50 protein-coding genes (2 of these 50 only partly in view) are annotated in these 57,671 nt (G+C 43.8%); 26 read left to right on the plus strand and 24 right to left on the minus strand.

The annotated features are described in order from the left end of the window. Both DN068_RS16600 and DN068_RS16605 read right to left on the minus strand, forming a co-directional pair. Positions 1-362, minus strand: partial view of a hypothetical protein gene (locus DN068_RS16600; protein ID WP_111000060.1) — the beginning only. Its footprint begins 2,152 nt before the window's first position; 362 of the gene's 2,514 nt are visible here — the first part of the coding sequence; its start codon is at positions 360-362; its stop codon lies beyond the left edge, outside the window. 7 nt (positions 363-369) lie between these two features. Next, the gene (locus DN068_RS16605) at positions 370-960 is read right to left on the minus strand and encodes an RNA polymerase sigma factor (protein WP_165836427.1); all 591 of its coding nucleotides are present in this window, start codon (positions 958-960) and stop codon (positions 370-372) included. A gap of 233 nt (positions 961-1,193) precedes the next feature. On the opposite strand from DN068_RS16605, the gene DN068_RS16610 reads away from it, so the two are divergent. Beyond that, positions 1,194-2,552, plus strand: coding sequence for a T9SS type A sorting domain-containing protein (locus tag DN068_RS16610; protein WP_111000062.1), 1,359 nt, complete (start codon positions 1,194-1,196; stop codon positions 2,550-2,552). Here DN068_RS16610 and DN068_RS16615 read toward each other — a convergent pair. The 3 genes from DN068_RS16615 to mtgA are packed head-to-tail and all read right to left on the minus strand — an operon-like array spanning position 2,549 to position 4,099. After that, positions 2,549-3,040, minus strand: a complete 492-nt coding sequence (locus DN068_RS16615) for a GNAT family N-acetyltransferase (RefSeq protein ID WP_111000063.1) — start codon at positions 3,038-3,040, stop codon at positions 2,549-2,551. The two genes, DN068_RS16610 and DN068_RS16615, sit on opposite strands and share 4 nt — an antisense overlap. A 26-nt stretch (positions 3,041-3,066) precedes the next feature. Next, positions 3,067-3,267, minus strand: coding sequence for a hypothetical protein (locus DN068_RS21980; RefSeq protein ID WP_123985386.1), 201 nt, complete (start codon positions 3,265-3,267; stop codon positions 3,067-3,069). A gap of 58 nt (positions 3,268-3,325) precedes the next feature. Next, positions 3,326-4,099, minus strand: a complete 774-nt coding sequence (gene mtgA, locus DN068_RS16620; protein ID WP_111000064.1) for a monofunctional biosynthetic peptidoglycan transglycosylase — start codon at positions 4,097-4,099, stop codon at positions 3,326-3,328. A 136-nt stretch (positions 4,100-4,235) separates the two neighbouring features. Here mtgA and DN068_RS16625 point away from each other — a divergent pair, with 136 nt between their 5' ends. The 4 genes from DN068_RS16625 (at position 4,236) to ileS (ending at position 9,454) form a co-directional block, all read left to right on the plus strand. Continuing rightward, positions 4,236-4,748 carry a thioredoxin family protein gene (locus DN068_RS16625; protein ID WP_111000065.1) on the plus strand — a complete coding sequence of 171 codons (513 nt, stop codon included), beginning with the start codon at positions 4,236-4,238 and terminating at the stop codon, positions 4,746-4,748. A 143-nt stretch (positions 4,749-4,891) separates the two neighbouring features. Next, on the plus strand, positions 4,892-5,224 hold the full coding sequence (locus tag DN068_RS16630; RefSeq protein WP_111000066.1) for a tRNA-binding protein: 333 nt from the start codon (positions 4,892-4,894) through the stop codon (positions 5,222-5,224). Positions 5,225-5,391: 167 nt separating this feature from the next. Next, entirely contained in the window at positions 5,392-5,814 is a 423-nt protein-coding gene (locus DN068_RS16635) for a hypothetical protein (protein ID WP_111000067.1), read from the plus strand. A gap of 214 nt (positions 5,815-6,028) precedes the next feature. Then, a complete protein-coding gene (gene ileS, locus DN068_RS16640; protein WP_111000068.1) occupies positions 6,029-9,454 on the plus strand; it encodes an isoleucine--tRNA ligase in 3,426 nt (1,141 codons plus the stop codon). Here ileS and DN068_RS22405 read toward each other — a convergent pair. Continuing rightward, positions 9,382-10,146 (minus strand): hypothetical protein, encoded by a 765-nt coding sequence (locus DN068_RS22405; RefSeq protein ID WP_243630288.1) that lies wholly within the window; start codon positions 10,144-10,146, stop codon positions 9,382-9,384. The genes ileS and DN068_RS22405 overlap by 73 nt on opposite strands. On the opposite strand from DN068_RS22405, the gene DN068_RS22410 reads away from it, so the two are divergent. The 7 genes from DN068_RS22410 (at position 10,139) to DN068_RS16675 (ending at position 15,903) form a co-directional block, all read left to right on the plus strand. Continuing rightward, positions 10,139-10,576: a TraR/DksA family transcriptional regulator gene (locus DN068_RS22410; protein WP_243630289.1), complete on the plus strand. Its 438-nt coding sequence runs from the start codon at positions 10,139-10,141 to the stop codon at positions 10,574-10,576. The genes DN068_RS22405 and DN068_RS22410 overlap by 8 nt on opposite strands. 184 nt (positions 10,577-10,760) lie before the next feature. After that, positions 10,761-11,636, plus strand: a complete 876-nt coding sequence (gene accD, locus DN068_RS16650) for an acetyl-CoA carboxylase, carboxyltransferase subunit beta (protein ID WP_111000070.1) — start codon at positions 10,761-10,763, stop codon at positions 11,634-11,636. Positions 11,637-11,765: 129 nt separating this feature from the next. After that, complete coding sequence (gene smpB / locus DN068_RS16655; protein ID WP_111000071.1) at positions 11,766-12,215, plus strand: SsrA-binding protein SmpB; 450 nt, start codon at positions 11,766-11,768, stop codon at positions 12,213-12,215. 214 nt (positions 12,216-12,429) lie between these two features. Beyond that, on the plus strand, positions 12,430-12,870 hold the full coding sequence (locus tag DN068_RS16660) for an RrF2 family transcriptional regulator (RefSeq protein ID WP_111000072.1): 441 nt from the start codon (positions 12,430-12,432) through the stop codon (positions 12,868-12,870). Between the two features lie 64 nt (positions 12,871-12,934). Beyond that, on the plus strand, positions 12,935-14,134 hold the full coding sequence (gene hmpA / locus DN068_RS16665) for an NO-inducible flavohemoprotein (protein WP_111000073.1): 1,200 nt from the start codon (positions 12,935-12,937) through the stop codon (positions 14,132-14,134). Positions 14,135-14,373: 239 nt separating this feature from the next. Beyond that, positions 14,374-15,357 (plus strand): endo-beta-N-acetylglucosaminidase H, encoded by a 984-nt coding sequence (locus DN068_RS16670; protein WP_111000074.1) that lies wholly within the window; start codon positions 14,374-14,376, stop codon positions 15,355-15,357. Positions 15,358-15,528: 171 nt separating this feature from the next. Beyond that, positions 15,529-15,903, plus strand: a complete 375-nt coding sequence (locus DN068_RS16675) for a hypothetical protein (RefSeq protein ID WP_123985387.1) — start codon at positions 15,529-15,531, stop codon at positions 15,901-15,903. A gap of 154 nt (positions 15,904-16,057) precedes the next feature. Here the strand turns inward: DN068_RS16675 and DN068_RS16680 are convergent, their stop codons facing one another. Next, positions 16,058-16,555 carry a hypothetical protein gene (locus DN068_RS16680; protein ID WP_111000076.1) on the minus strand — a complete coding sequence of 166 codons (498 nt, stop codon included), beginning with the start codon at positions 16,553-16,555 and terminating at the stop codon, positions 16,058-16,060. A gap of 361 nt (positions 16,556-16,916) precedes the next feature. Between DN068_RS16680 and DN068_RS16685 the strand changes: the two genes are divergently transcribed. Next, a complete protein-coding gene (locus DN068_RS16685) occupies positions 16,917-17,429 on the plus strand; it encodes a hypothetical protein (RefSeq protein WP_111000077.1) in 513 nt (170 codons plus the stop codon). Between the two features lie 187 nt (positions 17,430-17,616). Beyond that, positions 17,617-18,060, plus strand: a complete 444-nt coding sequence (locus DN068_RS16690) for a methyltransferase family protein (protein WP_262508865.1) — start codon at positions 17,617-17,619, stop codon at positions 18,058-18,060. 32 nt (positions 18,061-18,092) lie between these two features. Here DN068_RS16690 and DN068_RS16695 read toward each other — a convergent pair whose 3' ends face one another. From DN068_RS16695 to DN068_RS16715, 4 genes are all read right to left on the minus strand, one after another. Further along, a complete protein-coding gene (locus tag DN068_RS16695) occupies positions 18,093-19,391 on the minus strand; it encodes an ABC transporter permease (protein ID WP_111000079.1) in 1,299 nt (432 codons plus the stop codon). Between the two features lie 521 nt (positions 19,392-19,912). After that, the gene (locus tag DN068_RS16700; protein ID WP_165836428.1) at positions 19,913-20,659 is read right to left on the minus strand and encodes an ABC transporter ATP-binding protein; all 747 of its coding nucleotides are present in this window, start codon (positions 20,657-20,659) and stop codon (positions 19,913-19,915) included. A 99-nt stretch (positions 20,660-20,758) separates the two neighbouring features. Continuing rightward, positions 20,759-21,793: a tryptophan 2,3-dioxygenase family protein gene (locus DN068_RS16705; RefSeq protein WP_111000080.1), complete on the minus strand. Its 1,035-nt coding sequence runs from the start codon at positions 21,791-21,793 to the stop codon at positions 20,759-20,761. Between the two features lie 691 nt (positions 21,794-22,484). Then, entirely contained in the window at positions 22,485-23,237 is a 753-nt protein-coding gene (locus tag DN068_RS16715) for a class I SAM-dependent methyltransferase (RefSeq protein WP_207798992.1), read from the minus strand. Positions 23,238-23,331: 94 nt separating this feature from the next. On the opposite strand from DN068_RS16715, the gene DN068_RS16720 reads away from it, so the two are divergent. After that, entirely contained in the window at positions 23,332-23,844 is a 513-nt protein-coding gene (locus DN068_RS16720) for a DMP19 family protein (protein WP_165836429.1), read from the plus strand. A gap of 301 nt (positions 23,845-24,145) precedes the next feature. Here the strand turns inward: DN068_RS16720 and DN068_RS16725 are convergent, their stop codons facing one another. Further along, on the minus strand, positions 24,146-26,092 hold the full coding sequence (locus DN068_RS16725; protein ID WP_165836430.1) for a T9SS type A sorting domain-containing protein: 1,947 nt from the start codon (positions 26,090-26,092) through the stop codon (positions 24,146-24,148). Between the two features lie 530 nt (positions 26,093-26,622). After that, positions 26,623-26,991: a DUF6150 family protein gene (locus DN068_RS16735; protein WP_207798994.1), complete on the minus strand. Its 369-nt coding sequence runs from the start codon at positions 26,989-26,991 to the stop codon at positions 26,623-26,625. Between the two features lie 60 nt (positions 26,992-27,051). Here DN068_RS16735 and DN068_RS16740 point away from each other — a divergent pair, with 60 nt between their 5' ends. From DN068_RS16740 to DN068_RS16760, 5 genes are all read left to right on the plus strand, one after another. Then, entirely contained in the window at positions 27,052-27,735 is a 684-nt protein-coding gene (locus tag DN068_RS16740; protein ID WP_111000085.1) for a 2-C-methyl-D-erythritol 4-phosphate cytidylyltransferase, read from the plus strand. Between the two features lie 88 nt (positions 27,736-27,823). Further along, a complete protein-coding gene (locus DN068_RS16745) occupies positions 27,824-29,047 on the plus strand; it encodes a Kelch repeat-containing protein (protein WP_111000086.1) in 1,224 nt (407 codons plus the stop codon). Positions 29,048-29,185: 138 nt separating this feature from the next. Then, positions 29,186-30,181: a hypothetical protein gene (locus DN068_RS16750; RefSeq protein WP_111000087.1), complete on the plus strand. Its 996-nt coding sequence runs from the start codon at positions 29,186-29,188 to the stop codon at positions 30,179-30,181. Positions 30,182-30,631: 450 nt separating this feature from the next. Further along, on the plus strand, positions 30,632-32,584 hold the full coding sequence (gene dnaG, locus DN068_RS16755) for a DNA primase (protein ID WP_111000088.1): 1,953 nt from the start codon (positions 30,632-30,634) through the stop codon (positions 32,582-32,584). 205 nt (positions 32,585-32,789) lie between these two features. Then, positions 32,790-34,553 carry a S41 family peptidase gene (locus tag DN068_RS16760; RefSeq protein ID WP_111000089.1) on the plus strand — a complete coding sequence of 588 codons (1,764 nt, stop codon included), beginning with the start codon at positions 32,790-32,792 and terminating at the stop codon, positions 34,551-34,553. Between the two features lie 62 nt (positions 34,554-34,615). On the opposite strand, the gene DN068_RS16765 is transcribed toward DN068_RS16760, so the two are convergent. Next, positions 34,616-35,002: an SET domain-containing protein gene (locus tag DN068_RS16765; RefSeq protein WP_111000090.1), complete on the minus strand. Its 387-nt coding sequence runs from the start codon at positions 35,000-35,002 to the stop codon at positions 34,616-34,618. A 94-nt stretch (positions 35,003-35,096) separates the two neighbouring features. Between DN068_RS16765 and DN068_RS16770 the strand changes: the two genes are divergently transcribed. Next, entirely contained in the window at positions 35,097-35,861 is a 765-nt protein-coding gene (locus DN068_RS16770) for a hypothetical protein (protein WP_111000091.1), read from the plus strand. Between the two features lie 95 nt (positions 35,862-35,956). Here the strand turns inward: DN068_RS16770 and DN068_RS16775 are convergent, their stop codons facing one another. The 5 genes from DN068_RS16775 to DN068_RS16795 form a co-directional block, all read right to left on the minus strand. Continuing rightward, positions 35,957-36,706, minus strand: coding sequence for a tetratricopeptide repeat protein (locus tag DN068_RS16775; protein ID WP_111000092.1), 750 nt, complete (start codon positions 36,704-36,706; stop codon positions 35,957-35,959). A gap of 8 nt (positions 36,707-36,714) precedes the next feature. After that, a complete protein-coding gene (locus DN068_RS16780; RefSeq protein WP_111000093.1) occupies positions 36,715-37,146 on the minus strand; it encodes a septal ring lytic transglycosylase RlpA family protein in 432 nt (143 codons plus the stop codon). Positions 37,147-37,213: 67 nt separating this feature from the next. Then, on the minus strand, positions 37,214-38,932 hold the full coding sequence (locus tag DN068_RS16785; RefSeq protein ID WP_243630293.1) for a DEAD/DEAH box helicase: 1,719 nt from the start codon (positions 38,930-38,932) through the stop codon (positions 37,214-37,216). 345 nt (positions 38,933-39,277) lie between these two features. Further along, positions 39,278-42,421: an AsmA family protein gene (locus DN068_RS16790; protein ID WP_111000094.1), complete on the minus strand. Its 3,144-nt coding sequence runs from the start codon at positions 42,419-42,421 to the stop codon at positions 39,278-39,280. Between the two features lie 310 nt (positions 42,422-42,731). Beyond that, positions 42,732-43,127 (minus strand): VOC family protein, encoded by a 396-nt coding sequence (locus DN068_RS16795; RefSeq protein ID WP_111000095.1) that lies wholly within the window; start codon positions 43,125-43,127, stop codon positions 42,732-42,734. Positions 43,128-43,308: 181 nt separating this feature from the next. On the opposite strand from DN068_RS16795, the gene DN068_RS16800 reads away from it, so the two are divergent. Then, the gene (locus DN068_RS16800; RefSeq protein WP_111000096.1) at positions 43,309-44,895 is read left to right on the plus strand and encodes a T9SS type A sorting domain-containing protein; all 1,587 of its coding nucleotides are present in this window, start codon (positions 43,309-43,311) and stop codon (positions 44,893-44,895) included. A 120-nt stretch (positions 44,896-45,015) separates the two neighbouring features. On the opposite strand, the gene DN068_RS16805 is transcribed toward DN068_RS16800, so the two are convergent. The 4 genes from DN068_RS16805 to metG all read right to left on the minus strand — a co-directional run bounded on the left by DN068_RS16805 (position 45,016) and on the right by metG (position 51,256). Continuing rightward, on the minus strand, positions 45,016-46,173 hold the full coding sequence (locus DN068_RS16805) for an FAD-dependent monooxygenase (protein WP_165836432.1): 1,158 nt from the start codon (positions 46,171-46,173) through the stop codon (positions 45,016-45,018). A gap of 232 nt (positions 46,174-46,405) precedes the next feature. Next, complete coding sequence (locus DN068_RS16810; RefSeq protein WP_243630295.1) at positions 46,406-47,428, minus strand: NAD(P)H-dependent glycerol-3-phosphate dehydrogenase; 1,023 nt, start codon at positions 47,426-47,428, stop codon at positions 46,406-46,408. Positions 47,429-47,582: 154 nt separating this feature from the next. Beyond that, complete coding sequence (locus tag DN068_RS16815; protein ID WP_111000098.1) at positions 47,583-48,920, minus strand: efflux RND transporter periplasmic adaptor subunit; 1,338 nt, start codon at positions 48,918-48,920, stop codon at positions 47,583-47,585. 248 nt (positions 48,921-49,168) lie between these two features. Further along, positions 49,169-51,256: a methionine--tRNA ligase gene (metG, locus tag DN068_RS16820; RefSeq protein WP_111000099.1), complete on the minus strand. Its 2,088-nt coding sequence runs from the start codon at positions 51,254-51,256 to the stop codon at positions 49,169-49,171. A gap of 858 nt (positions 51,257-52,114) precedes the next feature. On the opposite strand from metG, the gene DN068_RS16825 reads away from it, so the two are divergent. From DN068_RS16825 to DN068_RS16835, 3 genes are all read left to right on the plus strand, one after another. Continuing rightward, on the plus strand, positions 52,115-54,592 hold the full coding sequence (locus DN068_RS16825; protein WP_111000100.1) for a penicillin acylase family protein: 2,478 nt from the start codon (positions 52,115-52,117) through the stop codon (positions 54,590-54,592). 303 nt (positions 54,593-54,895) lie between these two features. Next, the gene (locus tag DN068_RS16830) at positions 54,896-55,261 is read left to right on the plus strand and encodes a hypothetical protein (protein ID WP_111000101.1); all 366 of its coding nucleotides are present in this window, start codon (positions 54,896-54,898) and stop codon (positions 55,259-55,261) included. 145 nt (positions 55,262-55,406) lie between these two features. Then, a complete protein-coding gene (locus tag DN068_RS16835) occupies positions 55,407-56,411 on the plus strand; it encodes a cation diffusion facilitator family transporter (RefSeq protein WP_111000102.1) in 1,005 nt (334 codons plus the stop codon). Positions 56,412-56,647: 236 nt separating this feature from the next. Here the strand turns inward: DN068_RS16835 and rnhA are convergent, their stop codons facing one another. Then, positions 56,648-57,127 (minus strand): ribonuclease HI, encoded by a 480-nt coding sequence (rnhA, locus tag DN068_RS16840; RefSeq protein ID WP_111000103.1) that lies wholly within the window; start codon positions 57,125-57,127, stop codon positions 56,648-56,650. Positions 57,128-57,164: 37 nt separating this feature from the next. Between rnhA and DN068_RS16845 the strand changes: the two genes are divergently transcribed. Further along, positions 57,165-57,671: the 5' portion of a menaquinone biosynthetic enzyme MqnA/MqnD family protein gene (locus DN068_RS16845; RefSeq protein ID WP_243630297.1), read on the plus strand. 237 nt of this gene lie beyond the right edge of the window; 507 of the gene's 744 nt are visible here — the first part of the coding sequence; it begins with the start codon at positions 57,165-57,167; the stop codon falls past the right edge of the window.

Raw genomic sequence — 57,671 nt, forward strand, 5'->3', positions numbered from 1 at the left:
TGAGTGCGCTGTGTCGTGTCTATTGGTTTTACCTGTGTATTATCACTGTTGACTTTCAGTCTTAAGCTTTCGGCGTCAGGCTCATTAATTCCATTTGAAGAAACAGAAATTCCTTTGTCGATAACAGCTGTTGCAATACCTTCTTTATCTGACGTGTGTTTTTTGCTCAGCACCATGTAACCCGCCACAGAACCAATCAGTAAGAGCACGACGATCCACGGCCACCAGCCCCAAAAGCGTGGCCTGCGGGCGTCATCCAGTCTTTGACTGAGATCTTCCCACACTTTTTCCGGAGGCATCTCTGTATAGTTGCCTAGCTCCTCACGGAAAAAATCGTCAATATGTTTTTGCCCTTCTTCCATTATAGTCTCACGGTGTGAGCGCTTTAATTTTTTCTTTTAATCTTTTTCTTGCGTCATTCAGGTACCAGCGACAATTATTCTCTGTTAAGCCCAGTAATTCACCAATTTCTTTGTGCGACATGTCTTCAAAGACAAATAGATTGAAGACAGTTTTCTGCGTGTCGGGTAGTGTATGAATGGTTTGTAAAAGGTCCTTATAGTTTATTTTACCAATAATATCAGTTGGCACCCATGGTTCTATCGAAACATTGTCAATTTGCACCACTTGCTCGTGCTTAATGTTTTTCCGGAGATAATCTGTAATGGTATTTACAGCAATTCTGCGCATCCAGCCTTCAAAAGATCCGCTGAATGAATATTGGCTGAGCCGCGTAAATACTTTGTAAAATGTGTCGTTCAGAATTTCCTGGGCTGTGGACTGACTGAAAATGTATCGTCTGATGATACCATATATAACGGGAGCGTATTTTTCATACAGTTTTTTCTGCGAAGAACGGTTTTGGGCAATGCAATCCGCTATCAGTTGCGGGAGGTCCTCCGCAACGAATGTTGATTGGCTGTGATCGCGCTTATTGGATATTTGTTCCTGGTCGCCCAAACGGTTAATGGTTAATAGCCTGTCTTAAATAGTAGCTTCCTGTTCTTGGTTTATTATCTTGACGTTATAAAACTTAGAAACGTTAGGACGAACCCTGTTTTTTTTTGAAAAAGTTTTCCTGTTATGTATGTCATCAGTTAGTCATAATCAGAAAACTGTTTCTAATCTTAAATAATTAACGTATTTTTCATAATACCATTCTGGTTTGTTGCTAACCGCCAAAATGCATTTACATGAAACAACTTTACACGCTTGCCGCCATTCTATTGTGTTTAGAAGTTGTTCCTGCCTCTGCAAAAGAAACAGGAGTAGCTATTTCGGGCGTATTCCCGCATTTTAATTCGTCTGGGCTTACCTCCCCGTCGAATGGGAATGTGAATACTAGTACATCCCGGCTGATAGCGAAATCGCATTATGTATATGATGGTAGTAAACTGGCAGCTGCCGACTCTTTTTCCTATATATACAGTGCTGGCCGCGGTGGCAATCCTGATTGGGAAGACGCCAATGATGATAATGTCAACTTCGACACCAGCGTAACTTATATGTTCAAGTACGGTTACGCATATCCTTCCGTGCGCCGTATGCAAACCTACAATCAGCAAGGGCTTGTAGCGTCTCTTTGGCCGCAGACATGGGATGGTAGTAATGGTGATTGGGAGAATTCAAAACAGTACTACTATAATTATGACAACAACTATCTGCTCAAGACCACGATGAAAATGTGGTTTGGCGGCGGATGGAACAATAGCCTCGACTATAACAATTCATATATTTATAGTCCTTTTCGTTTGCTGGCAATGCTGAATGCTCCGGGTTACAGAAGATTTTTTGATTATGATGCTAACGGAAATCTTGTGATGAGTTATGATCAGACTATTCAGATAACTGGCGCTTCGCAAGACAATGAGCTCGATAGTTTTTATTATGATTCAGTCACCCGTCTTTCTGCAAAAACGACTCAGGTACATGATAGCACTACAGGCGGATGGATGTTTTCAGAACATTGGGATTACGATTATACAGGCACCGACAGTGATGTTCAGTCTGCTTACAAATTAGTTTGGGTAAATAACGCCTGGGCGCAAAGCGAATATCATATTTACACTTATGATGCCAACCACAATATGCTATCTGATCTTGCTAAAAAATGGAATGGCAGTGTATATGTGAATGCTTCGCTCACAGAATGGACTTACAACACCTATAGTCAGCCGCTTACCATTGTCTCCCGCAGTTGGGACGGTACCGCCTGGAACTTTGCAACAAATGATTTTACACGCAATTTCTATTACGAAAACTTTGTTCCTACCGGAATTGCTAATCTTGATAAAACACCGATGTTCCTGAATCTGTATCCATCGCCGGCAACTGATGTGCTGAATTTTGGAATGAATTGGGAGCAACCGCAACAGTTTAATGTGGCTATTTATGATATGCAGGGCCACGTGATGAAATCATGGTCGGAAAATGCTGTTAAAACATATAATAAGCAAGTAGCGCTCGATGGTTTTAATGCAGGAAATTATATCGTGAAAATGGTAGCCGCTAACGGTCAGCAGACTACCAAAATGTTTACTGTAAATCGTTAAAAACTTAACTGCATTACATAGTCATTCATAAAATAACCGCTGCCGATATTAATATCTTCTTCGCGCAGCACAGTAAAGCCCAGCCGTTCATAAAACTGCCGGGCTTTATTATATCGGTTCACATTTAGAATAAGTTGTTGGGCACCGGCTTTTTTTACCATTGAGATCACATATTCCAGCAATTTTTTGCCCAGGCCTTTTCCCTGAATATTGGGAAGCACATATATTTTGTGAAGCTTCCACGTGATGTCGTTATCTGCTTTTCCGTATGCTGCAAATCCAAGCGGCTGATCATCTTCCGAGATAAGAATAAATTGCTGACCTTCCTCCATCTGGCGGAGCAGGGCAGTTTCGCTATACATCATGTCCAGCATATAATTGAGTTGTTCGGCGCTTAGAATCTGGCCATATGTATCTGGCCAGATGCGCAAACTCAGATCACGAATTGCAGGAATGTCTTTTGTAGTAGCGGCTTGTATCAGTTGCATAAGAATGCAATGTTACAACGAAAGCATCATTGTTGTGGCAACTGGCGGGAGAGAGAATCTGCGCCATCTGCTACAGGAAGTAAATCATTATCCAGCAGGTAATTTCTTGAAGTAGTGCTCTGGGGCGCATTAAGGTGGGCTGTCGCAACGGGGCGCGATTCCCTGGTGCAGGCAACTGCAAAAAATCCCAAGACAATAGCATAAGTCAAAAAATGGAAAAATTTCATGAAAACCACTTTAAAAGCCTCAATAACTACTGATTTGATGTAAAAATCATGCCAGGGTTTACTGGATCAAAGCCATTACATCCTCGTCGCCATCCAGATTATTCATCTGCGTCATAATTTTTGGATATCGCCATTTTACGCGCGTACTCATTGGCACGACCGTAAATTTTTTCGGATTCGGCAAGCAGGCAATAATCATTGCAGCTTCTGCACGCGTCAGGTTCTTTGCCGGTTTATGAAAATAGGTTTCAGAAGCAGCTTCAATGCCATAAATGCCCGGCCCCATTTCAATGACATTCAAATATACTTCCATAATGCGTTTTTTGCCCCAGGTCCATTCAATCATTTTGGTATAAAACAATTCCGGCACCTTGCGCACATAACGTCCCCAGCCATTGCCCTGCCAGAGGAATACATTCTTCGCCGTCTGCTGACTGATGGTACTGGCTGCGGCGCCCAAAGCGCGTTTTTTCTTTTTGCGTTTCTGTTGATCTGCATCCAGACTTTTTTCTATCGCTTTCCAATCAAAACCGCCATGTTCTGCAAAAAGCTGATCTTCGCTGGCAATCGCAGCGAGCTTTACATTCGGAGAAATTTCATCCCAGCTTACATAGTCACGCTTCAATCCGTAGCCGCTGAAAAATGCACCGGCTTGCGTTACAGTAATGGGCGGAAACACCCAGCGACAAAGCACTGTATAAACAATCGAAGCGAGGAAAAGTACAAGCACCGTGCGTTTCAGTAAGCGCCAGAATCCTTTACCCGAAGTTTTTTTACCGGGCGATTTTTTACCTGAAGATTTTTTATCCGGAGATTTTTTCGTTGCAGCCATGCCGCGGCAAAATACAAAACAATGACGATTGTAAAGATTGGAAGATATAAAGTTGCAAAGCCTGCAAAATAGCGAAGCTGTTAAAGTTGCCGGCTGCCCATTGTCAACTGTGAACTGTCAACTATTTTTGCGATGTATGAAAAACTGGTTATTGTTATTCAGCATGCTGTTTGTCTTTGCAGGCAATGTGCATGCGCAGCAGGATTCCGTAAAAAAAGAGCAGCCGCATATCTATGATCCGAAAGCAGATGCTGCTAAGCAGATTAAAGATGCAGTGGCAAAAGCGGCAAAGGAGAAAAAGCATGTATTTATTCAGGTGGGCGGCAATTGGTGTATCTGGTGTATTCGTTTCAATACGCTGGTGAATACTGATACGACGCTGCATCGCATCATGAATGAAAATTATGTGGTAGTGCATCTCAATTACAGCAAAGAAAACAAGAACGAGAAGGCGCTGGCGCAATTGGGCTATCCGCAGCGCTTTGGCTATCCGGTGTTCGTGATCCTTGATGCAAAAGGCAATCGCCTTCACACACAAAACTCGGCTTATCTCGAAAAGGATAAAGGGCACGATCCAAAGAAAGTGGAGGACTTCCTGAAAGCCTGGTCACCCGCCGCGCTCGATCCGAAGAATTATGTGGAGCAATAAAATCCTTTAATAAAAATTTTGCAGCCAGCTCGTCCGCTCCGGTTAAGCCTGAGTTGCGTCGCACGTTGCAGCTGCAGAATACCAATTAGAGAATCCGTTGATCCACGTTGGGAAATCGTAAATCATAAAATAGAAAATCACAAATGAACAATCTCACCTGGTCCGATTTTGAAAAAGTAGATATCCGCACCGGAACCATCATCGCAGCAGAAATATTTAAAGAAGCACGCAAACCTGCTTATAAATTGCAGATCGACTTCGGTGAATTAGGCATTAAAAAGACGTCCGCGCAGATTACCGTTCAGTACACGCCTGAAACATTAATTGGAAAACAAGTAGTAGCGGTCGTTAATTTCCCACCCAAGCAGATTGCTAATTTTTTCAGTGAATGTCTCATTCTCGGTTCTGTAGATGGGCCAACCATCACGCTGTTAGAAACCGAACGAAAGGTGGAGAACGGGCTGAGAATCGGCTAGTCAGGTTATACATAATTTGATTTGAACGTTTTAAGTGTAGCAATAAGTTAAAACCTGCTACTTAAAACTTATAACTCAAATCCCATTAACATATTGACCTATTAACTTTTTAACCTATTAGCGTATATTGGTATTTCTTAAATACACCATCAATACTAACAGCTAATATGAAAAAATTAATACTCTCTATTGCCATAGTTGGTTTTGCAACAGGCATAAGTCTGGCGCAAACAACAGCTTCTTCTACCTCTTTGACAAAGCATCAGTCCAGCTATAAAATCTCGCTTTCAGACTATCAGCAGCATTTGCAGAAAGTAATAACTGATAAAATAACTGCTGCCGGCTATCATTTTAATAACGATGTTCGCCAGACGTTGAATTCCTTTGTGAACGACGGGGCTAAAAAGATGTTTAACGGCGGTCAGCCAAACGACGACCAGAAAAAAGCGGCAGAAGCTTACGTCGCCAAATTCGGCGATGCCGTGGTAGCGGATGCAAAATCACGTAAGCTGGAAGGTAAATTGGATATGATGAGTTTCCGTTCCGCCCGCTCTATTTTATGTCCGAATCCAATTTTTTGCAAGCAGTAACGCTTATTTAATATTGATTTAAAACATTTTTTCAACTTATATAAAAACAGCAGCCTTATGTAGGTTGCTGTTTTTGCTATATGCTCAGCCTGGCCGCATTATAAAACTTTTCCTAAACTTTTCCCCAAGCGATGGCTTGATAAGGGAAAACGATCTCATTACCAAATAATAATTGTAACTTTGCGACAATTTTTTTTAGCTTAGGGCCTAGTCTATGTCGGTTAAATATACAGAATACAAGCAGTTAAATATGCCATCCATCGAGCAGGACTTTCTGCAACGCTGGAAACAAGGAAAATATTTTGAGCAGAGCGTAAGCCAACGCGATGGTGCACAGCCATTTGTGTTTTATGAAGGCCCGCCAAGCGCCAACGGTATGCCGGGTATTCACCACGTTATTGCCCGCACGCTGAAAGATCTGGTGTGTCGTTATAAAACGATGCAGGGTTTCCAGGTAAAAAGAAAAGCTGGCTGGGATACGCACGGTCTTCCGGTAGAACTGGGCGTTGAAAAGGAACTAGGCATTACAAAAGAAGATATCGGTAAAACAATTTCGGTAGAAGAATATAATCAGAAATGTCGGGAAGCGGTCATGCGCTACAAAGACAAATGGTCTGAGATCACCGAAAAAATGGGGTATTGGGTGGATCTTTCTGATCCGTATATCACGTTTGATAATAAATATATTGAAACCTTGTGGTGGGCACTCAAACAATTGTTTGAGAAAGACCTCCTGTATAAAAGTGTAAGTATTCAGCCATATTCTCCAGCTGCCGGCACGGGTCTTTCCAATGCTGAGCTGAATATGCCTGGTACCTATAAAGACGTAAAAGACACGACGGTTGTTGCGATGTTCAAAGCTGTTAGAGATACTAATTCAGAATTCCTGTTTCAGGCAGCTGGTTCTGATGATGTGTTTTTCATGGCCTGGACGACAACTCCCTGGACGTTGCCTTCCAATTGCGGTTTGACCGTAGGTCCGGAAATCGATTATGTATTGGTTAAGACTTTCAATCCATACACACATCAGCCACAAAACGTTGTTTTAGCAAAAGCATTGCTGGGCAAATGGTTTAAAGCGGAAGGACAAGATGGCGATTTCGCTGGTTATACTGCGGAAAACAAAGTTATTCCATGGCATATCCAGGCAGAGTTCAAAGGCAAACAGGTTGACCAATGCCGTTACGAGCAACTATTACCAACACCGGGCAATACTGCTGAAATAGCTGGCGGCGATCCGTTCCGCGTGATCACAGGTGATTTTGTTACTACGGAAGATGGTACTGGTATCGTACATACTGCTCCTGCTTTTGGTGCAGATGACTACAAAGTAGGTAAAAAGAATAATATCGGCATCCTTGTAATGGTAGACAAGCAAGGCAAATTCATCGAATCTATGGGTGAATGGGCTGACCGCTATGTGAAGAATTACAAAGATGACCCCGATTATAAAGATGTGGATGTAGACATCTCTGTAAAACTCAAACTGGAAGGTCGCGCTTTCAAAGTAGAGAAATACGAACACACTTATCCGCATTGCTGGCGTACCGACAAACCGGTGCTCTATTATCCGCTCGATGCATGGTTTATCCGTACTACTGCGGTTAAAGACAGAATGATCGAGCTGAACAAGACGATTAACTGGAAGCCGAAAGCTACCGGCGAGGGTCGTTTTGGCAATTGGCTGGAAAATATGGTGGACTGGAACCTGAGCCGTAGTCGCTATTGGGGAACTCCGTTGCCGGTTTGGGTAAGTGAAGATGGCGCAGAGAAAAAATGTATCGGTTCGGTGAAAGAACTGGTGGAAGAAATGAAAAAGGCTGATAAAATCCTCAACCTGAACCAGGTCGCTGATTTTACAGGTTCTGAAAATCCTTCTGACGAAGATCTGCAGGCGCTGTTGGACGGTAAAACGCCGGAACCGACAGCACAGAACGACCTGCGTCTTGAAACGCCTAAACGTAATTTTGATCTGCACAAACCTTATGTAGATGCAATCGTATTGGTGGATAGCCGTGGGAATGCAATGAGCCGTGAATCGGATCTCGTTGACGTTTGGTTTGACTCTGGCGCAATGCCTTACGCGCAATGGCATTATCCGTTTGAGAATAAAGAAAAACTGAAACATAGCTTCCCGGCGGATTTTATCGCTGAAGGGGTAGATCAGACACGCGGCTGGTTCTATACATTACATGCGCTCGGTGTGTTGTTATTTGATAGCGTAGCCTATAAAACGGTTGTTTCCAACGGTTTGGTGTTGGACAAGAACGGTAATAAAATGGCTAAAAGCAAAGGCAATACGATAGATCCATTTGCAACCATCGACCAATATAGCGCTGATGCTACACGTTGGTATCTAGTTACCAATGCTTCTCCCTGGGATAGTCTTCGTTTTGACGTTGAGGGAATTAAAGAAGTACAACGCAAACACTTCGGTACCTTATATAATACGTACCAGTTCTTTGCGCTGTATGCAAATGTTGACGGATTTGCTTTCAGAGAAAAGTATATTCCAATCAACGAACGTCCGGAAATTGACCGCTGGATACTTTCTTCACTGCACTCGCTGATTAAAGATGTATCCCGTTTCATGAACGACTATGAGCCAACACAGGCTGGTCGTGCAATTGAATATTTCCTTGATGAACAATTAAGTAACTGGTACGTACGTCTTTGTCGTCGCCGCTTCTGGAAAGGAGAATATGAGCACGATAAGATCTCTGCTTATCAGACATTATACGAATGCCTGGAAACGTTGTCTTTACTGATGGCGCCAATCGCTCCGTTCTTCTCTGACTGGTTATTTACCAATCTCAATCAGGTGACAGGACGCAACAAAGCGGTATCAGTTCATCTGGCAGATTTCCCTACGGCAGAAGAACAAGCAATAGACGCCGGCCTCGAAGAAAGAATGCACCTCGCGCAGGATATTACTTCGCTGGTTCTGTCTATCCGTAAAAAAGTGAACCTCAAAGTTCGTCAACCATTGCAGAAAGTTTTGATACCCGTTTTGGATGCTCATATGCATGAGCAGATTCAGGCAGTAGAAGCACTGGTGAAGAATGAGGTGAACGTAAAATTGTTTGAATACTTGACTGAAACTGAAGGGTTCATTAAGAAGAAAGTGAAGCCAAACTTTAAGTCCCTGGGTGCGAGAATGGGTGCAAAAATGAAGGCTGTGGCGGCAGAGATTGGAAAAATGAATCAACAGGATATTGCAAATCTGGAAAGAAATAAATATTTTGACATTCTTATTGACAATGAACCGGTTCGGATCTCTACTGAAGATGTGGACATCATCGCAGAGGATATCCCGGGTTGGTCAGTAGCTAATAAGGACAATTTGACAGTCGCTTTGGATGTAACAGTTACACCAGAGCTTCAGGATGAAGGAAATGCAAGAGAATTAGTAAACCGCATACAGAAAATCCGCAAAGAGACAGGGCTTGATTTAACAGATCGTATTGTTGTAAAAATACAAGAGTATGAACCATTAAAATCAGCAATTATAAATTTTAGTGATTATATTTGTGCGGAAATTTTGGCAGATAATATAGAAATCATTCCTCAGCTGACGTCTGGCACTGAAATTGAGGTAAATGAAGCAACGCTTAAAGTGTTAATATCTAAAAATACATAAGCCATGGCCACTAAAAAGAAACCGGCTGTAAAACCTGCAAAAGCTAAGGCATCGACACCTGCAAAGAAAGCCGCCCCAAAGGCCGCTAAAAAGGCAGCAACTCCTGTGAAGAAAAAAGCTGTGGCTTCGAAACCAATTGCAAAGAAAACTGCGGCTTCTAAAGCGGCTCCCGCAAAAAAAGTCAGCAAACCAACTGCTAAACCTGCGGTAAAAGCGAAAACGCCACCAAAACCAGCTAAAAAAGCGGCACCGGTGGCAAAAGCTTCAAACACTAAGAAAACGCCGGTAAAGGCAACACCGGCAAAAAAAGCAGCTCCGGCAAAAAAAGTGGCAAGTAATACTAAGAAACCGGCAATAGCACTGAAGAAAACGGAAACTAAAAAAACAACGATGGTAAAAAAAACGGAAACGACTAATAAATCAACAGCAAAGAAAGAAACAGTAAAACCTGCAGCAGCTCCTGTAAAGAAAGCTACCGCAGCTTCAGCTCCTGCAGCTAAAAAAGCAACTGCAGTTCCCAGCAGAAGCGCAACTGCATTAAAATCAGCTCCTGCCGCAAGACCGGAACCAACTCCGGCTCCTGCACCAAGTCCGCGTGGTGAAAAGAAACCAACTGTGATTGTAGCACACCGTCGTCTGGAAAACAAATCCAAACAAACTACGGACGAGCCACAAGGCAAAACAATGATCAATTACCAACCAGATTTTACCCGTTCTATCCTTGATGAACCGGAAATGCAATCTGGCCCGGTATACCGTTATAGCGACGAAGAACTGAACGAGTTCCGCGAACTGATTCAGGGCCGCCTTGAAGCAGCCCGTAAAGAACTCGGATTCCTGCAAGGCCTGATTACTCGCAAAGATGAAGCAGGTACTGAAGACACTGAAAACCGTTACATGAATATGGAAGACGGCAGTGGTGCAATGGAACGCGAACAACTCGCTCAGCTGGCCAGCCGTCAGATCCAGTTCATCAACCACCTGGAAAAAGCACTGATCCGTATTGAAAATAAGACTTACGGTATCTGCCGCGTTACAGGCAAACTGATCGACAAGGCTCGTCTGCGCGCTGTACCGCATGCAACACTCAGCATCGAAGCTAAAAAGACAATGACTAGATAATTCAATATTTTTTTATCACGAGAGAAGCCATTATGCAGTTTGCATAGTGGCTTTTTCCATCATTATCAGATAAGCAACCCAAGCCCAAAAGCTTAGTGCATCTTTTAATGTTTCCGTCGTATCTTTGACGGCTGCTTTTATAAAAAGGCAGTTCACAACTCAGTTTTAACTAATCGAAAGATTTATGTCCTCAACCTGGTTCCGTCGTATCAAAAAAGGTGTATTAACCAGTACAACAGAGAAGAAAGAAGCTCCAGATGGTCTTTGGCACAAATGCCCGGAATGTAAAACAACCGTAACGATCAAAGAACTGGAAGACAATTTATACGTTTGCACGAAATGTAATTATCATAACCGCATCAACGCAAAAGAGTATTTCAGCATCCTTTTTGATGACGAGAAATACACCTTGTTGTTTGAAGAAATCGTCAGTAAAGACCAACTCGGTTTCGTAGATCTGAAGCCGTACGATAAACGTCTCGTAGACGCGATGCGCACTACTGGTGTCCGCGATTCTATGAGCGTAGGTGCCGGTAACGTAAACGGTCACGGGCTGGTGATCGCTTGTATGAACTTCAACTTCATCGGTGGTTCAATGGGGTCTGTGGTTGGTGAAAAAATTGCCCGCGGTATCGATTACGCAATTAAACACAAACTTCCGTTTATGATCATCTCCAAATCAGGTGGTGCACGTATGATGGAAAGTGCTTTCTCGCTGATGCAAATGGCGAAATCATCTGCGAAACTGACGCAGCTCGCAAAAGCTGGTCTGCCGTATATTTCTCTCATGACTGATCCTACAACTGGTGGTGTTACTGCGTCTTTTGCAATGCTGGGTGATATCAATATCGCTGAGCCAAATGCGCTGATCGGTTTTGCAGGTCCGCGTGTTATTAAAGAAACAATTAAGAAAGACCTCCCTAACGGCTTCCAGCGCTCTGAATTCTTGCTGGATCACGGCTTCCTCGATTTTATCGTAGACCGTAAAGTGCTGAAAACAAAACTTGCTCAGACTTTGGGCTGGTTTATGGAAAATCCGAAGACGATTAAGGAGGATTAATTAAAACGTTAAATGGTTAAATGGTTAATGCGGTAATGAAGTCGTTGACTGATTTAACTAATTACCTGTTTGCCTATTTTGCCCATTTACCCAATTAACGTAAATTCAGGATTTTAGACTAGAATTAAATTGGCCGATTCCAACGTTTATATAAAAAACCGCCCCGCCACTTTTGAGTATGCTATTGAAGACCGGCTCAAGGCTGGCATGGTGCTTACCGGTTCCGAAATCAAATCGATACGGAATGGTAAAGTAAGCTTCAATGACAGTTATTGCCTGTTTGAGAAAGGGGAGCTCTGGGTAAAAAGTTTGCATATCGCTGAATATGTCAACGCTGGCTATGCCGGTCACGATCCTACGCGAGTGCGCAAATTATTGTTGACCCGCAAAGAGATTAAGAAGTGGTCGGATAAGGTGAAGGAAAAAGGGTATAGTATTATCCCGCTCGCTGTTTTCATCAATGAGAACGGCATAGCAAAAATTGAAATCGGGCTTGGTAAGGGTAAAAAACTCCATGACAAGCGCGAAAGTATCAGATCAAGAGATGTAGAGCGTGAAATGAAGCGCTTTCTGAAATAAAAAAATGCCGCCCTTCGGGACGGCATTTTTCGTGAATGGTAAATGGTCAAAGGTGAATGCCCTTATAATTGGATACATTGCATGCAGCCTCTTCCCGGTATTGAGGATATTCACCATTCACCATTGATGATTCACGTAAAAAATAATTTCAGACAAAAATATCCTTTATTATTTATTTCCTTTTACCTTTGTTTTGTCATAGCGACAATGAGCGATGGGAATCTTTTCTAAAACATGTGAATACGCCATGCGGGCGGTATTTTATGTGGCCAGCAATACTGCCGATGGCAGTAGAGTGGGGCTGAAAGAGATTGCCGCAGAGATAGATTCTCCCGAACATTTTCTCGCCAAGATTTTACAAGATCTTTGCCGTAAAGGTATCATTGATTCTGCCAAAGGTCCGAACGGCGGTTTTTTTGCCGACGCTAAAACAATGACGCGGCCGCTTTCTGATATTGTTTCAGCTGTAGATGGTGATGCTATTTTTACGGGTTGCGGTTTAGGACTCTCGCAATGCTCGGAAATCAATCCTTGCCCTTTGCACGCAGAATTCAAAAAAGTGCGCAATCAGATTACACACATGCTCACGACTACAACCATTGGTCAATTCAACAAACAATTGCTCAACGGAAAAATTTCACTGAAGAAAACCTGACTATTTTTTTGAATAAATAAAGGATAAAAAGGTATTAATATATTCTAACTGAAAACAACAAGAAATGACAAACGAACAAAAAGAGCTCATTAAAGCCACGGTGCCGATTTTGAAAGAACATGGCGTATTGCTTACTTCCCATTTTTATAATAGAATGTTTACCCACAACCCTGAACTGAAAAACATGTTCAACATGGGTAATCAGCAGAATAAAAAACAACAGACTGCGCTGGCAATGGCTGTGTTAGCTTATGCTGAGAATATAGAAAATCCGGCAGTGCTGATGCCGGCAGTGGATAGCATCGGACAAAAACATACTAGTCTGGATATCCGTCCAGAGCATTATGCAATCGTTGGTAAACATTTGATTGCTTCAATCAGTGAGGTATTGGGTGAGGGTGCCACACCAGCAATCCTGGATGCATGGACAGCAGCCTATCTTCAGCTGGCTTCTATCATGAGTGGCCATGAGCAGTCACTGTATGATAATCAGGTCAAGAAAGAAGGTGGCTGGACTGGCTGGCGTCCGTTTATCGTGAAAGAGAAAGTGAAAGAATCTGATGAGATTACTTCTTTCTATTTGTATCCTGCAGATGGTGGTCCAGTGGCAGATTTTACGCCAGGGCAATATCTCAGTGTCCGTTTATTTTTGCCAGAACTGAATTTGCTGCAACCACGACAATACAGTATTTCTTGTGCACCAAATGGTTCTTATTACCGCATCTCAGTGAAGAAAGAAACACATGCCGTTCACCCGGATGGTATGATCAGCAATCACCTGCATTATTTCATAAATGAAGGCGATATGATTGAAATCACTGCTCCGGCCGGAAATTTCGTTTTAGCAGAAAATGATCGTCCTGTGGTGTTTATCAGTGGTGGCGTAGGACAGACACCGTTGATGAGCATGCTGGAAACGCTGGTGCAAAGGAAAACCACGCAGCCAAAAACCTGGATTCATGGCTGTAAAGCCGCAAACGCGCATGCTTTCAAAAGCATCATCGCGGAATGGTCTGACGGTAATGAAACGCTAAACACGCATTTTTTCTACGATACACCTGCAGAAGGTCAGACTGATGTGATTAGCGGATGGGTAGAATTAAATCGTTTTGATCAGCAAGTGCTTTCTCCGGAAGCGGATTATTATATCTGTGGTCCTGCACCATTTATCAAAAAGCATTATGAATATCTCACGGCACACGGCGTTGGAAAAGAAGCAATTCATTTTGAAGAATTTGGACCGGCATCTTTACAATTAAACTAAAAGTCAAAATTCAAAAATGCTCGCCTTTCAATAGAAGTGAGCGTACATAAGTGGCGAAGCTGCAAAGATTTATGCTAACATGACGAATTTCTTGCTCTCGTCAGGTTACCATTCTTTGCGGCTTTGCTTTTTCTTGTAGTGAGAAAAATGTCAAAAAGCCAAAAAATGACCTTCCGGTTGTTTGTTTTCGGAGAAGAATTAATATTTTTAGCGCTTATCATTATTAACGTCTCACCCGAATGAATAAGAATGTACTCCTGTTGCGAAATGCAGCTTTGACTTTGATGGCGTCTGCTATCTGTTTTACCGCTTGTAAAAAAGATGATAACGGTAGCACTTCTACGCCACCAACAACTACGCCTCCGGTTACTACACCTCCGGTTACGAATCCAGATACATTTAAAGTTGCGAAAGCTGGCGGTAAATCCGTTGTGTATGTGGAAGTGAATAACGAGAGCATGCTCAATGTTGCGAAGTATACATTAAAAGACAGCGGTCAGCAATTGTTTGATATCGCCATCATCTTTGCAGCAAACGTTAACTACGATACTGTAAACAACAGAGCAATTCTGTATTACAATCAGCAAGTGACTAGCGTGATTAATAACGTTGCAACGCAAGTAGCGCCGTTGCAGAAGAAAGGGATCAAGGTATTGTTGTCCGTTCTGGGTAATCACATGGGCGCTGGCATCAGCAACTTCACCAGCCGCGCATCTGCGCATGATTTTGCAGTTCAGCTTTCTACTGCTGTTACCGCTAACAACCTGGATGGGATTGACTTCGATGATGAATATGCTGATTACGGAAAATACAACACTGGCCAACCAAACGACAGTTCATTCACAATGTTGGTGGATGAGCTTCGTCAGCTGATGCCAAGCAAATTAATTACGATGTATTACTATGGTCCGGCTGCACAGCGTTTGTCTTACAATGGCAAAAATGTAGGCGATATGCTCGACTACTCATGGAATGCGATTTACGGTACTTTTAATACTCCAACCATTCCAGGCATGCCGAAGAGTAATTTGTCTCCGGCAGCTGTAAGTCTTTCAGGTCCACAAGCTACTACGCAAACAAAGGCCGCGAGTCTGGCTACTTCTACTAAAAATGGCAGTTATGGCGTTTATATGTGGTATAATCTGACGAGCACCGATCAGTCTGGTTATATGTCTGCAGCAACGCAGATTTTGTACAACGACAGCGTTAAGTACAATCCGTAGGTTCAATCAATTTTTATAGTGAAGCACCTGTGTAATCGCAGGTGCTTTTTTATTTTCAGGCTACAGTCTGTTGTGTTTGCGGAGATTAACAGCTGGCTTTTTCAGCTGCGGGTAATACTTAATGCTGCGGTAATCTTGATTGAATATTTTAGGCTGGTGAAAACTTTCGTTATGAACAGTGCGCTCTCTTACTTAGGTTGCAATGATCAAATAATTGATCAGTCAAAATCCGAATTTTCATTGGTTAGTGCTTATCTGAATGGCATTGGCATTAACTGGGAAAATGATCAGCTGAATATTGATCTGAAGTTTGAATTGTTTTATCCCGCAGGCAAAAGACTTGTGCTAAAGTTCAATGATGTGTTCGAATACGATTTCAATTACAATGCGGCACATTATTTTTATTACGTAGAAAGATTGAAACTGCTCAAAGCCGAAAACCGCTACTACATTAGTCTTGATCCGGTAGATCAATCCGAAAAAATTGATGCGAAGGATAATGATATTATTGTGGCAACAAATCTGGAAGCGTATTTAATCAGTTGACAATGGACAGTGAACAATTGACAGTTGCACATGTTTGTTGGGTTCACAAAACAATTTGTTCAACTCACAATGGTGGTGAACGTTAATTCGCCCGTCCGGCTTTCTCTTTGCTTGCAGGTATTTAATAAATAAGAGAACTGTCAATTTTCCATTGTCAATTGGTCTTAGATTCCCATTTACTTCCGTCTTCAAACACAACTTCTGTGGGCCATGCTTTGGTGATGGTATCTAGCTTATTAGTGAGTACGCCCCAGGTTGCAGTACGTTCCTTGCCAGCTTCTAAAGGCTCGTCGTCAAAACTGCCACCGATGCCGGTTGCAGCGTAGCCCATTTCCACTGGTGCGCCGGTACTGTCGGTGCCATACCATTTAAAGCGAATGGCTTCGATTTTTTTTGCGGAAATATTTTTATAAGTGAGTGCCACACTTTTGTAATGGGTACCTTTTTTTTGCACGAGGTGATAACCGGCAATGCGGACGGGTGCCTGCTCAACGCCTACTGTATCAAATTCTACCCGACTGAGCAAAGCATTATGAAAACTATCTACATAGTTTTTGGACGTTGTCTCTTCCACGACCGTGCGTTCGCAATTCAGATTGGCACGGTTGCAGGAAAGTAGTAAAATGAACAGGAACGCGTAGTGAGTTTTCATGTCCGATTAATAGCCGTTTATTTTTTTGTCCTTCAAAAGACTGTACAATTCAGCGAAAGTTTAGTCTTGACTAAAGATACCGATATGTATCGGGATGTCAATATTTCGTATTTTAATCAGATGAAGCGTCTCTCTAAAATACTAACCGCTATTATTTCTCTACTTAGCATCAGGTGGCATGAATGTTCGTCATTGATCAACCATTATTGAGTTTATTCTGTCTTTATTTTAAACATCAGATGAATTTTGGATTCTTATGAAAAAGTTGGTTACATCATATTTATGCTCTCCGATAGCCACCTCCGTACATTTTTTCAAATCAGACAGCATGAGTGCGCTTCGATACCATTAAACCAATCAGATGAAAACCATTTTATTCACAACGATGATTTTTTGTGCGGCTCATTTCGCTCATGCTCAGGTAAATTATAAAACACCGAACGTAAACAACGACCCGCCAAAGCATTTGGTTGCATTCAGCTATTATGACGGCGATCGGTACGTGAAGCTCGCTGATAGTTATATTGATTTACAGCTGCAGGACCGCGTTTTTAAGAACGTGCATATGCAAGATCCGTTTGACGTGATACTTTGTATCAAAAACACTTCAAACCGTAGTGTCTATGTGCCGCGGCAAATCTTTTGCTGGTACGATAGCGGTTTTGGCAGCGATAGATATTTCTTCAGCAGTTCGGATGTGCTTCTTCCTGGTAAGACGAAAAAAATCCCCATTCATGTAAAGAACAATTGGCGGGAATTCTTTCAGAAGAATGGTTTCATTGCTTTGTTTACATCAGACACGACGGAGCTTCGTTATAAGATCAATCTGAAAGTTCATTTTGTAAAAACAGATACCACCGCAAAAGGGGGATAAAACTTTGAAGTCCGCACTGTATTTTGAGTTTGCGACGAAAAATCGCTACCTGAAACAAATATCAAACCAAACATGAATTACTTTCCCTATATCGTTTACGGCGCCTGGCTGGCATCTGAAATATTGTTGAATCGTATGGTCCGGTCCAAAAGATAAGAAGAACTCGGACAGATATTCGCTGGCTGTTATCTGGTTGACCATTGCGATGGTCTGCGTAAAGGTGGTGCTGACAGCGCGAATCGATCACAATCCGATTTTTACCAGTTATGCTGTAGCCATGAATGTCGGACTAGGCGTCATTATCCTGGGAATGGTTTTGCGTTTCGCAGTAATCCGCTCGCTGGGCCGCTATTTTACGGTAGATGTAACGATTCGCGAAGGACATCAGCTCAAAACCGATGGCATTTACCGTTATCTCCGGCATCCGTCTTACGCAGCTTCGTTGATTTCGTTTGCGGGTTTCGGGATTTCACTCAATAATTATCTTTCCTTGCTCATGCTGGTGGTGTTAATCGGCGCGGCGTTTTTCTATCGTGTCAAAGTAGAAGAAAGAGCATTGATTGAACAGTTTGGCGATGATTATATCAATTACATGAAGCGGAGCAAACGCCTTATTCCGTTTATTTTTTGATACGCCTCGTAGAGACGTTGCATGCAACGTCTCTACGAAACGGACTGAATTCTTCTTCTGTTTTTATACGTACTGATCAACCAGAGCAGCAGGCTAAAAGCCAATAATACTGCGACGTGCAGCCAGATGGAGCCAATGCCGAGATTGCGGAGCAATAATTGATTGATACCATCAAGCGCCCAGTGCAAAGGCGAAAGCACCGCGATTTTTTGCATCAGCGGTGGAAGAATATCTACCGGAACCCAGATGCCGCCTAATGCAGAAAGGATCACAATAGAGATAGCGCCGAATGACAAAGCCTGATTGGCGGTTTTAAAAATGGAACCGACAAAATAGCCGTAAGAAGTTGCGGCTAATGCGATGGCAATAACCATTGGCAATAACGCCACGGGTTGTGAACCGAGATATAAATGGGAAAGTCCGAATAATGGTAATACCCAAAGGCCTATGCCGAGCATCAAAATAAACTGGACCGTGCAAACGATTACGTAAAACAAAATCTTACCCGCAGCTACAGGTCGTAGGGAGTTTGGTATGAGTGCAATGCGCAGTGCACTGCCTTCTTCGCGTTCTTTGATCATAGATCCGGCAATGGTAACCACGATGAAGAACATGCCGAAAATAGCCCAGGCAGGTACATTGTGCTGTACCGAATTGATCTCTGTTTTATGATAAGACATGCCGTCGAGCTGTTGCTCTTTGACGCCAATGCCCTGAAATATCTTTTTGAAATCTGCGGAAGGTGCGGCGGTGTCGCCTGTAGTACGGCTGATTCTCGAAAGCCGTTGTACTAATACTTCGCTGCAGGAATAGGTCACATATTTATCCAGCGCAAAACTTACCGACATGCGGAATGTTGGTTTCGTCACAGGATCAAAATACATGCGCACATACATACTGTCGCGGCTGCTGCGGGTAGGTAAAACGCCCATGCCTAGTTTCTCCGCAATATTGTTGGCAACCAGATTGGCTGAATTGGCAATTTCTGCAGTAGCGCCTTTCGGTATCACAATGCCTACACGGTATTTGCCATCATGCAATAGTGTTTTTAATTTTTCTTCTGAAAGCAATTGCCCGTCGATGCTGTCAATCACCCGGAAGTTCGGACTTTGACGGAGTCCATTTTTAATTTCAGTCGCCACACTTCCTTTGTCATTGTCTGCAAACAGCAGATCAAAACGGATTTCCTGATAATCGCGGAAAGGAGCGTCCTGTACCAATGCCATTACAATAATGAGCAATGCAGGCATGAGCAACAGCAATGCCAGACCAGCAACGTCGCGGCGCAGCAAGGTCCATTCTTTAATGATCGTGGCAAATATCTTTTTCAATAATGATTGTTTTTTCGGCCTCCTCTAGCTCCTCCAAAGGAGGAGAACTTCCAGCGCGAGTTAATAAATGTTGGGTACTCATAATTGACAATTGACAGTTACTCGTGTTTTGTACTCACAATTGACAACTCACAACTCACAATTGACAACTCACGGCCCCTTCGACTCCGCTCAGGGTGACAAACAGTGTGCGCCATTGACATTTGACGTTTCACGTTTCACTATCATTCACCATTCACCAGTCACCAGTCACCAACTAGTTCCCCGGGATGACCCACATTTTGTCACAAACGTGAGTATTCTTTTGTTTCCCGCAAAGATGCATAAGGGGCAAAGCCGCAAAGCACTTATATTTTAAATCAATTGACAGTTGACAGTTACTCGTGTTTTGTACTCACAACTGACAACTCACGGCCCCTTCGACTCCGCTCAGGGTGACAAACAGTGTGCGCCATTGACATTTGACGTTTCACGTTTCACTATCATTCACCATTCACCATTGACCATTCACCATTCACCAACTAGTCCCTCAGCGAATGCCCTGTATAATGTAAAAAGACCTCTTCCAGATTCCGGCAGTCAGGTGTTTGTCTGATGAGTTCATCCGGGGTTCCTTCCATTACCAGTTTTCCTTCATCAATAATGACCACTTCATCACAAATTTTCTGCGCTTCGTCCATCAGGTGTGACGTGTACAAAATGGTTTTTCCGGAGCGGTTATATTCTTCCAGAAATTCCAGAATCAACGCCCTTGATTGTACGTCGACGCCGGCAGTCGGTTCATCGAGAATCAATAATTCAGGTTCGTGCAGCAGCGATGCAATGATATTCGCACGGCGGCGCATCCCACCACTATAGCGACCTACACGTTTATCCGCATGTTTTTCCAGACCAAGACGTTGCAGTAAATGTCCTGCATGATCATTGATACTTGTTTCGGGAAGTCCATACAGACGACCGATATAGCGAAAGTTTTCCCACGCAGTCAGATTTTGAAACAATGCTACCTGCTGTGGTACCACACCAATATGTCCGCGCAATGAGACGGTATCTTTAATGCAGTTTTTCCCGTTGATAAATGCAGTGCCGCTGTCAGGTACAATTAAACCACAGAGAATATTGATCGTGGTAGATTTTCCGGCGCCATTTGGTCCCAGCAATCCGGTGACTTTGCCCGCATTCACCCGCAACGAAAGGCCGTCTAACGCCGGAGTCCAGGAGCCTTTGTATTGTTTTTTCAGGTTGTTGATTTCTATCGCGGGAGCCATGAATTGCAAAGCTGATTAAAATGAGGGGAATTTTAAAATGCAAACCGGAAGATTGTTTCTTTTTCAAGTCACAATCTTCCGGTAAATGCGTTCACTATATTAGTTATAGCTCAGTTCTTTGATTACTTTTTCCGGCAGTGCAGGCAGCAGATTGCGTGGCAGCAGGAAAGAAGTCAGCTCGGCCAGCTCTTTAAACACATAGTGCGAATCAGCCGCGGCACGCAGATATTCTGCACCGGTGCTGCCGCCTGTACCTACGCGTTTGCCAATAGTGCGCTGCACCATATGGATATGACGGTAACGCCACATTGCCATCAGTTCATCAACTTCCAGCAAAGTATTCAGCAATTCATAAGGCAGGTGCAACAGCGGATGGTCGCGATAAAGCATGATGAACAACGCACTGCGGTTGGCCTGTGCACTGAAGCGGCGTTCAGCAGGGTAGTCCTTATCGTTTATGAACAGTTTCTCAAAAGCAGAGAGGTTGGCCATTTCTACTTCGGACAGACTGTTTTTATACACTTCGTAATATTTATCCCAGAAAGAGTTGTTGTCGCCGTTGTGTTTCCAGTACGGATCGTCCTGTACATAAGGCATACGTTCCAGCCATTGGTTTACCAGCACCAGAATCGATTGCTCAGACTCTGCTTTTTTCACCAGTTCAATATCATATGGATTGAGCTGAGAAAGGTAATAACCTTTACCATGACGCTGATCATAGCTCAGACCAAGGGTTGCTTCAATCATTTTAAACTGAATGCTCTGGAAGCCGGAAGCAGGGCGGAGCAAATCACGGAAATCGAGGAAATCGAGCGGCGTCATTGTTTCCATCACGTTCATCTGGCTCACTGCGATTTCCAGAATACGGCAAACGCGGTTGAGACGATGTACAGTATTATAAATATCCGGCGCATTGTTAGGAATGCTCGGTTGTTTGAAGATATCACGCACAAGGCTCAGCTCATGCAGGATCTGTTTAAACCAAAGTTCGTATGTCTGGTGGATGATGATGAACAACATTTCATCATCTGCACGGATGCCTTCTTTCGCACTTTCAGGTTCCTGTGCATTCAAAATTTTTTGCAATTGCAGGTACTCACTGTAATAAACGGGAGCGCGTTCCTTCTTTTCCATGCGGTTAAATTAGTAAATGTTAGGACAACGGAAAAATACCGGACAAAAATATCCGATTTAATTGCGGATTTCGTGATTAAATGTGCTTAATGTGTTTAATGTGCATAATGTGTTTGTTCATGATTTTTGTTCCAATTTGGTTGTACTCGTGTTTGTCACCCTGACGGAGGAAGGGTCCCGCGTTGTGTGTGTCTATATTATTGCGGGATCCCTCGTTGCCTCGGGACAAATAAACGCGAGAACCTGTGTTGGAAATGTGATCAATGTGGCGAATGTGTTTAATGTGTTTGTTTATGATTTTTGTTCCAATTTGGTTGTACTCGTGTTTGTCACCCTGACGAAGGAAGGGTCCCGCGTCGTGTGTGTCTATATTATTGCGGGATCCCTCGTTGCCTCGGGATGGCAAATAAACGCAAGAACCTGTGTTGGAAATGTGATCAATGTGCTTAATGTGTTTAATGTGTTTGTTCATGATTTTTGTTCCAATTTGGTTGTACTCGTGTTTGTCACCCTGACGAAGGAAGGGTCCCGCGTCGTGTGGGCCAATGTTCTCGCGGGATCCCTCTTTCATCGGGATGACAAACAAACGCAAGAACCTGCGTAAATACACATTATCCGCATTCGCCACATTCGCCACATTCACCACATTACCCACATTCACCACATTAATCACATTCACCACATTATTCCATCAGCGATTCACCTTTCCCAACCGCAAATACACCGGCCAGATCATTTTTTTCACTTCCGTCTTATCCCAGACAGCGGCCAGTTGCGGACGGATGATGTCAATCGGATCTTCCTTTTTCTGTTCGCGATAGTGATGTACTGATGACCAGGTGCCGAGATAGCCGAGTAATTGGTCTAAAGTCCATTCATCCGTCAGATCGAAAATAGGCGAGGGGATTTCCTGGAATGGAAATGGGATTGTGGTGTATGCCTCATCAATGTACCGGCGTTCTTTATCCCAATAAGGACCAACTGTATCGGTATAAAAATGTTGAATGATTTTATCGGTCGGCGGATCGATGGTAACAACGTTGTAAGTCCATGCGGCGAACAGTGCACCGTCTCTGGCTACGCGCCGCACTTCTGCATAAAATGGGTCAAAATCAAACCAGTGTATCGCCTGTGCGACCGTGATCAGATCAATACTGTTGTCCGGGATTTTGGGGGCGTCTTCTGCCCTGGCTTTGATGTATTCAATATTGTCTTTGTGCCGGGCCTTATTAAGTTGCTCCTGACTGATATCCGAAGCATAGACTTTGGTAAATTTCTCGGCGAGCACTGTCGCTACCTGGCCATTTCCCGTGCCTACGTCCCAGGCGTTTTCAAAACGACTGACGTGCTCGTATAAAAATTGAAAAAGGCTGAGCGGGGAAAGCGGACGATAACGTGCGTAAGTATCAGCAACGTTCGAAAAATTATCCATGATCTCTTTCATGATGCTTCCGGTTTTATATGATAAAGTTATTTAATCTTTTTCGTAACAACGGCGATCGGTATTATCTTTATGCGGTATCTAAATGACAGTAAGTATGGAGCGGAAGAGTAGCTTTTTACCAAAAATTCCGGCAGACAAGATCACGACAAGAAAGGCATCCGGAAATGATTATGAGTTTTTTGAATTGCTGACGGAACCGCTGCATGCGGAAATGTACAGCCGTCAGAATTTTGATTTTATACAGGAATTATCGCAGGGACAGCAACTTTTCCTTTCGTACGATTATGTGCGGATGCAAGTGATGCAGGGGGGCTTTATCCAGTTTATCCAAAATGGCTATGTAAGTCTGTTACTGCCTATGCCCGGATGGCTGACGAGTATAGGCGCGAATGAAATGGCACAATTGCTCGACGATGTATTAAAGGCTTATGTAACAAATATCGACGTGCTGGAACGGGAAACAACGGTAGAAGAATTTGCGCAGCTTTATGATCAGCTGCCAGAATTTGCCATACTCGATGAAGAATTTAATAGCCTGGACGAATCCACAATACACACAATGGCTGTTTACGCAGCCGCGCATCTGGAGGAGTTCGTTGCGTTTTAAGTCAAAAGTCAAAAGTCAAAAGTCAAAAGTCAAAAGTCAAAAGTCAAAAGTCAAAAGTCAAAAGTCAAAAAGTCAAAAGTCAAAAGTCAAAAAGTCAAAACATGCAACGTCGCGTTTGTCATGTCGACGGTAGGAGACATCCCGCGTAATGTAGCTGTTTCGCGCAGAGAACATTAAAAAAGCGAAGTCGCAAAGATGATCTTTGCGACTTCGCTTTTTACGTTTCACCATTCACCATTCACCATTCATCATTCACCACTCACCACTCACCATTCACCATTCACCATTGACCATTCACCATTCACGATTTCACCACCAGTTTTTTCACCACTTTTTGTGCGCCGGTTTGGATTGTGACGATATACATGCCCGCCGGGAAAGATTTTACGTTGAAATCTGTTTTAGATACACCGCCAGCTGTTTGCTGCAACAGTGTTTTTCCCGCGAGATCTGAAATGCTGATCATCGTTTCTTTTACCTGCGGATTGTTGAGTGTTATGGTAACAAATTCTGTTGCCGGATTTGGCGCGATCTGAATTTGCGTTAGTTTATTTTCCACCGTTGGAACCGAGAGTTCGCAGGCAATTTGTAAAGCTGTTTCCAGCACTTCATCACGGTGATCACGAACACCCGCAATGGTAGGTAATGAAGGCACGTCCGGGATGATGCCGATCCGTTGGGTGCTATCGCCGTTCGGATAAAATATGCCCAGATTTGTATAGCCAAATTGAAGGTCGGGTGCAATGCGGAACCAGGAGACATTCCCGTCTGCTCCGGCCGTCTGGCTGCCGACTTTTATGGAATTAGGCATATGACCGAGTATCATACAGGTAAATTCTGCCTGACTTTGAGTTTCTTCATTCATTAGAATAATCACTTTTCCCTGATAAGGAGTCGCTGCTCCGTTTGGTCCTACTACATCGTGGTACCAGTAAAAGACTCCGGGATAAGTGACATCTGGCTGGGTGATCGCGGAGAATTCCATTGGTTGCGGATACATAAGCTGTGCAATGTCCCAGGCGGTTTCATTAGGGTAATTACGGAGGTCGAAGATGATCGCTTTTTTATTTTTCAGATCGTCGTACATCTGCGGTACATCAGCATCCTGCAATTGCCCCATATTCACATAGCCAAGGTCGCACTGAATCGTTTGCCAGGATACGGTTGCCAGTGAGTCGTTAGGGTAATAGTCATACCAGGAATTATAAGGATAACTATTCGCCGTTTTAGAAATAGTGTAATCATTACCCGCACTATCTTTTAGCACAAGAGTCATGTTTGCATTGTAATCATTGCCGAGCAGGGTTGTTTCCATAGAGCGGTGAAATACTGCGGGATTGCCAGCTGAAATATAAGGTCGCAGACTATCTTCCATTTGAATCGGTGTCAGGCCATTTACCGAAACAATTACATCGCCTCTGCTTACTTCACTATAATATGATTTCACAACCGTGTATTGCCCGGCGATATATTTTAATTGCAGCATCGGTGTGAAAATTTTAGGTATATACGCGCTGGCATTGCCTGCCCAGGTGAGACCGTAGGCGTGGGCATCATTTAGTCGCGTGGCCACTTTTATCGTTAGTGTACTAAATGTGGTGGCGTCCGGTGCATCGGCTATCTGCGGTGCATATTCATATAAGGTGCTGTCCCAGGGATGGTCGAGCGCATTATTATAAGGATAGAAATAACGGATGATATTCCACACTTTATAAAATGCAAGCACACGATTTGGCTCGTCGGGGTAGTTGGTGAAAAGCGGATTGCTGCGCATCAGACTATCGTATGGAAATATCAGCCATCCGCTGTAAGCGCCGGTGTAGTAATTGTCCTGCACGTAGCAGATCGGGTGTGGCCGGAAATTATTTTTAATAGTATCCAGCATTGTTTTTACATCGCTGCGAATTAGCGGATCGCTAAACCAGGAAAAATCACGGTTGAATTTTAGCTCCGGCGCTATGGTATCAGGAAACGGTGTGTTCGAAAGTGCCATAGGTCCGGCTGCGGTCAGCATGCTATCCAGCAGATCATTAAAATCATTGTTGGTTGCGGCATTTTTTATCGAAGGCAGATAGTGAACCAGCACACTATCCCAATTTACCATACAATTAGAAACCGACGAATGATAATAGCGGGCAAAACCCCATATTTTACCGGTGATGTACAGCTTCTGCTGGTAAGTTGGTGTTTGGGCAACGGAAGAAAAACAAAACAGTAATACACAGAAAAGAGTTGACAGTTTTTTCATGAGGATCATTTTAGGTGAGTAATGCAATATTTAAATTTATGCATAAACGAATATTCATATGTATGTATGACGGAATTATGGCATTGGCATTACAATCAGAAGAGAAACATTTCCATCGCAGCCCTTTAAAGCGGTTTGATCCGAATCCACATTGAATTTTGCACCTCAAAGCTGCAATTTGCACCTCAAAGCTGCAATTTCCGGCTCAGCGCTAGCTTTTTGTACCTCGGAGCTGCAATGTTCCACCTTTGAGGTACCTTTTTCTAGCTTCGAGGTGCAATGTTTCACCTTCGAGCTAGCTTTTTGTACCTCGGAGCTGCAATGTTCCACCTCAGAGGTACCTCTTTCCTGCTTCGAGGTGCAATGTTCCACCTTTGAGCTAGCTTTTTCTACCTCAAAGCTGCAATGTGCTACTTCAGAGGTACCTTTTTCCGGCATCGAGGTACAATGTTCCACCTTTGAGCTACGATTTCGAAGTTCGAAGCATCAATTTTGTAGCCAGGAGTTGAGCACAATAAGTTGTGTGGGTTTTAATACAGTAATGCCTGCCGCTTTTTGTTTTGCCAGCCGGCTTCGCTTTTCCATTCGGTAAAATAAATAATGAGATCAGCATCCGATTTCCACTCCGTGAAATAGATCGTCTTTTTGGCTTCACCTTTGTATTCTGTGAAAAACCAGATACCGTTATTATCTCTGGCATCTACCTCGCTGGAATATTTTGCTTTGTAAACAACCAGATCGGCCTCCGATTTCCATTTGGTGACATAGACTTTCACATCAGCATCGCCCTTATAAGTGGTAGAATATATTTTTTGTCCTGGTGAAGAAAACGGCACCACAATTGCCATGACGGAAATCACGGAACAAAGCGCAGAAAATGTTGTTTTTTTGTGGCGCATAATTGCGGGTTGTAGCTCAAAATTAGAAAATTCAGCGCCGTAAACATGTTAATGTAAGTAATGAGTACAAACGAAAATACATACGCCGTTATCGTAGCCGGAGGGCAGGGAACCCGCATGGGCACCGCATTGCCGAAGCAGTTTTTAGATCTGGATGGTAAGCCAGTATTGTATCATAGCATCAAGGCATTTGCAGATGCGATGCCAGGCATTCACCTGATATTGGTTTTGCCTGCGCATCAGATTAGTTATGCGCAAATGATATTGCAGGCATTTGAGCAACGCATTGATCTGACGATTGTGGCTGGTGGCGAAACACGTTTCCACAGTGTGCAGAATGGTTTAAATGCGATATCCGGCGAAGGCATTGTATTTATTCACGACGGTGTGCGTCCGCTGGTTTCGGCTGCGTTGATTCACCGCTGTTATGAAATGGCTCTGGAAAAAGGCAGCGCCATTCCGGTCACACCTGCGATTGACAGTATGCGAATGATTAAAGGAACCGACAGTGAACCGGTAGACCGCACGCAATTGCGCATTGTACAGACACCGCAAACATTTAGAACAGATGTTATAAAACCTGCTTTTGAACAATCGTATAACGCTGCATTTACAGATGAAGCCAGTGTTTTAGAGGCTTCCGGAAAAAAAGTTTATCTGGTAGAAGGAGACCGTAGTAATTTGAAAATCACAACTCCTGAAGATTTATTAATTGCTGAAGTGTTGATTAAAAGCATGTTCTAATAAAAATTTGGGAATAAAAAACGAAATAATTAAAGATAATTTCGCGCCAAATCCTTTTTAAACGTCTTAGAATCTTCAATTACTCCGTATGAAAAAAGCTTTGTTTACAGCATTGCTGTGTTTTTCTGTGTCCTGCATTTTCGGACAACAATTTATGTGGACTACGAGAGCGCCTATGCCTTCCCCCCGACACTCTATGAGTTGCGTAGCAATTAACGACACTATTTATGCTTTGGGTGGTAACAACGGTACTACCACACTCGCTACAGCTGAAGCTTACAATGTACAAACAAATACCTGGCGTACACTGCCACCTATGCCGGCAGCCTGCGCAGAGATGGTTGCAGAGCAGGTGAATGGCAAGATTTATATCATGGGCGGCTATGATGCAACACAGGGCGGTAGTCTTAGCTCATTATTCATCTATGATCCGGCAACGAACAGCTGGAGTACCGGCGCTTCTATGCCTGGCCCAAGATCGCAGATGGTTTCTTGTACGCTCAATAATAAAATTTACGTAACGGGCGGCTGGCCTAATTCCTATACGAATCTTTTTATTTACGATCCGGCTACCAATACCTGGACCAGCACAGGAAATGCGTCGCTGACGAATGGCGTAATGCAGGTTAACTGCGGTGTGGCTGCAAACGGTCATTTTTATGTACTGGGCGGACGTTATGGTACGACGCCGGTAAACTACAACCAGGTTTATGATACTACAACGAACAGCTGGACTACCAAAGCGGCAATGCCTGCACCGATTTTTGTTTGCGCAGCTGCATTTTATCGCGATAAAATTCACGTTTTAGGCGGCGGTACCGATTGGGAGGGTTATTTCAATCTCCGCAACAGTCACTACGAATATGATCCTGTAGCTAATATCTGGACTGCAGATTCAAGCATTCCGATTAAATTATCCCGTCAGTCGGCAATTACCGTTCATGATACGATGTACATGCTTGGCGGTAATGGCAACAATGCGACAGCGACGACCAATTATGCATCGGGTGTGGTTTATGCGTATACGCCGTTGCCTGTTTCCACTGCAGTAAACACTGTTGTTGCAGAAAAACTGATGTCTTTCTATCCGAATCCGGCAACGAATCAGGTAAATATTACGCTGGAGGCAAATAGCGGTGCTTCGGAAAACACCGTGTTGTTAAGAGATTATTCAGGGAAAATGATCATCGCTCAAAACTTCGCCGGAAATACAGTATCCATTAATACCAGCAATATTCCATCCGGCATTTACCTGCTGACTGTTGCTAATGGTTCATCCGCGACTACAGAAAAGCTGGTCATCATGCACTAATTATATTTTTACTCATTGTAAAACCTGGAACTTATCAAACGGTTCCAGGTTTTTTTATGGATGCTCACCAATTCTGGCACGCATTTTATTGTGATAGCTTGTAATTTTGAATGACTTATAATTTTGAAAACGACGTACTTGAACGATAAACGCTACTACATCCGCAAACGGCAATCTATGGCAATATTGTTGCTGATTGCTTTGCTTTTTCCAGCTTCACCGGCTTTTTCCCAGGCAAAAGATGTACAGGGTAAACAACCAACTCAGGGCAAAGACAGCAGCATTTTCGACCTGCCGATACAAATGGATGAGGTGACTGTCAAAGCCGCTCGCGGCGGGTGGGATATAGAAGGGTTTATCCGCCGGGTAAAAACAGATACTACTTTTTACAAAGCGTTTCGCGCGTTGCATCTTGTGTCTTATAAAGCAGCCAACGATATAAAGATTTTTGATAAAAACGGCGGCACCGAAGCTTCTTTAAATAGCAGAACAGAGCAGTTTGTCAATGGCCGCTGTCGCAGCATGAAAGTGCTGGACGAAAAAACGACCGGTGATTTTTACAAGAATAATGGCGATTACCGCTATTACACGGCTGCGCTTTATGCCTCTCTATTTTTTACAAAACCAGGTCAGGAAGTGTGCGGTGAAGACGATATCATTGCCGGGCACGCGCTGGAAGCTGAAGGCAAAGGAGCAATGGAGAAAAACAAAGCCCAGCTCAAACAGCTGATCTTTAATCCCGGAAGTCCGGTAAAAGGTGTTCCTTTTGTTGGAAATAAAGCCGGCATTTTTGAGCCGGATATCGCTAAGATGTACAATTTTAGACTGCAATCGGTTGAGTTTGAAGGGGAGGAATGCTATTTGTTTGCAGCCGTTCCCAAACCAGAATATTCCTCCCAGGTTGTCTACAACGAACTGAGTACCTGGTTCCGGAAATCAGATTATGCTATACTTGCCCGGAACTATTCACTTTCTTACCATACCGTCGTATTTGATTTTGATGTGCGTATGAAAGTCCGTCTTCAAAATGTGCACGGCCGATTACTCCCGTCCAGTATCGATTATAATGGGAATTGGTATGCGTTTACCAAAGGCAGGGAACGGAGTGCGTTTACTGCTGTGTTCACTTACTAAATGTGGGGGAATGTGTTTTAATGTGATAAATGTGATGCCCATACCATAATATAGAATGTGGAAATATGGAATGTGGGAAATGTGTTTTAATGTGATAAATGTGATGCCATACCTTAATATATAATGTGGAAATATGGAATGTGGGAAATGTGTTCCAATGTGATAAATGTGATGCTCATACCAAAATGTAGGATTTGGGGAATGTGTTTTAATGTGTTTTAATGTGATCATGCAGTTGGTGTGATCGTATCGGATGTCGGAGGACGTACCTAACACATTCATCACATTAAAACACATTAAACACATTAAAACACATTAAAGCACATTAAAACACATTCATCACATTGGAACACATTAACCACAATAAAGCACATTAAACACATTCATCACATTAAAACACATTCCCAAAGCACATTCCCCGCATTAAATAAGTATCTTCGCTGATCCAGAATGATTTCCCAGAATTCCATAAATGAAGTGTTGGCACGGGCTGATGTGATTGACATCATCGGGCAGTTTATAAGGTTGAAGAAAAGAGGTGCGAACTATATCGCGAATTGCCCTTTTCACAACGAGAAAACACCTTCATTTTATGTGTCTGCGGCCAAAGGCATTTATAAATGTTTTGGCTGTGGCAAAGGCGGCAACGTGGTTACATTCATACAAGATCACGAAAAACTCACGTATCCTGAAGCCATTCGCTGGCTGGCCAGTTATTACAAAATAGAACTGGAGGAAACGGAGAAAACGCCGGAGCAAAAAGAACAGCAGCTGGCAGAAGAAAGTCTGCGCATTCTCAATGAATATGCTGCGACTTATTTTCAGGAAAATTTAATGACCGACGAAGGCCAGGCGATCGGTCTTTCGTATTTCAAACAACGTGGTTTCCGGAAGGATACGCTGGAGAAATTCCGTTTGGGCTATTGTTCCGAAAGCGGTGAAGCTTTTGCCAAAACGGCTATTCTGAAAGGTTACAATGTAGCCTTGATGGAGAAATCCGGATTGGTCAAGAACCGCAATGGTATGTATTACGATTCATACCGCGGTCGTGTGATTTTTCCGATACAAAGCATGACCGGCCGCGTGCTGGGTTTTGGTGCCCGTATTCTCAAAAGCAACGAGAAAGCGCCGAAATACATCAATACACCGGAAAACGAACTCTACATCAAGAGCAAAGTGCTCTATGGCATGTACCAGAGCCGGCAGACAATCAGTAAGCTGGATGAATGTTTTCTGGTAGAAGGTTATACCGATGTGATTTCATTGCACCAGGGCGGCGTAGAGAATGTTGTCGCGAGCAGCGGTACTTCACTGACTGAAGATCAGTTGCGGTTGATCGGGCAGCTGACTAAAAACCTGACCATCCTTTATGATGGTGATAGTGCCGGTATCAAAGCAGCGTTGCGTGGTCTTGATATGGCCCTTTCACAAAGCTTCAACGTGCAGCTGGTGCTTTTGCCGGAAGGCGAAGATCCGGATAGTTTTGTGCAAAAATCCGGTGCTGCGCAGTTTCACGAGTATGTAAAAACACATAAGCAGGATGTAATTGGTTTCAGGCTGGAAGTCGGCATGAAAGAGGTTGGTACTGATCCTGTCAAGAAATCGAAGTTGGTAAATGAAATTGCAGAAAGCATTTCGCGTATCAATAAAGCCGAAGATTTTGCGTTGCAGGATTATTTTATCCGTACCGCGGCAACAAAGCTGGCGGTTGATGAAAACGGACTGGTAACGCTGGTTAATAAATACATCCGCGAGCGCCTCGATCAGGAAAAACGGCATCAGGAAAACAAGCAGGTCCGTAATATCCCAGAGCCAGGACCAGAACAATTTGTAGAAGACGAGCATGGTTATACAGTGCCGTCGTCGCAGCCAACGGACGATCCGCAGGAATGGGAACTGGTGCGTGTATTGCTGGAGCATGGCTACAAGCCGATGGGAGAAAACAGTAATGTAACGACTACCATCAACGAACGTATTGATCCGGATTTGATCGATAGCCAATTGGCACGGCAGATCTACGACCATTATTATAATTATCTTGCATCTTACCATACTTCACCAGAGCTGAGTTATTTCACCAACTTCCCCGATACGAGCGTGCAGCAGAAGATGACCTCTTTATTGCACATCAGAAATGAGATTAGCCCTAAGTGGAAAGAAAACTATGGTATCGAAGCCCTGCACGGAGAGCTCAACTACATCAATGAAGTGGAGAGCTGTCTGATCTATTTTGAAATCAAAAAGCTGAAAGCCGTATTGGCAGAAGTTTGGGTACGGATAAAAGAAGAGAAAGACCCACAGCGTATTTCCATCTTGCAGCAATCAATCATCCAGCTGCAGAGAGATCTGGCGGATATTCTGAAAAAAAATGCCACAGTAGTTTTCAGGACTACGCAGCGGTAGCAGAAAATTCAAAATTCAAAATTCAAAACAAGGCCAGTGTTATTTCGTGTCATGTCGAGGGAACGAGATATAGCGAAATTTAGGACGCTTGCGTTTTTAAGCAGTAAATTCCTGGGTTGACGTTTTTCAGAATTCATCGCTCACCTTCGCCATTGCCTATTCACGCGATTTTTGCTAATTTCATCGCGTATGAAAACGCCTTCCTATGCTTCGAACCACCGCCTTATTTTTATTAATCCTTTTTGCTGGCAATCTTTCTGCGCAACCCATTTCTTACGTAAAACCCACGACGCCGGCTGCTCAGGATACTGCATTTAACCGCGGTTCCGGTATTAAATCAATTGCAGTTTCAAAAACTAATTTAAAACGTCTGACGAATTTGGGGGAGGTTTGGGGTTTTCTCAAATACTATCATCCTGCGGTTTGTTCCGGACAGTTTAACTGGGATGCACAACTATTCCGTTTTTTGCCACGCTATCTAAAAGCTTCGGATGACGCTGCTGCTTACAAGATGATTGAAAATGAGCTGGACAGTCTGGGTGCAGTAAAGCTCTGTAAGAAATGCGGGGAGAAGGAAAAAGGAGAAATTCTGCAAGCAGATTACGGACATATTTTTGATAATGGAAATCTGCCGAATTCCCTGACAACGAAATTGGGTTTTATTCGAGACAATCATTCAGAGGAAGGGGAGCATTACTATATCGCGAAAATCAAAAATGTTGGTAATCCGGAATTCAAAAATGAGATTGCTTACGATGGTGACATCTATCCGGATGCCGGTTTGCGTCTGCTTGCCTTGTATCGCTACTGGAACATGATCCAGTATTTTTATCCTTACAGAGATGTGATTGGTGAAAAATGGAGCGATGTGTTGCTGCGGCTAATACCTGTTTTCATCAATGCAAAAAATGTGACCGATTACGAGATGGCTTGTGTTGCGCTTGTGAACAGCATTCATGATGGCCATGCCAGCATTGGACTGAAACGTGTTGTTGTCGAAAACTATTTTGGGAAATATATCACGCCGCTGAGAACTTCATTTATTGAAGGTAAACTGGTTGTTGTGGGCAATTTCATGGATACCCTGAATGTCGCTGCTAATTTTCAAAAAGGGGATGTCATCGAAAAAATAGACGGGATGTCCGTTGAGCAGCTGGTCAAAAAATATTTGCACCTGATGCCGGGTTCGAATCAGCCTTATCAATACGCGGTGTTGTCGTATCCTACCGGACCATTATTCCGGAGTGCAAAACCAATTGCGCATATCCAGATTAGACGAAATGGTGCATTAAAAACAATTACGCAACGCAAGTTTGATGCCGGCAATTATAGCAAAACTATTTTCGAACATCTCCGGAAAATTGGTCAACCAGATTCCGCATTTCAGGTGTTGCCGGGAAATATTGGTTACATCTATCCTGCATTGCTTAAGCAGGACGATATTGATAAGATCAAGCAAGATTTTTTGAATACCAAAGGTCTCATTATCGATTTGCGTTGCTATCCTGCGACCTTTATGCCATTTGTTTACGGGCAATGGCTGAAGTGTGAGTCGTCTGTTTTTGCAAAGGCGTCTACTATGAGTTTACGGAGACCGGGCAGTTTTTATGACGATCCAATCCCGCCTAATGGGGAGCACAATCCCGCGTGTTATAATAAGAAGATTGTGATCATCGTCAATGAAAAAACGATGAGTCAGGCCGAATACACCACCATGGCGCTGTCAACGGCGGCTAAAGTGACCGTTCTTGGTAGCCAGACAGCGGGTGCTGACGGCGATATTTCGGCTATTGTTTTACCGGGAGATATTAAAACTGCTATTTCCGGCGTCGGTATCTTTTATCCGGACGGCAGTGCTACGCAAAGAAAAGGTGTGAAGATTGACAAAGAGGTAAAACCGACCATTAAAGGAGTGGTTGCCGGGCGTGATGAATTGCTGGAAGCTGCTCTGGCGATCATTGGTAATTAGCTCAGCTCTGCTCTGCAATTTTACCACCTATAACTTAAAACGAACAATTTATAACCTACTTCTTAGTTCACATCAAACCATACCGGGTTTTTATCGTCCCAGTCGCCGTTGTAATTGATGGTTAGCTCCTCGTTTGCGTTGATGTCACGAACGGTTGTTATCGTAATGGTTGTTGCTTCGTAGTCCATTAAGTATTCGCAGTTGGAATTGTAGGAATGGTTGTAGATAGAGACATAACCCAATGCCATGCAGCATTTTTTCTCTTCATTGGGCAGCCATTCAAAAATATAGTCGTGGAGCAAAGTCTGGTCCAGATGAAGGCGGTCCAGATTGTCCATTACAATAACCGGTGCTATTTCAATGATTGTGTGTGCTGGAATATCGGAAGCGGAAAAAACACCTCGTCCCTTTCCTTCGATATCGTCGATATAAAGTTTATTGTAAATCATTGTGTACACAAAGATACGCACCAATGTAAAATCTCTGCGAGGAAGTTCTTTTTATGAACCGTTTTTATAGTTTTGCGGCCAAATAAAATTATATATGAATTTTGGTTACACACTCAAAACCATCCTGGTAAGCCTTATCCTTGCCTTGCCCTTGCTGTCTCATGCTCAGGATGACGAAAATCGTCACCGGTGGACAGAACGTTTCGAAATCGGTTATTCATTCTGCCTTTCCTCTGCAACATTCCAGTACAAAGAACACAAATTCGACAGCGAAAGTTTAACGGTAAGCGATAGCACGCACAGCGATAAAATCACTTCTAAGGGTGGTTTCGGCGCCACGCTCGGCACGTACTTCCCGATAGCAAAAATCGGTACCCGAGGCAGTCTTGCTATCAGCACTACTTTCCTTTTTAATGCGATTGCGTGGGAGCCAGGTGGCTTTAGCTACTCATCCAACAGCCAGACCGGTACTACTTCTACAGGGTCCGGAACAATGGAAATGGCATTGCCGATTGGTGTAGATTATAAATTCGGTTGTGATGCGATACAAGATAAAAGCAGACGTTTTTGTTATTCCCTGGGTGCTGGTTTTTATCCGTCTTATACCATGACTGTTTACAAAGGTAACAATGGTACTGCCGGCCACCTGCTTCCTTATCTGAAAGGCGAAATAGGCTTTTTTGCGGGCATCTGCTTTAAAGCGCGTGCCACGTATTCTTTCGGTAATATTAAGTATGTCAGTTACGAAGAAAGCGGAGGTAATACAGCCATCAACCTGTCTGGTAAATCTGGCCTGACGCTTTCTTTGATTATGATGCCAATGTCGTGGAAATGGGGCAAAGCAGAGTGGTGGAGATAACAAGAAAATCAAAAGCATTAATCTTCTAAAGAGGTACTGCATCTTCAGATACTGCAAACGAAGAAAGCTCAGCAAATCCTTGCTGAGCTTTCTTGTTATTGTACCGGTTTAACTAAGAGTACCGTTTCGCTTGTGTCTATGTATTTTAACTCCTTCATCAGCTTAGCTTGCGGTTGGGCAAGTTCAGTGGCTCTGTCGCGACAAAATCTATAATAGATGGTGTCTTTGGTGAATAGTTTGGTATAGTAAAATGCTGCAGAGTCTCTATTCCCCACAATTTCAAAGTAGTTGCCCAGGTTCCAGTAATAATCATAATTGATGGCAGCGGCAGCTTTCAAATCCGATAATGCGTCTGGATATTGCTTTAGTTTAATATACGCACCAGCCCGGCCTGCTAAATCCCGTGGGGATTGCATATTTAATCTTTGGGCGGCAGTTCCGAATTCGATAACAGACTTCTGAAAGCTATCCATTTTATAATAGATATTTCCCTTTAGGGCGTGCAATTCATCTAGCTGATCCAATTCCAACGTTTTACTATTTAGTAAGCTATCAATTTGGGAAATGGCTTTTTTCTGATCAACCGTTGCCAACGCTTTTAGGTTTGCTTTCTCCTTCATCCATTTTCGCGCCTGCTGATTTTGTTCAAGAAGCGTTTTAGAAGTTGAGGATCTGACTTCGGCCATAAATTCCTCGTCATTGGATGAGGTATTGGTACAACTTGCAAGGATAACAGGTAAAGCAAGGACGGCCAGTGAAACTCTTATTAGTTGAAATCTTAGCATTTCAGTGAAAGTATCAAATAAAAAAGTCCCCACGATATCGTGAGGACTTTCTTCTATCATTTTAAAAGTTAAAACTCGTTTTTAGGACTGGCGAATACTTCTTTCTGCGCCAGGATTCCCATTTTGCCTTCCTTTTCAGAGACAATCTCCAATTTTACTTTAGTGGTACCGGCATCTGTAAAATCAAGTTGCTCGGCGGCTACACTCGCCAGGTCAATCAGACGCTGGTTGTTGGCAGCCATTCTATCGTTGATGCGGACATAAACGATACGGCCATTTGCAGCATTTGTTACTTTAACATAAGTACCAAGTTGCAGTTTGTTGCAGGCCGCAGTGTATTTGTCGTTATCGAAGACCTCACCAGTAGCAGTGCGGCGACCTTCGAATTTGTCGTGATAGAAACTGGCAACACCTTTTTTGTTATTAGTGTTTGCCGGCTTTTGACCGTACAAATGAAGACCAACTAAAAATAAAACTGTAGTTATTAACAAACGCCTCATACTCTATTGTGTTTTCGCAAATATATGGATAATACTACGGAAAACCTTATTTGTATGAGATTAATTATTAATATCGCTTGTTAAATTTCTGTGAACCCGGACGGTCGCTTTTGCCTTTGAAGCCACCATAAGGTTTTGAACCTGATGGTCTTCCACCACCGCCACCGCCATTGCGGTCACGTTGTTCTGCCTCTTCGATACGTACTTTTCTGCCCTTAAATTTCTTCGTCGGGAGCACTTGCTGGATGAATTCAGCGGCGCTTGAAGGCACATTAAAGAAGCTACTCAGGTCGCGAACGGTCACGCGATCAATCACGTTAGACTCCATATCGGTAGATTCTGTGATGAAATGAACCAGTTTTTCCGGTGTCAGACCATCTTTCACACCCAGGTTGATAAACAAACGTACTGAAGAGCGACCGCTGGCAGCAGCGCTACTACGTGAACCTTGTTTTTCATAACCAGCGTTCAGATCTTCCGCATCATTGTAAGCATCGATTGTTTCTTTCAGCTGCAACCAGATGAGACGACGAATCAGCTCATCTTTGTCCATGCTGTCGAAACGCTCATGGATACTTTGTTGGTATACGTGTGCGAAATCGCTTTTCGGTTCTGCATTTTCAATTTGTTCCAGGTAGTAGAACAGGCGCTTGCGTACCACTTCTGCACCATCAGGAATATCGCTGCGGTGGAAACGTGATTTTACGATACGCTCGATCTGACGGATGCTGGAAATTTCTTTAGGAGAAACGATCGACATACAGATACCAGATTTACCGGCGCGGGCTGTACGGCCACTGCGGTGTGTGTACACTTCCGGATCATCAGGCAGTTCGTAGTTGATAACGTGTGTGATGTCGTTTACGTCAATACCACGTGCGGCAACGTCTGTTGCAACAATCGCCTGCAGGCTTCTGTTTTTGAAACGTTCCAGTACCTTGCTACGCATTTTCTGATCCATGTCACCGTGCAGCGGACTTACATGATAACCCTGGCGCATCAGCTTTTCAGCGATGTCCTGACAATCTTGTTTGGTACGCGTAAAGATGATACCGTAGATACCAGGTGCAAAGTCGAGGAGACGACGCAGTGTTTCAAAACGGTTGTGGTGATTAGTCACATAATACTGGTGGTCAATATTCTCGTTGGTTGCGTTAGCAGCCGCAACGGAAAACTCTTCCCATTTGTTCATGAAACGCTTAGCGATGCCGCGCACTTCATTGCTCATCGTAGCAGAGAACAACCATGTGTATTTACGTGCCGGTGTGTTTTTCAGGATAAAATCGATATCCTCACGGAAGCCCATGTTCAGCATTTCATCAGCTTCGTCAAGTACTACGTACTCAACTTCTTCTAACGACAGTGCCTTACGTTCCAGCAAGTCAATTAAGCGGCCCGGGGTAGCAACAACTACCTGAGCGCCATGTTTCAGTTCGCGGATTTGTCCGCCAATCGGCACACCACCATACACGGCAACTGTTTTCAGTCCACGCATGTGTTGGCCATATTTTTTAAACTCCTCCTGGATCTGCATACACAATTCACGTGTAGGACTAAGAACCAGGGCTTGCACATGTTTCTGTGCAACGTCAGTATGATGCAGTAATGGAAGACCAAAGGCGGCAGTTTTACCGGTACCGGTTTGCGCCAGGCCAATGATGTCAGACGGATTAGATAAGAGTTGTGGTATTACTTTCTGTTGAATAGGGGTTGGTGTCTCGAAACCCATGTCCGTTACGGCACGCATCAATTCTTCTCGCATGGAGAAGGAAGAAAAAGAAATCATTCTAAGAACTTAAAAGTTTGAATTGAGGGCGCAAAGATAGCGTATTTTAAGGTAGAAAGTTTTCTATGTATGTTTTTTTTCTTAAAGATTTAGTTATTTAATGCCAAATGGCTGATGTTTTGATCGTTGATATCTGATTTGTGAGTAGTGAGTTGTCTGTTATGAATGCTGATGAAAATGAGTTTTAGGATATCAATTGTGCGTAATGAGTTGAGATTGTGTGTGCTCTGGTTTTTGCCGCTTCTGTTGCCTCGCCGAAAAAGAAATGCATAAAAAAAGCGTCTCGCATCATACGAAACGCTTTTTTTGCAGATAAATAATTAACCGTCAAGTGTTAGTTAGATTTTATTCCTCAGGATCAGGTCCTATATGTGTGGCTTCCAGTGAATCTGTATCGTTTCCTTTGCCCATATGCACTTTCGGATTTTCGCCGGTACCAGTGATCGTCATTGGAATACCAATGATGCCAAACGGAGGAAGCCCTAAACGGAATTTCAGATTTAGTTTGCCATCCAGACTTACTTGACCTTCTATTCGCGGACGGAAACCAAATATTTTCATTTTGGTCCGTTCGATAGTCATGATGTTGTCAGCAATATGTGATTTAATCTTCACTTCAGAAAGGTCTGGGTTATTAACGCTGTCACGGCCAGTAGCTTTACTTACGGCACCGAATAATTTCAACCCGTTTACTTTCACTTTTTTCAGAGACAGTACGCCGCCACCTTTTAATGAAGGATAAACCGGCATCATATTCGCATCCAGTTTTCCTTCCAGTTCATAATTGAGTGAAATGATACCTTCTGCTTTTCCGGCTGCCGGAGCCATTTCCTTAAATACTTTGATTTCATTGTAAGCGCGTTTTACGTCAAAGTCTTTCGCGTCTATTTTGTATTTGAAGAATGCTTTTTTCGGTGTAATGCTTCCATAAGTAGCATCCATTAAAAACGGCGCGCCTACTAATGTAAAGCCGGTTTCGGTCAGGAAGATTTTACTGCTGTCAATACGCATATGACCCTTCACATCTGAAATCGTCATGCCATTGTACAGTACTTTTTTGACAGCAGCATTAAATACCAGTGAAAGATTGGATGGGACAACTACAACGCCAGTATTGTCATTTGCTGCTGTGGATGCAGCTTTTGGACTGGCAGTAGTTTGTTCGCTGGCGAAAGCCGTAAATTCATCAACCACCACCATATCACTGTTGAGGTCAAATTGCCCGTGTAACGATGCTTTATCATTCATTACATAGTTGATCACATTGCTCAGGTAGCCATTGAGTGTAAAATGAGAATTACCATAAACCGCGTCAAATTTGTCGAACCACATTTTGTCCTGATCAAAACGGAAGACGCCTGTTTTAATTACAAATGGTTTCGGGAATTCTTCCAGCGTAACAGTAATATCCTTCAGCGTTAGTGTACCTGAATTATGCAAGCGGTCGTAATGGCCTTTTGTGGCATCGCTTTGCAGCCCTTGTAACGCCAGGCTCGCTTTGATGAAACCTTTTACATCGAGTCCTTTCTGAGAAAATACCTTGTAGATTTTGCCCACATCTAATGTGCCGCTTGATTTTACCCAGTAGCGGAGATCGTCAAAGTTTTTAAGATCTGCCTGAATGGTGAAAGGTAATCCTTCAAACAAGAATGAAATCGGTGTCACTTTTACGGCCATTGATTTCATGCTGCCTGTTGTATTGGTAATCGTAGCGCCTACTTGTATCTGTTCAATCGGGTTTGGATAATATTTTGTTTTTACGCGGCCATCTTTCAGATCAAGTTGTACTGTCGTAATCGGGAATTCATGTTTTGCCGGAACATAACGGCCTTTCACATTGCCGTCTATATGCAGATGACCAGCCAGCTCCATGCTGTCCAGCGGATAGAATTTCTGAATATCGGCGAGGTTTACGATTGACTGAATATTGCCTTCCATCGAGTAGTCTGCCATGTTTTTGATATGGAAAAAACCTTTGATGAAATTATCCATTGCAGTGGCATTCAGATTGTCGAGATTAAGGACGGTATGCTGATACACGCTATCAGGGCAAGATGCGTCGAGATTAAAATTGATATTGCTGATACCTTGCGGTAAAGAGGCATATTTGAAATAGCCATTCTGCATTGTCGATTTCAAAGTAAACGACGGAATACAAGTAACAACGGTGTCTGCCTGCTGACGGAATCCTTTCATGCTGTACTTCACGCCGGTTCTGTATTTGCCTTCGGCCATGAGATTTACGGTATACATACCTTTCAGATCATAAGCCTGCAATCCGATGGCGCGGTCCCATTTTTCAAGATCCAGTTTAGCGTCAAGTTTCGCATGCAGGTGAGAGACATTCAATCCTTGTACGCGAGCGACAGAATTGAAATATCCCTGTCCCAGGGTAAAGTAAAGGCTGTCGACATTTACATAAAGGCTGTCCGGATTAAAATTGGGGAACGCTGTGCGGAAATTCAGGTACAAATGCTGAATGGGTTCCGGGGCTTTATCGTAAGCGATAGAACCATCACGGATTTTCATGTCGAAACTAAGGCTCGGCATGGTGTTCGTGTTTGCGTCGTAAATCCCGGTAAGGGCAACGTTCATTTCCGTTTTGCCGTGTGCATCCACTTTTGCGCTCCAGTCGGCATATTCCGGCGGCAAAGCCGACAATACATCGTGTAGATCGGTGGCATTGGAGATTAATCGGAAATCCATGCTGTAACCCTCTTTCAGGAAGTCTACACGACCTTTAAAATTCACCGGCAGCGTATTTAGTTTGAGGTCATTTTTCTCGAAGATGAAAGAAAGCGAGTTGGTATTGATCTTGGTTACCAGATCCGCATTCAGCTTTTTGGAATGAATATATTCCTGCCCGCCTTCGGCAAATGAGAAACTGGCAACATCGATGTGCGAAATCAAATCGAAGATAGATTGGCTAAGATCGCCTTTCCCCAAATAGTTTAGGTCCTGCGCTGTGATGAGCATCGGAATAGACCGGTCGTCATATAATAAGTTGATATGGTCGAGCTGTATCTTTTCAATTTTCAGCGAAGCACTGCTGGTATCAGTACTTGGTGTTTTTGATGAAGGTGCCGGATTATAAACATTATAATTGGCATGACCGGCAGAATCAATCTCTACGTGAGCTGCACCGCGTGAGATGTAAATTTCGTTGATCTTAATTCTGTTGGAAAAAAGTGTACCGAGATCAATGCCGAACGCCACTTCCTGTGCAGACAGCAATGTGTCTTGCTGAAACGGCGCAGAGCCTTTCAGCGAAAAATCATGCAGTGTAAGTGTAAGGGCGGGGAAGTGGTTGAAAAACGAAAGACGGGCTTTAGAAAAATTGAGCTCACCGGTAATCGCACCATTGGCCCAGGTTTTAATTTTTTTGGCCACGAAACCGGGGAACATCATCGGCAGCAGGAATAGCAATGCTATAATACTGCCCAGCGTAATGCCGGATATCTTGAGTACTTTGAGAATAAGTTTCTTCATAAAATGGTTTAGCGGGCATTCTCTTCACTGACTCTACACCTAATTTAAAATAATGTTTTTACATACTATTTTTTTTCGGCAAGATTTTTTTGAGAAAGCCGCGCAAAAGTACGTTTAAAGCGCAAAGCACAAAGCGGTGGCACGTTAATAGGTTAATAAGTTAATAGGTCGATGCGTTCCAGTCCGGAAATCATTCTTCGACACCCATCCGAATAGCAGTAGAAACAAGATTTGGGCTTTCGTCGCTGATGTTTGACATTTCACATTTCAGGCCAAACGTTGTCGGGCTCACCGCAAGTTACCAGCGATTTTAGGCTTTATTAAGCACCGTCGTGATCCACCAGGTATTTCCTGAAGGGTCGATTACGCCACAGCTTCTTCCGTATTCCTGATCGGCAGGTTGACTGATGGACTTTGCGCCTGCGTCCAATGCTTTTTTATAAGTCTCGTCTACGTTCGTGACGTAAATAAAAAGACCGGCGGGCTGTGGCGGATAGTCTTGTGTGGCTTCGGCAAACATTATGGTGCTGTCTCCGATGATGATCTCTGCGTGCTGAATGATCGTTTCCGTACGCATGTGTTTTATCAAAAGTCTCGCTCCCAAAATCGCTTCTGTAAAAGCCAGAAAACCGGCTGCATCGTGCAGAATTAAATAAGGCATCACAACCTGGTTGTTCGGCGGAATATTGAGTTTGTCTATAGCCATGGGAAAACAGTTTTTTGTGTTAGTGCACGCAATATGAGCCTATTATTTATACATTCAAAGAAGTGTTATATTTTTTGTATTGTAATACTGATTCTGACTAAATAATGTGTTAAATTAATATTTTATATAGGCGAATGGATTGCAGTCCTGGTTTACCTTTGGGCTAAGAAATGCACCTGTTATGAAACAAATAATTCTCCTCTTTCTAGTAGCAGGCATTTGGGGCACGAAGGCCAATGCACAAGCACCCATTATACAGTGGCAAAAAGCCATGGGCGGAAGTGCTTTAGACCAGTCTACTTCGATATGCCGGACTAATGATGGCGGCTATGTGACCGCCGGTTATACAAGGTCGAATGACGGCGATATTCAAGGGAACAATCATGGTGGGTTTGACTATTGGGTCGTTAAAACGGACTCCACCGGAAAAATGTTATGGACTAATCTGTATGGCGGCAGTCTGGATGATTACGCAACGTCTGTGATCGCTACCACTGACGGCGGCTATATGGTTGCCGGTTATTCTAATTCTAATGATGGGGACATTACAAATAATCACAACGGCTCTATTGACTATTGGCTGGTAAAACTTGATGCGGAAGGACATCTGATGTGGCAACGTTCACTGGGTGGCAGCCTGGATGATTACGCCTCATCTGTAATACAGACCAGTGATGGCGGATACGCAGTTTGTGGTTATACAAATTCTAATGATGGCGATGTAAACGGTAATCATGGTTCTAATGATTATTGGGTGGTAAAGCTGGACAATGTCGGTAATATTCAATGGCAGAAAGCCATGGGCGGCACTGGGCTTGACAATGCAATGGAAATGCATCAGACCAGCGAAGGTGGCTATATCGTAATTGGTTATTCTAATTCTTTAGACGGCGATGTGACCGGTAATCACGGAGGCAGTTTTGATTATTGGATGACCAAGATGGATGCCAATGGAAACCTGTTATGGCAAAAATCACTTGGCGGCAGCGACGATGATCAGGGTGCAGCCGTTCGGCAGACAGATGATGGCGGTTACCTTGTAGCCGGTTATTCTAAATCTTCTGATGGTGATGTGACCACTGGTCATACGAATCGGGGCTACGACTATTGGATTGTAAAAACAGATGCAAGTGGCAGTATTCAGTGGCAAAACATTTATGGTGGTACGAGAGACGATTATGCAACATCCATGTGCCAGTCAGGTGGGGCTTATGTAATTGCCGGTTATTCCAATTCTATTGATGGCGATGTTCAGGGTAATCATGGAATCTATGATTATTGGATGATCATGATTAATCCGGCAGACGGCTCTATGTATTGGCAAAAAACGCTGGGGGGCAGCGGTGATGATCGTGCCACTTGTGTACAGACTACCTTGGATGGTGGTTATGTGGTGACCGGTTATACCTCTTCTGATGATTATGATGTCACGAATAGTCATAGTCCGGGTATACCTGATTACTGGGTAGTAAAACTGGACGCACAGAAAGTGCCACCGCCAATTGTTACAGGAGTAGCTGGTGTCGTTAACGCAAATGATATTGTTCTGTACTCAAATCCATCTTACGGCATGTTGAATTTTCTATTGCCCGTTTCTGAAGGCAATTACAATTTTGTGCTGATAGATATGAGCGGTAAAAGGATATTGACGGAAAGAATTCTGGATAACCGTATTGATGCGAGCATAATTAATAAAGGGTTTTATTTCTACGAGATCCTTTCTGATCAAAATGAAATTCTAACCACCGGAAAAGTGATTTTAAGATAATGAAGTATTCCCGGCTAGGGTGGTTAAAAACGCAGACAGCAGCAGTCTTCATGGGATTGTTGCTGTTCTGTTTTTGGGTATAAGCGTAAAAGCTGGTAGCCTCAGGCTTTCAGCTTTTAATCAGCTATCCAGATCTATTCCGTACAGTAAATCAAATTGTTTCTGCGTCACGAAATTTGGCGTCGCTTTAATGATCCAGTTCCGGATATGACGTAAGGCCGGATTGCCAATATTGGTCATTTGGGCAAGTTTCCAGGAAATATCAACTACTTTTTGTGTTCGTTTAATGCGTTTATTTTGGTAGTTGGCAAATGCAGCCTGTGGTTGATCGGGTTCTTTTTCAAGACAGGCAGCTAAAACATAAGCGTCTTCAATCGCTTGTCCTGCGCCTTGTCCGAGATTGGGTGTGGTGGCATGAGCAGCATCTCCGAGCAGCACGATATTTCCCGCATACCATTTATCAACTGGCTTGATGTCATAAAGATCGGAGTGGATGAGTAATTCCGGTTGAATATTCCGGACAACCGTTTGCAGATTGTACCCGCTAAACGGCTGCAACCATTTCTTGATCTGCCGATGTGCATCCATATTATTGAAATGGCTGTCTTTTTCCATAGCAATGGTTACCCAGAAATAAACCTGTTCTTTGCCAACCTGTGAATAAGAAGCCCGTAGTCCGCGGTCATAACCCCATATTTCTGCACTTTGATTTTGTTCTTCCCTGGGAAGATTCATGTGCACAATTGCCCGCCAACAGGTTTGTCCGGAATAACGGTATACAGCTTTGGTAACATATTTTTCGCGGATCACGGAACGGATGCCGTCTGCTGCAATTACAAAATCTCCATGTACCTGCGTGCCGTCTTCAAAATGTGCGGTAACGCCGCTTGTGTGCTGGTAAATGCCGGTGCATTTTTTGCCTGTATGTAATTTAGTGCCGACTTCGGCGGCCAGCACTTCCTGCAGTGCTGCCCGATGAATTGAATAGGTGCCGTTACCGTATTTCTGACGGATCAGTTCGTTGTCTACCCGCTGCAGAATACTGCCCCGATAATCTTTGATAAAAATCTCTTTCTGATAATAAGAACAGGATTTAATGGCGTCGGCGACTCCGAGTTTTTCGAATACATTCATCGCATTGCCGCCCAGCCAGATGCCGGCACCGACAGGACGTATTTCGGGTGCAGATTCAAATACTTCGTAATCGATGCCTCGCTTTTGCAGCGCAATACCGGCAGTTAGCCCGCCGATACCGCCACCGATAATTATAGCTTTCATAGAAAGCATAAATTAAATTAAATAATGATGATATGCAAACTGCCGAAGCCTAAAGCCAAAAGCTTAACGCAGGAAACCGTCTCCGCCGCAATTGTTTTTCACATAAGCAAGGGATAGTCAGAACGAATGTATCAGGTTATTGACAGTGCTACGGTGTAATTTATCTACCGTTGTACGCGATTTTTTTTGACAATATCGAAACGTTTTAAGCCTTAAGCTTTGTGCTTTTAGCTTAAGATAGTATCCGCTCCAACTGTCTGAAGGCTATGGCAGGATCCTGTTGTTCGTACATTACCTGGTATAAGGTTTTAGCAATTGGCAATGGGATATCGAAAGTCTGGGAAATCGATTGCATGCCGCGTGCCGCATAATAACCTTCAGCTACCATATTCATTTCAAGCGTAGCAGTTCTTACAGAGTAGCCTTTGCCCAGCATGGTACCGAACGTACGGTTACGGCTATGTAATGAATAACAGGTTACGAGCAGATCACCGAGATAAGCACTGGTGTGGAAGTCTGGTCGTTCGTTGGATGGGTGTACTTTCTCGAAATGTGCGTCCAGGAAGTGGTACATTTCGCGATAGCAATTGGTGATGTAAACGCTCAGGAAGTTATCGCCGTAATCGAGTGCGTGCGCCATGCCGGCGCCGATGGCGTAAATATTTTTGAGTACTGCGGCGAATTGTGCGCCCCAGATATCATGATTGGCAGTGGTGAAAATATAATTGTTGCCGAACGCTTTGGCTACAGCATTGGTGCGGTCGTCGTTCAAACCGGAGAAAGTGAGGTAAGACAGGCGTTCTGCTGCTACTTCTTCTGCATGACAAGGACCTGTAATTGAAACATATTGTTCCAGCGGAAAATTCATTTGCTCTACGAGATAATCGTTGAGTAACAAATTGCAGGAGGGTAAAATGCCTTTAATTGCCGAAACTACGTTTTTGTTTTTCCATTGTTCGGCCGTCACTTTGTCCAGCACATCCATGGCGAAAGCGGAAGGCACACAAAAAACGATTGTCTGACATTGTTCAAAAACAAGATTGATATCGGTAGTCGGTGTTAGTTTTTCAGGCGCAAAGGATACCGAGGTGAGGTAACGCTGGTTGTGATGTCGTGTCTTAAGATGATTGACCGCATCTTCACTGCGTACCCACCAGTAAATATGATGGCCATTATCCGTAAGCATTTTAGCGAGCGCGGTGCCCCAGCTTCCGTTTCCTACAATCCCTATCGTGCCGAGTGTTTCTGAGTTCAATGTTGTTTCGTTGTAGATGTCAAAATTGTGAGTGGTCAGTAGTGAGTGGGCAATGGTGAGTGGTCAATGGTCAATGGTGAATGGTCAAACGTGAAACGTCAAAATTGTGAGTTGGTATCAACTATTAACTGTCAACTGTCAATTGTCAACTGAATTAGTCTTCCGTTTTTGCTTCAAACAGCTTATCCTTTGCTACCGTCTGAACTTTTGTTTTGTCTTTCAGAATGCGGGCGATGGCGCCATATGGAGCGGTTACAATTTCTTCTCCGTCTTTGAGTCCACTAAGGATCTGGATGTACAGGTTGTCCTGAATGCCAGTTTTTACATCACGTAATGCCACTTGTTTGAGTTTAGCATCGTAAACGAAAACCACTTGGCGGATGTCGTTGTTTTCAAGACTGTTGCTGTTTTTGTTCTTGTTTTTAATGCTGTCCGGCCAGTCGCGGGTAGTTACCGCATTCACCGGAACGGAAAGCACGTCTCTTTCGCGGCGCGTTTGGATTTCCACAGAAGCAGACATACCCGGTTTAAACACAAAACGACCTTTCGGCAGGGTAGTTGCGAGATCCGCATAGCTTGACGGCAGGATCAGGATGTGTACCGTATAGTTGGTCACCTGATCAGTGCTTACGGCTGCTACGCCTGATTTATTGCTGGATACACCGACTTTAGAAACAATACCTGTGAATTTGCGATTGCGGTAAGCATCAGCTTCAATTGTAGTCGTGTCACCGATTTTTACTTTCGCGATATCGGTTTCACTAACATCCACCCGCACTTCAATACGGCTCATATCTGCGATGGAAAGCATGTCGGTACCTTGCATTTGTGCTGTACCCAATACGCGTTCTCCTTTCTTTACGTTCAACGAAGAAATGATACCGGAAGTTGGTGCAACAATCGTTGTTTTCAGGAGATTTTCTTGTGCCTGATTTAAATTCGCTTCTGCAGCAGCTACACCAAATCCGCCACCGAGTGTACTTGATTTTGACGCTTCGTATGTTGCTTTGGCACTTTTATAGTTTGCTTCTGCTTGTTCAAATTCCAGGGCAGAAATTACTTTTTCCTGGTATAGTTTCTGATTGCGTTTGTATGTGGCTAGCGCAAGGTCATATTGAGACTGTGCCTGACCCATCATTTCGCGGGTATTGCTCGCGCTGGCGCGGGATTGCGATACGCTGGCAGATGCCTGATTGACGATAGAATTGTAAACCGCCGGGTTGATTTTTACGAGCAGCTGTCCTTTATGAACACTATCTCCTTCGTCAACCGTCAGTTCAATGATTTCCCCACTTACTTCCGGACTGAGTTTTACTTCCGTTTCCGGATAGATCTTTCCGCTGGCTGTTACTGTTTCCGTAATAGTGTGTTTGGCAGTTTTTTCGGTGGCCACTTTTGTGAGGTTGCCATCGCCTTTTTTGCCCACGGCAATCAGGATGATAAGCAGTAAAACAAAAGCACCGATAATCCACCAAAGGGTCTTTTTCTTCATATACAGAAGTTCTGTTAATGGATGTAAACTTAGTTATTTATTTCTTTAATTGACAGTGGACTATTTGTCCGGCTGAGCGGAGTCGAAGCCTGTATTCTCATTTCGCCGAAGGAGCAGTCTCACAATAACACGTGTCCATGCTTTCGCGAGCTGTCTCCTTTCGTCGACATGAGAATGTGGTTATACGCGGTGGAACTCACAATTGACAACTCACACGTATTAACCTATTAACTTTTTAACGTGTTAGCCTATTTAACGCCACTACCGGCATCCGTCATTTCGTTCGGAGCAACGAAGATCAGTTTACCTTCGGCGTTTTCAGCCATCAGGATCATACCGGCACTTTCGATGCCACGCATTTTACGCGGAGCCAGATTTGCAACCACAGTTACTTGTTTACCGACGATTTCTTCCGGTTTAAAATGCAATGCGATACCCGAAACAATCGTACGTTTTTCATAACCCAGATCCACTTCCAGTTTCAGCAGTTTGTCTGCTTTTTCTACTTTTTCAGCGCTGAGGATGGTGCCTACACGCAGATCTATCTTCGCAAAATCATCGAAAGTGATGATTTCCTTTGGCGCTTCTTCCGCTTTTGCCGGAGCTACAGGTTTTTGTTCTGGCGCAACTGCCGGTTTTACCAGACCAGCTTTCAGTTTGGCTACCTGAGTGTCGATTTCTTCATTTTCTATTTTACGGAACAGCAATTCCGGCGCGCGCAGCGGATAACCTACGTTCAGGAGATCCAGACGGCCAGCGTTATTCCATTCCAGCATACGATCTACCACTTTCATCATGTGCAGCATTTTCTGTGCGGTAAATGGCAGGAACGGATTGATGTAAATTGCCAGGTTCGCGCAAAGTTGCAAGGACAAGTGAATACAGTTGTCGATACGTTTTTGCAATTCCGGATTGGTATCCAGTTTTTTCACCAGATTCCAAGGTTCATTTACCTGGAGGTATTTATTACCCTTAGATGAAAACGCCATAATCTCAGAAAGCGCATCACGGAATTTATAACCTTCAATTGCAGCTTCAATTACTGCTTTTGAATTTTTGATGTCTTCGATAATGGCACGATCGGTGTCGTCCATTGCATCTTCATGCAGTTTTGGAACTTTACCACCGCAAAGTTTGTGCATCATTACGAACGCACGGTTTACAAAGTTGCCCAGGTTGCCGGACAGTTCGCTGTTACAACGTGTCTGGAAATCTTTCCAGGTAAAGTCGTTATCCTTAGTTTCAGGAGCATTTGCCGCCAGTACATAACGCAGCAGGTCTTGTTGCTCAGGAAAATCTTTTACATAATCATTTACCCAAACAGCCCAGTTGCGCGAGGTAGATACTTTTTCACCTTCGATGTTCAGGAATTCATTGGCCGGAACATTATCAGGCAGTACAAATCCGCCATGTGCTTTCAGCATCGACGGGAAAATGATACAGTGGAATACAATATTATCCTTACCGATAAAATGCACCAGTTTGGTATCCTCCTGTTGCCAGTAGTCTCCCCATTGGTTGGTCAGTTCTTTGGTAGCGCTGATATAACCGATCGGTGCGTCAAACCATACATACAGCACTTTGCCTTCTGCACCTTCAATTGGTACAGGAACGCCCCAGTTGCTGTCGCGGGTCATGGCGCGTGGCTGCAGGCCGCTATCAAGCCAGCTTTTACACTGACCGTAAACGTTTGCTTTCCACTCGTCTTTTTTGCCTTCCACGATCCATTGTTTCAGGAAGTCTTCATATTTATTGAGCGGGAAATACCAGTGAATGGTTTTGCGTTTTACCAGCGGCGCATTGCTGAGTGCGCTGCGCGGATTGATCAATTGCTCAGGAGACAGGGAAGAACCACAACGCTCGCATTGATCACCATAAGCATTTTCGTTGCCACAAACCGGGCAGGTACCTATAATATAACGGTCGGCGAGGAATACATTTTTCTCCTCGTCGTAGTATTGTTCACTTTCACGTTCTTCAAAAACACCGTCGTCATACAGCTTTTTGAAGAAAGCTTGTGCAGTTTCGCGGTGTACATCGCTGGAAGTGCGGGAATAGATATCGAATGAAATACCCATGTCTTTGAAGCTTTCGCCAATCAGCGCATGGTATTTGTCTACGACTTGCTGTGGGGTAATGCCTTCTTTCATGGCACGGATGGTGATGGGAACACCATGCTCATCGCTGCCGCAAATAAACTTAATATCACGCTTTTGTGCACGCTGATAACGTACATAAATGTCTGCCGGTAAATAACATCCTGCCAGGTGGCCTATATGAACCGGACCATTGGCATAAGGCAATGCCGCTGTAACCAGTATACGTTTATAATCCATTTCTTATTATATATTCTTATAACGAAGCTGCAAGATACGCCGATTTGAGCTGAAAGCATATAGCTAAGGAGCTGAAAGCTGAAAGCCCTTAGTTGAGCGAAGTCTCCAGACTTCGTTCAGGTAGACTGCGGTCTCTGACCGCTGCGTTTGCTGTTCCGGTCAGGAGACCGGTTACCACTACGACGAGGTCAGGAGACCGGTTACCACTACGACGAGGTCAGGAGACTGCGCCGAACGGAGGCGTTAATGGTGAATAGACAACGGTGAATTTGGAGTGTATAATCAAAATGTCATATCGACGAAGGAGATATCCCGCGGAAAAATGTGCTCAGTTGAGCGAAGTCTCCAGACTTCGTTCAGGTAGACTGCGGTCTCTGACCGCTGCGTTTGCTGTTCCGGTCAGGAGATCGGTTACCACTACGACGAAGTCTGGAGACTTCGCCGAACGGAGACCCTTCCTGTGTACCAATGACACATTTAAAATTGAGTTCAATTTCAAGGCTCTTAGTTTGGCAGCACAGTAGCAGTGAAGCTCAATCGAGCGACCGTCTAAGCCACGGAGTGATCTGGCTTAGACTGCCCTTTTTTGCCTACTTTTTTTGGCATAAAAAAAGTAGGAGCATGATGGTTTGAAGCCAGATTTGAAGGGCTATTGCTAAATCAAGGTGTTATTATTATGGGCACCATATAATTAGTCAGGGAGACAAGCGCGGGTAGACAATCCTGCGCCGCGGCGTTGAGCCGTTGCGAGATATTTGCTGCGCTTAAAATAAAGGCTTTGTTTCTTATGCTTCTTTGCGGGAAACCATCTTGCGCTTTCAGCTTTCATTTATTAGCTTTAAACAAAACATATATCCTATGCGTTTTCTTCGTGCAGGAATTCCCATTATTATCACAGCAGCACTAGTCTGGACGTTAGACCGACCGCATGGTACCTTGCCAGCATTAGGCCGCTTGCTTGATCCTGTAAATGGTTGGGCGGCCAATGCGGAGCCCGTTGGCAAAGATTTTACACAGACTTCACATTTAAACGGACTCCTGCAACCTGTTACCATTTGGATGGAAGACCGCCTGGTGCCACACGTTCGGGCACAGAATGACCATGATCTTTACTTCACACAGGGTTTTATTCATGCTTATTTCCGCCTTTGGCAAATGGACATGGAAACCCGGGCTGCTGGCGGCAATATAAGTGAAGTGGCAGGGGAGAAAGCGTTGAAGTTTGACCGGATGCAGCGCCGGAAGGGCATGGTGTTTGGTGCGGAACATTCAGTAGAGGCGATGGAAAAGGAACCACGTACCAAATTGGTATTGGATGCTTATACCGATGGCGTCAATGCTTTCATTCATTCGTTGAAAGACCGTGATCTGCCGCTGGAATATAAACTCATGGGTTTTAAACCTACCGAGTGGACCAATTTACGTTCGGCATTGCTGATGAAATATATGGCCGATGATCTCACCGGTTATACCGAAGATTTTCCGCACACTTACCTCCGCGATCGTTTGCCGAAAGATGAATTCGATAAATTATTTCCTGAAAAAATTCCGGGTTACAAACCGGTAATTCCCGAAGGGACAAAATTTGAACCGCGTTCTTTGCCGATACTTTCTGTTCCCGGCATTCCTGATAGTTTGTTTGCGCATTTCGGTGAGCAGCCTGCTATTGCCTACAATGATCAGGACGATATGAATGGTGATAAGAAAGAAATAGAGCGCGAAGGTATCGGTAGCAACAACTGGGCGATCTCTGGAAAGCATACCCAGAGCGGCGCTCCGATTCTTTGTAATGATCCGCATTTGGGTTTGAATCTTCCTTCGCTTTGGTTTGAAATGCAGTTGCAGGCGCCGGGTGTTAATACTTATGGCGTGTCATTGCCGGGCGATCCGGGTATTGTGATTGGTTTCAACGATAGTATCAGCTGGGGATTTACGAATAATTACCGCGATGTAAAGGATTTTTACATGATCGATGGCATCGACGATCAGTGCTATAATTTCAATGGTACAAAACATTTTTACCGCAAGCGGATGGAGCATATCAAGGTGAAAGGAAAACCTGATTTTATTGACACGCTTTACTTCACATTGCATGGTCCGGTTATCTACGATGAACGTTTCCCTGACCCCGCACATACGGGTAAAAAGATTGCGGTGACCTGGATGGCGCATCGTGCAACGAATGAATTATTGGCGCTCTATGAAATGAACCGTGCGCAGAATTATGATCAGTTTGTAAACGGCATCATGAATTTTCAATGTCCGGCGCAGAATATGCTCTATGCGGATCGTGCCGGAAACATAGCGCTTTGGGGACAAGGACAGTTTATCAACAAATGGAAAGACCAGGGTAAATATGTGATGGAAGGGAAGGATAGTCTTACGCTCTGGGGCCAAAATATTCCGATGCGTGAAAATCCGCATGTGCTCAATCCGCCGCAGGGTTATATCGCCAGCGCCAATCAGGCTGTGACCGACAGTACCTATCCGTATTGGTATAATGGGCATTTTTTGGAATTTAGAAGTTGGGAGATCAATCAGGCTTTGGGAGATAGTTTAATGAAAGCTACAAGTGGTTATCCCGGATTCTCTGACGTGCCGAATGAAGTGTGGATGCAAAAAGTTCAAAATAGTACTTATTCTTATCTCGCGGAACACGCAGCACCTGTAATGCAGCAGATAATGGATCGATTGAATAATCGGGATAAAGATGCGACCGGTAAGTTGTGGGATTATAACTTAGATGCAGATAGCAAAAATGCGACTGCTTTCCAGATTACTTGGAGCATATTATACGCGAATATCTGGAAAGACGATTTCAAAAACGTACCTGAAAATCTCTGGCCAACGCCTGAAGTTACGATGCAACTTCTTTTGAGTGATACAGCGGCCAAATGGTATGATGATATTTCTACGCCACAAAAGGAAACGTTGAGTGATATTGTAAAGCTGAGCTACAAACAGACAATGGACAGTATAGAAAAAATCAAGGCGAATGGATTGGAGTGGTATCAAGTCAAAAACACCACACTCGCGCATCTTACTAAACTCCCTGCATTCAGCTATGATCATTTGAAAGTAGGTGGCTGGGGTAATACAATCAATGCCGTGAAATCTGATCATGGTCCTTCGTGGCGAATGATTGTGGAGATGGATAAAGACAGCATTCGCGGGCTCGGCGTGTATCCCGGCGGACAAAGTGGTAATCCCGGAAGTCCTTACTACAACACGTTTGTGGATCATTGGGTGACTGGTAATTATTACAACTTGTTGTTCTTGCCAAATCAGGAAAAACAGGATGCGAGTAAGATTAAATACACGTGGACGTTCAATTAATAGTGGACAGTTGACAATTGACAGTTACTCGTGTTGGTTACATATGGTGGGGCGCACTCGCGTCATTGCGATGAAGGATGCAGGCTGCACGGGATGCTGGGCTACAGAATATCGGGCACGTTTTTTTGTGACTCGCGTTTGTCACCCTGACCAAGGAAGGGTCTCGCGGAGTTGGGGTTACAGAATAAGTAGGTCGTCCTTCGACTCCGCTCAGGATGACAACAGAGGTAAGAGGTAACACGAGCAAGCTTTCAGTTTTAGGCCTTATGCTTTCAGCTTTTTTGACTTTTTAATTTTTATAAGATGCGTTTTCTTTTTTCGATTATACTAATAATACTTCTGGCGGCGATCGCAGAATATTTTTTCGCATGGTGGGCAATTGTTTTAGTCGCGTTCATCATTGCATTGTTGTTTCGTCTCAAACCGGGAAAAGCTTTCCTGGCAGGGTTTTTGTCCATTGCAATACTTTGGCTCGCGTGGACATTAAAGATCGATAACGCTAATCAACATATCCTTTCACAACGAATGGCAAAATTGTTTTCACTACCAAACTATGGTTTGTTCATTTGCGTAGAAGTCTTTATCGGCGCGCTTTTGGGCGGGCTGGGTGCGTGGAGTGGCGCGCTGTTGGTCAATAGTGAATCGTCGGTCGTGAATGGTCAATCGTGAATGGTCAATACTCGTGGCGTCTCTGATTTAAAGGGCGAATTGGTTATTGGTGCATTGACCATTCACAATTGACCACAACATTGTTGAAAAATTAATCCGCTCAGTTTTTTGCTTTTTGCAACAACTAAACTGAGCTTTGCGAAATATGGCAGAACTGAAGCATAACGAAACGATCCGGATACAAAGAATAATAGCAGTTGTTTCCGTTATCATATTTCTCGCCAAATTGCTGGCATGGTACATGACCCATTCCATTGCCATCCTCACTGATGCTCTGGAAAGTACGGTTAACGTCATTGCCGGTTTCATCGGACTTTACAGTGTTACACTCGCGGCTAAACCGCGTGATCTTAACCATCCATATGGTCATGGTAAAATTGAATTTGTTTCCGCAGCAATAGAAGGTGCATTGATTTTTATTGCCGGTTTGATGATTGTGTATGAAGCGATCAATCAATTGCTGCATCCGACAGCATTACATAAATTAGGTGCGGGTATTATCATTACTATTATCACGGGGATATTAAATCTCGCATTGGGCGCGTATTCTGTAAAAGTGGGGAAGAAAAACCGCTCTGCTACAGTACAGGCTGCCGGTAAGCATTTATGCAGCGATGCCTATTCTACGTTCGCTATTGTTGCGGGTCTGGCATTGCTTGTGATTACAAAAAAGAATTGGCTGGATAGTGTAGTGGCATTGGCTTTCGCAGGAATTATTCTCGTGACGGGTTATAAAGTAATCCGTCAGTCGCTGGCCGGCATTATGGATGAAGCAGATGAAGAATTGCTGAAACAAGTGATTCAATATTTGCAGCAAAACCGTCAGCCGCAATGGATCGATCTGCACAATCTGCGCGTGATTCAATATGGTGAAGTATTACACGTAGATGCACATATGACGCTGCCTTGGTACTATCAGGTAAAGGATGCCGAGCGTGAAATTCATTCACTGGAATCTATTATCGGTAATCGTTTCGCAGATAAAATCGAATTGTTTATTCACGTTGATGCTTGTATGCCGTATCAATGTCCGCTGTGTGCGCTGGAGGATTGTCCGGTGCGCCAGGCTTTATTTACAGGACAAATTCCGTGGACAGAAGAAAACGTTTGGGCCAATCAGAAGCACGGGAAAAACAAACTGGTCAGTTGATGTGAGGCCTCCTCTAGCTCCTCCAAAGGAGGAGGACTCTCGCCGCGAGTGGTTCTATACGTTTATGATGCTGAGTCTCGACCATTATTGGGAAAGCATTGTGCGTGGGCTTGGCATCTTCGTTGCCTTGTGTGCTTTGTGAGAAATTTATTTTTGAGAAGTCCCTTCGTCTCCGCTCAAGGTGGCAAAAGAGATAACGGGGGCGAGCTTTCAGCGTTAAGCTTTCGGCTTGCGCACTATTCATCAAACTCCAGGCTTCCTGCATTCTCATAACCTTCGTCAACCAGCCAGTCGCCACTATCTGCGGCGGCAGTTGCGAGCATATCGCAACGGTTATTAAGCGGGTTGTCGGCATGACCTTTTACCCATACAAAGCGAACATGCTGTCTGCTGGAAAGTGCTACGTACATACTCCAGAGATCCGCATTCTTCTTTCCTTTAAAACCGATGCGCTGCCAGTTCTTCAACCAGCCTTTCTCAACGGCATTCACAACATAAGAAGAATCGCTATACACGACAATATTGATACCGTCGCGCTTCAATACCTGCAGCGCAGCAATAACGGCCATCAGCTCCATCCGGTTGTTGGTAGTACGGCGGTAGCCTTGTGCTAATTCCCGCGACATATTCTTCCAACGGAGTACAACTCCGTAACCTCCTGGCCCCGGATTTCCCCTTGCAGCCCCATCTGTGTAAATTGTCAATTGATCTGACATGATTGCCTTGCCTTATCTTTGCCCCAAAAATATACACTTGGACGCCAAAATAAAAGTTGCAGCTGTCAGTTATTTGAATACGAAACCACTGCTGTACGGAATTGAAAAAGACGAAACACTGGCCGGACAGATGGAATTACTCCTCGATTATCCTTCCAACCTCGCTAAAAGTCTACAACAGGGAACCATTGATATGGCATTGATGCCGGTAGCCGCTATGCCATTTGTGCCGGGTGCACGCATTGTCAGCGATTATGGCATTGCGTCTGACGGAAATGTGGCCTCGGTGTGCATTTTCAGTCAGGTGCCAATTGAAAGAGTTGAATCGGTATATCTTGATTATCAATCCCGTTCGTCGGTTCGTCTCGCAAAATTGCTGCTGGAAAAATACTGGAACAAGAATGTAGTGCTTCGTCCTGCGCCGGAAAATTATATTGAATATATCAACGATACTACGGCCGGTGTTATCATCGGTGACCGTGCTTTGCAGCAACGCACTAATTTTGAATATGTATACGATCTGGCTGAAGCCTGGGAAAAATTA

The organism is Taibaiella soli (assembly GCF_003236175.1).
In the GTDB taxonomy this organism is placed as follows: domain Bacteria; phylum Bacteroidota; class Bacteroidia; order Chitinophagales; family Chitinophagaceae; genus QKTW01.

Excerpts from the sequence above, each read along its gene's own strand:
- DN068_RS16675 (WP_123985387.1), top strand. The coding sequence starts at position 15,529 with ATGAACAGTGCGCTCTCTTACTTAGGTTGCAATGATCAAATAATTGAT.
- dnaG (WP_111000088.1), top strand. The coding sequence starts at position 30,632 with ATGATTTCCCAGAATTCCATAAATGAAGTGTTGGCACGGGCTGATGTG.
- DN068_RS16800 (WP_111000096.1), top strand. The coding sequence starts at position 43,309 with ATGAAACAAATAATTCTCCTCTTTCTAGTAGCAGGCATTTGGGGCACG.
- DN068_RS16785 (WP_243630293.1), bottom strand. The coding sequence starts at position 38,932 with ATGATTTCTTTTTCTTCCTTCTCCATGCGAGAAGAATTGATGCGTGCC.
- DN068_RS16825 (WP_111000100.1), top strand. The coding sequence starts at position 52,115 with ATGCGTTTTCTTCGTGCAGGAATTCCCATTATTATCACAGCAGCACTA.
- DN068_RS16615 (WP_111000063.1), bottom strand. The coding sequence starts at position 3,040 with ATGCAACTGATACAAGCCGCTACTACAAAAGACATTCCTGCAATTCGT.
- DN068_RS16770 (WP_111000091.1), top strand. The coding sequence starts at position 35,097 with ATGAATTTTGGTTACACACTCAAAACCATCCTGGTAAGCCTTATCCTT.
- rnhA (WP_111000103.1), bottom strand. The coding sequence starts at position 57,127 with ATGTCAGATCAATTGACAATTTACACAGATGGGGCTGCAAGGGGAAAT.
- DN068_RS16795 (WP_111000095.1), bottom strand. The coding sequence starts at position 43,127 with ATGGCTATAGACAAACTCAATATTCCGCCGAACAACCAGGTTGTGATG.
- DN068_RS16745 (WP_111000086.1), top strand. The coding sequence starts at position 27,824 with ATGAAAAAAGCTTTGTTTACAGCATTGCTGTGTTTTTCTGTGTCCTGC.
- DN068_RS16830 (WP_111000101.1), top strand. The coding sequence starts at position 54,896 with ATGCGTTTTCTTTTTTCGATTATACTAATAATACTTCTGGCGGCGATC.
- DN068_RS16720 (WP_165836429.1), top strand. The coding sequence starts at position 23,332 with ATGGAGCGGAAGAGTAGCTTTTTACCAAAAATTCCGGCAGACAAGATC.
- DN068_RS16715 (WP_207798992.1), bottom strand. The coding sequence starts at position 23,237 with ATGAAAGAGATCATGGATAATTTTTCGAACGTTGCTGATACTTACGCA.
- mtgA (WP_111000064.1), bottom strand. The coding sequence starts at position 4,099 with ATGGCTGCAACGAAAAAATCTCCGGATAAAAAATCTTCAGGTAAAAAA.
- ileS (WP_111000068.1), top strand. The coding sequence starts at position 6,029 with ATGTCGGTTAAATATACAGAATACAAGCAGTTAAATATGCCATCCATC.
- DN068_RS16735 (WP_207798994.1), bottom strand. The coding sequence starts at position 26,991 with ATGCGCCACAAAAAAACAACATTTTCTGCGCTTTGTTCCGTGATTTCC.
- DN068_RS16790 (WP_111000094.1), bottom strand. The coding sequence starts at position 42,421 with ATGAAGAAACTTATTCTCAAAGTACTCAAGATATCCGGCATTACGCTG.
- DN068_RS16660 (WP_111000072.1), top strand. The coding sequence starts at position 12,430 with ATGGGAATCTTTTCTAAAACATGTGAATACGCCATGCGGGCGGTATTT.
- DN068_RS16760 (WP_111000089.1), top strand. The coding sequence starts at position 32,790 with ATGCTTCGAACCACCGCCTTATTTTTATTAATCCTTTTTGCTGGCAAT.
- DN068_RS16835 (WP_111000102.1), top strand. The coding sequence starts at position 55,407 with ATGGCAGAACTGAAGCATAACGAAACGATCCGGATACAAAGAATAATA.
- DN068_RS16685 (WP_111000077.1), top strand. The coding sequence starts at position 16,917 with ATGAAAACCATTTTATTCACAACGATGATTTTTTGTGCGGCTCATTTC.
- DN068_RS16805 (WP_165836432.1), bottom strand. The coding sequence starts at position 46,173 with ATGAAAGCTATAATTATCGGTGGCGGTATCGGCGGGCTAACTGCCGGT.
- DN068_RS16815 (WP_111000098.1), bottom strand. The coding sequence starts at position 48,920 with ATGAAGAAAAAGACCCTTTGGTGGATTATCGGTGCTTTTGTTTTACTG.
- accD (WP_111000070.1), top strand. The coding sequence starts at position 10,761 with ATGTCCTCAACCTGGTTCCGTCGTATCAAAAAAGGTGTATTAACCAGT.
- DN068_RS16765 (WP_111000090.1), bottom strand. The coding sequence starts at position 35,002 with ATGATTTACAATAAACTTTATATCGACGATATCGAAGGAAAGGGACGA.
- DN068_RS16780 (WP_111000093.1), bottom strand. The coding sequence starts at position 37,146 with ATGAGGCGTTTGTTAATAACTACAGTTTTATTTTTAGTTGGTCTTCAT.
- DN068_RS21980 (WP_123985386.1), bottom strand. The coding sequence starts at position 3,267 with ATGAAATTTTTCCATTTTTTGACTTATGCTATTGTCTTGGGATTTTTT.
- DN068_RS16740 (WP_111000085.1), top strand. The coding sequence starts at position 27,052 with ATGAGTACAAACGAAAATACATACGCCGTTATCGTAGCCGGAGGGCAG.
- DN068_RS16625 (WP_111000065.1), top strand. The coding sequence starts at position 4,236 with ATGAAAAACTGGTTATTGTTATTCAGCATGCTGTTTGTCTTTGCAGGC.
- DN068_RS16775 (WP_111000092.1), bottom strand. The coding sequence starts at position 36,706 with ATGATAGAAGAAAGTCCTCACGATATCGTGGGGACTTTTTTATTTGAT.
- DN068_RS16635 (WP_111000067.1), top strand. The coding sequence starts at position 5,392 with ATGAAAAAATTAATACTCTCTATTGCCATAGTTGGTTTTGCAACAGGC.
- DN068_RS16725 (WP_165836430.1), bottom strand. The coding sequence starts at position 26,092 with ATGAAAAAACTGTCAACTCTTTTCTGTGTATTACTGTTTTGTTTTTCT.
- DN068_RS16680 (WP_111000076.1), bottom strand. The coding sequence starts at position 16,555 with ATGAAAACTCACTACGCGTTCCTGTTCATTTTACTACTTTCCTGCAAC.
- DN068_RS16630 (WP_111000066.1), top strand. The coding sequence starts at position 4,892 with ATGAACAATCTCACCTGGTCCGATTTTGAAAAAGTAGATATCCGCACC.
- hmpA (WP_111000073.1), top strand. The coding sequence starts at position 12,935 with ATGACAAACGAACAAAAAGAGCTCATTAAAGCCACGGTGCCGATTTTG.
- DN068_RS16610 (WP_111000062.1), top strand. The coding sequence starts at position 1,194 with ATGAAACAACTTTACACGCTTGCCGCCATTCTATTGTGTTTAGAAGTT.
- DN068_RS16705 (WP_111000080.1), bottom strand. The coding sequence starts at position 21,793 with ATGGAAAAGAAGGAACGCGCTCCCGTTTATTACAGTGAGTACCTGCAA.
- metG (WP_111000099.1), bottom strand. The coding sequence starts at position 51,256 with ATGGATTATAAACGTATACTGGTTACAGCGGCATTGCCTTATGCCAAT.
- DN068_RS16670 (WP_111000074.1), top strand. The coding sequence starts at position 14,374 with ATGAATAAGAATGTACTCCTGTTGCGAAATGCAGCTTTGACTTTGATG.
- DN068_RS16700 (WP_165836428.1), bottom strand. The coding sequence starts at position 20,659 with ATGGCTCCCGCGATAGAAATCAACAACCTGAAAAAACAATACAAAGGC.
- DN068_RS22410 (WP_243630289.1), top strand. The coding sequence starts at position 10,139 with ATGATCAATTACCAACCAGATTTTACCCGTTCTATCCTTGATGAACCG.